Source organism: Vibrio sp. 1CM23M (assembly GCF_023161755.1).
Lineage (GTDB): Bacteria > Pseudomonadota > Gammaproteobacteria > Enterobacterales > Vibrionaceae > Vibrio > Vibrio coralliirubri.
Genome location: NZ_JALNTR010000015.1, coordinates 1 through 57,608, shown reverse-complemented (window position 1 = coordinate 57,608; position 57,608 = coordinate 1). Strand labels below are relative to the sequence as shown.

Annotated in this window: 55 protein-coding genes and 1 riboswitch; of the genes, 17 read left to right on the top strand and 38 right to left on the bottom strand. The window is 44.9% G+C overall.

What is annotated here, in order from left to right; all coding sequences use genetic code 11:
* Positions 1–518 precede the first annotated feature (518 nt).
* The gene (locus MSG35_RS23325) at positions 519–971 is read left to right on the top strand and encodes an RNA-binding protein (protein ID WP_017061054.1); all 453 of its coding nucleotides are present in this window, start codon (positions 519–521) and stop codon (positions 969–971) included.
* Here MSG35_RS23325 and murI read toward each other — a convergent pair.
* From murI to MSG35_RS23310, 3 genes are read right to left on the bottom strand one after another with little or no spacing between them, the layout of a single operon-like run.
* On the bottom strand, positions 934–1,740 hold the full coding sequence (gene murI, locus MSG35_RS23320; protein ID WP_248385090.1) for a glutamate racemase: 807 nt from the start codon (positions 1,738–1,740) through the stop codon (positions 934–936). The two genes, MSG35_RS23325 and murI, sit on opposite strands and share 38 nt — an antisense overlap.
* A gap of 60 nt (positions 1,741–1,800) precedes the next feature.
* Positions 1,801–2,466: an adenine nucleotide alpha hydrolase gene (locus MSG35_RS23315; protein ID WP_248385088.1), complete on the bottom strand. Its 666-nt coding sequence runs from the start codon at positions 2,464–2,466 to the stop codon at positions 1,801–1,803.
* Between the two features lie 47 nt (positions 2,467–2,513).
* Positions 2,514–4,337, bottom strand: coding sequence for a TonB-dependent receptor (locus MSG35_RS23310; protein ID WP_248339552.1), 1,824 nt, complete (start codon positions 4,335–4,337; stop codon positions 2,514–2,516).
* Positions 4,338–4,376: 39 nt separating this feature from the next.
* A riboswitch (cobalamin riboswitch) is annotated at positions 4,377–4,582 on the bottom strand.
* Positions 4,583–4,736: 154 nt separating this feature from the next.
* Between MSG35_RS23310 and trmA the strand changes: the two genes are divergently transcribed.
* Positions 4,737–5,846 carry a tRNA (uridine(54)-C5)-methyltransferase TrmA gene (trmA, locus tag MSG35_RS23305; RefSeq protein WP_248385086.1) on the top strand — a complete coding sequence of 370 codons (1,110 nt, stop codon included), beginning with the start codon at positions 4,737–4,739 and terminating at the stop codon, positions 5,844–5,846.
* Positions 5,847–5,927: 81 nt separating this feature from the next.
* Here trmA and MSG35_RS23300 read toward each other — a convergent pair whose 3' ends face one another.
* Together MSG35_RS23300 and fabR are read right to left on the bottom strand one after the other, a co-directional pair.
* The gene (locus MSG35_RS23300; protein ID WP_004736696.1) at positions 5,928–6,299 is read right to left on the bottom strand and encodes a YijD family membrane protein; all 372 of its coding nucleotides are present in this window, start codon (positions 6,297–6,299) and stop codon (positions 5,928–5,930) included.
* The gene (fabR, locus tag MSG35_RS23295) at positions 6,299–6,940 is read right to left on the bottom strand and encodes an HTH-type transcriptional repressor FabR (RefSeq protein ID WP_010438693.1); all 642 of its coding nucleotides are present in this window, start codon (positions 6,938–6,940) and stop codon (positions 6,299–6,301) included. Before fabR ends, MSG35_RS23300 begins: the two co-directional genes overlap by 1 nt.
* 327 nt (positions 6,941–7,267) lie before the next feature.
* Between fabR and sthA the strand changes: the two genes are divergently transcribed.
* Complete coding sequence (gene sthA, locus MSG35_RS23290; RefSeq protein WP_017061048.1) at positions 7,268–8,668, top strand: Si-specific NAD(P)(+) transhydrogenase; 1,401 nt, start codon at positions 7,268–7,270, stop codon at positions 8,666–8,668.
* A 183-nt stretch (positions 8,669–8,851) separates the two neighbouring features.
* On the opposite strand, the gene dinF is transcribed toward sthA, so the two are convergent.
* The 4 genes from dinF to MSG35_RS23270 form a co-directional block, all read right to left on the bottom strand.
* Positions 8,852–10,207 carry an MATE family efflux transporter DinF gene (dinF, locus tag MSG35_RS23285; protein ID WP_248385084.1) on the bottom strand — a complete coding sequence of 452 codons (1,356 nt, stop codon included), beginning with the start codon at positions 10,205–10,207 and terminating at the stop codon, positions 8,852–8,854.
* A gap of 117 nt (positions 10,208–10,324) precedes the next feature.
* Positions 10,325–11,203, bottom strand: a complete 879-nt coding sequence (locus MSG35_RS23280; RefSeq protein WP_248385082.1) for a class I SAM-dependent methyltransferase — start codon at positions 11,201–11,203, stop codon at positions 10,325–10,327.
* A 97-nt stretch (positions 11,204–11,300) separates the two neighbouring features.
* The gene (gene lexA / locus MSG35_RS23275; protein WP_019820514.1) at positions 11,301–11,921 is read right to left on the bottom strand and encodes a transcriptional repressor LexA; all 621 of its coding nucleotides are present in this window, start codon (positions 11,919–11,921) and stop codon (positions 11,301–11,303) included.
* Positions 11,922–12,015: 94 nt separating this feature from the next.
* Positions 12,016–12,378 carry a diacylglycerol kinase gene (locus MSG35_RS23270; protein WP_048615036.1) on the bottom strand — a complete coding sequence of 121 codons (363 nt, stop codon included), beginning with the start codon at positions 12,376–12,378 and terminating at the stop codon, positions 12,016–12,018.
* Between the two features lie 220 nt (positions 12,379–12,598).
* Here MSG35_RS23270 and plsB point away from each other — a divergent pair, with 220 nt between their 5' ends.
* A complete protein-coding gene (gene plsB / locus MSG35_RS23265) occupies positions 12,599–15,022 on the top strand; it encodes a glycerol-3-phosphate 1-O-acyltransferase PlsB (protein WP_048610744.1) in 2,424 nt (807 codons plus the stop codon).
* A 103-nt stretch (positions 15,023–15,125) separates the two neighbouring features.
* Here the strand turns inward: plsB and ubiA are convergent, their stop codons facing one another.
* Positions 15,126–15,980 (bottom strand): 4-hydroxybenzoate octaprenyltransferase, encoded by an 855-nt coding sequence (gene ubiA, locus MSG35_RS23260; protein ID WP_048658874.1) that lies wholly within the window; start codon positions 15,978–15,980, stop codon positions 15,126–15,128.
* Positions 15,981–16,523, bottom strand: coding sequence for a chorismate lyase (locus MSG35_RS23255; protein ID WP_164091128.1), 543 nt, complete (start codon positions 16,521–16,523; stop codon positions 15,981–15,983).
* A gap of 162 nt (positions 16,524–16,685) precedes the next feature.
* Here MSG35_RS23255 and MSG35_RS23250 point away from each other — a divergent pair, with 162 nt between their 5' ends.
* Positions 16,686–17,093, top strand: coding sequence for a flagellar basal body-associated protein FliL (locus MSG35_RS23250; RefSeq protein WP_048610748.1), 408 nt, complete (start codon positions 16,686–16,688; stop codon positions 17,091–17,093).
* An 86-nt stretch (positions 17,094–17,179) separates the two neighbouring features.
* Here the strand turns inward: MSG35_RS23250 and glpG are convergent, their stop codons facing one another.
* From glpG to ftsY, 6 genes are all read right to left on the bottom strand, one after another.
* Positions 17,180–18,022 carry a rhomboid family intramembrane serine protease GlpG gene (gene glpG, locus MSG35_RS23245; RefSeq protein ID WP_017063770.1) on the bottom strand — a complete coding sequence of 281 codons (843 nt, stop codon included), beginning with the start codon at positions 18,020–18,022 and terminating at the stop codon, positions 17,180–17,182.
* 58 nt (positions 18,023–18,080) lie between these two features.
* Entirely contained in the window at positions 18,081–18,401 is a 321-nt protein-coding gene (gene glpE / locus MSG35_RS23240; RefSeq protein WP_017061039.1) for a thiosulfate sulfurtransferase GlpE, read from the bottom strand.
* Between the two features lie 440 nt (positions 18,402–18,841).
* Complete coding sequence (rpoH, locus tag MSG35_RS23235) at positions 18,842–19,699, bottom strand: RNA polymerase sigma factor RpoH (RefSeq protein WP_017055518.1); 858 nt, start codon at positions 19,697–19,699, stop codon at positions 18,842–18,844.
* Between the two features lie 177 nt (positions 19,700–19,876).
* On the bottom strand, positions 19,877–20,845 hold the full coding sequence (ftsX, locus tag MSG35_RS23230; protein WP_017061038.1) for a permease-like cell division protein FtsX: 969 nt from the start codon (positions 20,843–20,845) through the stop codon (positions 19,877–19,879).
* Complete coding sequence (ftsE, locus tag MSG35_RS23225) at positions 20,832–21,509, bottom strand: cell division ATP-binding protein FtsE (RefSeq protein ID WP_004736585.1); 678 nt, start codon at positions 21,507–21,509, stop codon at positions 20,832–20,834. The genes ftsX and ftsE overlap by 14 nt, the downstream gene beginning before the upstream one ends.
* 78 nt (positions 21,510–21,587) lie before the next feature.
* Positions 21,588–22,838, bottom strand: coding sequence for a signal recognition particle-docking protein FtsY (ftsY, locus tag MSG35_RS23220; protein WP_248385080.1), 1,251 nt, complete (start codon positions 22,836–22,838; stop codon positions 21,588–21,590).
* Positions 22,839–23,068: 230 nt separating this feature from the next.
* On the opposite strand from ftsY, the gene rsmD reads away from it, so the two are divergent.
* Together rsmD and MSG35_RS23210 are read left to right on the top strand one after the other, a co-directional pair.
* Positions 23,069–23,671: a 16S rRNA (guanine(966)-N(2))-methyltransferase RsmD gene (gene rsmD / locus MSG35_RS23215; protein ID WP_017066764.1), complete on the top strand. Its 603-nt coding sequence runs from the start codon at positions 23,069–23,071 to the stop codon at positions 23,669–23,671.
* A 10-nt stretch (positions 23,672–23,681) separates the two neighbouring features.
* Entirely contained in the window at positions 23,682–23,948 is a 267-nt protein-coding gene (locus tag MSG35_RS23210; RefSeq protein WP_016784000.1) for a DUF1145 domain-containing protein, read from the top strand.
* Between the two features lie 117 nt (positions 23,949–24,065).
* Here the strand turns inward: MSG35_RS23210 and MSG35_RS23205 are convergent, their stop codons facing one another.
* The 4 genes from MSG35_RS23205 to MSG35_RS23190 form a co-directional block, all read right to left on the bottom strand.
* Positions 24,066–24,650: a YhgN family NAAT transporter gene (locus tag MSG35_RS23205; protein ID WP_009848232.1), complete on the bottom strand. Its 585-nt coding sequence runs from the start codon at positions 24,648–24,650 to the stop codon at positions 24,066–24,068.
* A 234-nt stretch (positions 24,651–24,884) separates the two neighbouring features.
* A complete protein-coding gene (locus tag MSG35_RS23200; protein WP_017061034.1) occupies positions 24,885–25,121 on the bottom strand; it encodes a YecH family metal-binding protein in 237 nt (78 codons plus the stop codon).
* Between the two features lie 90 nt (positions 25,122–25,211).
* Positions 25,212–25,832, bottom strand: coding sequence for a lysoplasmalogenase (locus MSG35_RS23195; protein ID WP_050645414.1), 621 nt, complete (start codon positions 25,830–25,832; stop codon positions 25,212–25,214).
* Positions 25,833–26,759: 927 nt separating this feature from the next.
* Entirely contained in the window at positions 26,760–27,134 is a 375-nt protein-coding gene (locus MSG35_RS23190; RefSeq protein ID WP_004736595.1) for a hypothetical protein, read from the bottom strand.
* A 244-nt stretch (positions 27,135–27,378) separates the two neighbouring features.
* On the opposite strand from MSG35_RS23190, the gene MSG35_RS23185 reads away from it, so the two are divergent.
* Entirely contained in the window at positions 27,379–27,708 is a 330-nt protein-coding gene (locus tag MSG35_RS23185; protein WP_017061032.1) for a DUF2500 domain-containing protein, read from the top strand.
* A gap of 60 nt (positions 27,709–27,768) precedes the next feature.
* On the opposite strand, the gene MSG35_RS23180 is transcribed toward MSG35_RS23185, so the two are convergent.
* From MSG35_RS23180 to rhtB, 7 genes are all read right to left on the bottom strand, one after another.
* A complete protein-coding gene (locus MSG35_RS23180) occupies positions 27,769–28,782 on the bottom strand; it encodes an acyltransferase (protein WP_017061031.1) in 1,014 nt (337 codons plus the stop codon).
* A gap of 184 nt (positions 28,783–28,966) precedes the next feature.
* Positions 28,967–30,187 (bottom strand): organoarsenical effux MFS transporter ArsJ, encoded by a 1,221-nt coding sequence (gene arsJ / locus MSG35_RS23175; RefSeq protein ID WP_248385078.1) that lies wholly within the window; start codon positions 30,185–30,187, stop codon positions 28,967–28,969.
* Positions 30,188–30,283: 96 nt separating this feature from the next.
* Positions 30,284–30,775, bottom strand: coding sequence for a cyclin-dependent kinase inhibitor 3 family protein (locus MSG35_RS23170; RefSeq protein WP_017061028.1), 492 nt, complete (start codon positions 30,773–30,775; stop codon positions 30,284–30,286).
* 21 nt (positions 30,776–30,796) lie between these two features.
* The gene (locus tag MSG35_RS23165) at positions 30,797–31,798 is read right to left on the bottom strand and encodes an ArsJ-associated glyceraldehyde-3-phosphate dehydrogenase (RefSeq protein ID WP_248385077.1); all 1,002 of its coding nucleotides are present in this window, start codon (positions 31,796–31,798) and stop codon (positions 30,797–30,799) included.
* 173 nt (positions 31,799–31,971) lie between these two features.
* Positions 31,972–32,313, bottom strand: a complete 342-nt coding sequence (locus MSG35_RS23160; RefSeq protein ID WP_004736602.1) for a metalloregulator ArsR/SmtB family transcription factor — start codon at positions 32,311–32,313, stop codon at positions 31,972–31,974.
* Positions 32,314–32,412: 99 nt separating this feature from the next.
* Entirely contained in the window at positions 32,413–33,633 is a 1,221-nt protein-coding gene (locus MSG35_RS23155; protein ID WP_248385076.1) for an EAL and HDOD domain-containing protein, read from the bottom strand.
* 45 nt (positions 33,634–33,678) lie between these two features.
* Positions 33,679–34,296, bottom strand: a complete 618-nt coding sequence (gene rhtB / locus MSG35_RS23150; RefSeq protein ID WP_048610767.1) for a homoserine/homoserine lactone efflux protein — start codon at positions 34,294–34,296, stop codon at positions 33,679–33,681.
* An 81-nt stretch (positions 34,297–34,377) separates the two neighbouring features.
* Here rhtB and MSG35_RS23145 point away from each other — a divergent pair, with 81 nt between their 5' ends.
* The gene (locus MSG35_RS23145; RefSeq protein ID WP_048613039.1) at positions 34,378–35,358 is read left to right on the top strand and encodes an alpha/beta fold hydrolase; all 981 of its coding nucleotides are present in this window, start codon (positions 34,378–34,380) and stop codon (positions 35,356–35,358) included.
* 182 nt (positions 35,359–35,540) lie between these two features.
* On the top strand, positions 35,541–36,368 hold the full coding sequence (locus MSG35_RS23140; protein ID WP_048615017.1) for a Cof-type HAD-IIB family hydrolase: 828 nt from the start codon (positions 35,541–35,543) through the stop codon (positions 36,366–36,368).
* A gap of 87 nt (positions 36,369–36,455) precedes the next feature.
* Here MSG35_RS23140 and MSG35_RS23135 read toward each other — a convergent pair whose 3' ends face one another.
* Positions 36,456–36,923 (bottom strand): EVE domain-containing protein, encoded by a 468-nt coding sequence (locus tag MSG35_RS23135; protein WP_248385075.1) that lies wholly within the window; start codon positions 36,921–36,923, stop codon positions 36,456–36,458.
* 39 nt (positions 36,924–36,962) lie between these two features.
* Here MSG35_RS23135 and MSG35_RS23130 point away from each other — a divergent pair, with 39 nt between their 5' ends.
* A complete protein-coding gene (locus MSG35_RS23130; RefSeq protein ID WP_248385074.1) occupies positions 36,963–38,507 on the top strand; it encodes a hypothetical protein in 1,545 nt (514 codons plus the stop codon).
* 2 nt (positions 38,508–38,509) lie between these two features.
* The gene (locus MSG35_RS23125; RefSeq protein ID WP_248385073.1) at positions 38,510–39,106 is read left to right on the top strand and encodes a DTW domain-containing protein; all 597 of its coding nucleotides are present in this window, start codon (positions 38,510–38,512) and stop codon (positions 39,104–39,106) included.
* Positions 39,107–39,251: 145 nt separating this feature from the next.
* Here MSG35_RS23125 and MSG35_RS23120 read toward each other — a convergent pair whose 3' ends face one another.
* From MSG35_RS23120 to MSG35_RS23085, 8 genes are all read right to left on the bottom strand, one after another.
* A complete protein-coding gene (locus MSG35_RS23120) occupies positions 39,252–41,735 on the bottom strand; it encodes an EAL domain-containing protein (RefSeq protein WP_248385072.1) in 2,484 nt (827 codons plus the stop codon).
* 192 nt (positions 41,736–41,927) lie between these two features.
* Complete coding sequence (locus tag MSG35_RS23115) at positions 41,928–44,426, bottom strand: EAL domain-containing protein (protein ID WP_248385071.1); 2,499 nt, start codon at positions 44,424–44,426, stop codon at positions 41,928–41,930.
* Positions 44,427–44,594: 168 nt separating this feature from the next.
* Positions 44,595–45,311, bottom strand: coding sequence for a 5-amino-6-(5-phospho-D-ribitylamino)uracil phosphatase YigB (gene yigB / locus MSG35_RS23110; RefSeq protein WP_248369830.1), 717 nt, complete (start codon positions 45,309–45,311; stop codon positions 44,595–44,597).
* 15 nt (positions 45,312–45,326) lie between these two features.
* Positions 45,327–46,259 carry a tyrosine recombinase XerC gene (xerC, locus tag MSG35_RS23105; RefSeq protein ID WP_248369828.1) on the bottom strand — a complete coding sequence of 311 codons (933 nt, stop codon included), beginning with the start codon at positions 46,257–46,259 and terminating at the stop codon, positions 45,327–45,329.
* Entirely contained in the window at positions 46,228–46,926 is a 699-nt protein-coding gene (locus tag MSG35_RS23100) for a DUF484 family protein (protein WP_017061014.1), read from the bottom strand. The genes xerC and MSG35_RS23100 overlap by 32 nt, the downstream gene beginning before the upstream one ends.
* A gap of 44 nt (positions 46,927–46,970) precedes the next feature.
* Positions 46,971–47,801, bottom strand: a complete 831-nt coding sequence (dapF, locus tag MSG35_RS23095) for a diaminopimelate epimerase (RefSeq protein WP_017061013.1) — start codon at positions 47,799–47,801, stop codon at positions 46,971–46,973.
* Positions 47,802–47,812: 11 nt separating this feature from the next.
* Positions 47,813–49,066 carry a diaminopimelate decarboxylase gene (gene lysA, locus MSG35_RS23090; protein WP_017061012.1) on the bottom strand — a complete coding sequence of 418 codons (1,254 nt, stop codon included), beginning with the start codon at positions 49,064–49,066 and terminating at the stop codon, positions 47,813–47,815.
* Positions 49,067–49,107: 41 nt separating this feature from the next.
* Entirely contained in the window at positions 49,108–49,320 is a 213-nt protein-coding gene (locus MSG35_RS23085; protein ID WP_017104751.1) for a lipoprotein, read from the bottom strand.
* Between MSG35_RS23085 and cyaY the strand changes: the two genes are divergently transcribed.
* A complete protein-coding gene (cyaY, locus tag MSG35_RS23080) occupies positions 49,300–49,614 on the top strand; it encodes an iron donor protein CyaY (RefSeq protein WP_060983630.1) in 315 nt (104 codons plus the stop codon). The two genes, MSG35_RS23085 and cyaY, sit on opposite strands and share 21 nt — an antisense overlap.
* 71 nt (positions 49,615–49,685) lie before the next feature.
* Here the strand turns inward: cyaY and MSG35_RS23075 are convergent, their stop codons facing one another.
* Positions 49,686–52,214 (bottom strand): class I adenylate cyclase, encoded by a 2,529-nt coding sequence (locus tag MSG35_RS23075; protein WP_248385069.1) that lies wholly within the window; start codon positions 52,212–52,214, stop codon positions 49,686–49,688.
* Between the two features lie 344 nt (positions 52,215–52,558).
* On the opposite strand from MSG35_RS23075, the gene hemC reads away from it, so the two are divergent.
* The 4 genes from hemC to MSG35_RS23055 are packed head-to-tail and all read left to right on the top strand — an operon-like array spanning position 52,559 to position 56,655.
* Positions 52,559–53,497 carry a hydroxymethylbilane synthase gene (hemC, locus tag MSG35_RS23070; RefSeq protein ID WP_048610790.1) on the top strand — a complete coding sequence of 313 codons (939 nt, stop codon included), beginning with the start codon at positions 52,559–52,561 and terminating at the stop codon, positions 53,495–53,497.
* A 2-nt stretch (positions 53,498–53,499) separates the two neighbouring features.
* Positions 53,500–54,228 carry a uroporphyrinogen-III synthase gene (locus MSG35_RS23065; protein WP_059022231.1) on the top strand — a complete coding sequence of 243 codons (729 nt, stop codon included), beginning with the start codon at positions 53,500–53,502 and terminating at the stop codon, positions 54,226–54,228.
* A 19-nt stretch (positions 54,229–54,247) separates the two neighbouring features.
* Positions 54,248–55,474 (top strand): uroporphyrinogen-III C-methyltransferase, encoded by a 1,227-nt coding sequence (locus MSG35_RS23060; RefSeq protein WP_248385068.1) that lies wholly within the window; start codon positions 54,248–54,250, stop codon positions 55,472–55,474.
* The gene (locus tag MSG35_RS23055) at positions 55,474–56,655 is read left to right on the top strand and encodes a heme biosynthesis HemY N-terminal domain-containing protein (RefSeq protein WP_248385067.1); all 1,182 of its coding nucleotides are present in this window, start codon (positions 55,474–55,476) and stop codon (positions 56,653–56,655) included. The genes MSG35_RS23060 and MSG35_RS23055 overlap by 1 nt, the downstream gene beginning before the upstream one ends.
* Positions 56,656–57,608: the final 953 nt, after the last annotated feature.

The following is a 57,608-nucleotide window of genomic DNA, read 5'->3' as shown; positions in this document are numbered from 1 at the left end:
GTGCCGAATAACTACAAGTAGTTAAACGTATTGGTCACTCAGTTCATTGAAATCAATTTTGTTACCGAAGTAACTGTCATTACCTAAGTAATAACGTTTTGATATTCATCAACGAGTGCCCACACAGATTGATAGGTTTAAATTGTTAAAGAACGCTAGCGTTTTGTGATTCACATCTCAGTTGCCAGGGGTGCGTACTATACCTGCACCACTTTGAGAGTCAAGGGTTATTTTCAAACTCTTTTTCTCTACCGATTTCGCTGTGTGACTTTCGTCTCACTCCGTGTCGGTGAGGCGGCATTATAGAGAGATTGAGATGGAGCACAAGGGCTTTTTGAAATAAAAGTTTTGTTCGCCTAAAAAGCCACCAGATCCGCATTTTTCGAATAAAAACTAAACATTTGAGACGTATCACAGCAATACATTGGAAAAATGGAAGCCATGAACGTAAGATTCATGTGTCTATTTTGTTAATGGTAGATGCGTCTATTTCGTTTATTAATATGTAGTATTCCGATATGAACTCAAAAAAATCGATGTTGTTAATTGTCGCACTGGCTGTATTAGGCGGCATTGTTTTCTCTCAGGTAGATATATCGCCTGCAATTACCTTTATCCTTGGTGTCTTGGCTTCCGCTTTTGTTGTTAACTTTTCAAGCACCGACTCAAAATCAGATTCAGAACCTAAGGCTTCAACCAAAACACTTTATGTAGGTAACCTTCCATACAAAGCGAACGAATCACATGTACGTGAATTATTCTCAGAGCATGGTGAAGTATTTGCAGTACGTTTAATGAAAGATAAACGTACTGGTAAAAGAAGAGGCTTTGGATTTGTTGTTATGGCAAGTAATGATGTGAATCATGCAATCTCTGCACTTAACGATAAAGATTACATGCAACGCACTTTAAAAGTACGTGTTGCAAATGATCCTAAACATCCTGAAGCGGACGAATCTGAACTGAGTTAAACCCTAACTGCTTTAACATACTATTTAGTGCACTTTCTTTTTTAGGAAGTGCACTACAAAAAACCTCACGCACTCCCTCCTCTTTATTAATGCTTTCCAAACCCAACAAATCTTGAACCCGCTTAGCTATCGCTTTACCAGAATCTATCAGCACTACACTTTCACCTAGTACTTGTTGAATCTCTGATTTGATCAGTGGGAAATGGGTACATCCTAAAACAGCCACATCAATCGTGTTGATCATCGGTTGAAGGATTTGCTGTAACTCTTCAAGGCTAATCTCCTCACCTCTGAGTTTATCTTCGGCCATATCCACCAGCCGAGTAGAACCCAACAGCTCTACTCTTTTATTACTCGAGAAGTTTTTTATGAGCTCGTGTGTGTACTCACGAGTAATCGTTGCGGGAGTCGCAATAAGGCCAACCGCTTTACTTGCCAGTAACGAGGCAGGTTTGATTGCCGGGACAACACCGACAATAGGGATAAGGTTATTAGCGCGAAGTGTAGGCAGGACTATCGTACTGGCCGTATTACAAGCTATCACCACAATATCAATAGCGTGACTCGCAACAAAACTGGCGACGATACTTTGGACTCGCTGAATGAGGACTTGCTGATCGAGCTCACCATATGGGTAAGCCTCGTTATCGAATACATAGATATAGTTGTGATTTGGTAGTAACTGGCTTATCTCTTTATATACAGAGAGACCACCCACCCCAGAATCAAAGACCAATATATTTTTTTGCAGACTATCCGACACAACGATTACCTATAAGAAGTTCCGCAGCAATGATACCCCTTCACTTAGTTTTCGCCAATCATCACTCTACATAATGCAAGCTCGGTAGCGTTGATGCACAAAGCGCTCACCCTGCTCTACATTTTCTAGTTCTACCTTAAGCTTTCCTTTAAAGCATGGCGCTGACGTGACTAAGGTATGGAACTCACCATCTTCACCACATGGGTCGACGTGACTTGGCAAACTGTCTATTAGTTCAGGCGTATATTCTCTCCCGCAATAGCTCATGTCTAATGCATCGCTATCAACTGTGACGAGAAAGGTTTCGATTCCTCTATCTATTATCTCTTGAGCCAGCGCTTGGCTACTCTCTCCCAGTAGAGGAAATACACACTCCCAACCCGCAGGTTCTATATAACTTCTTCGGTAATCAGCAATACCATTGCAAAACATATCGCCGAATGCCACGGCATCAATAGATAAACCCGATCCTTTAAGCGCCGTAACAATCGTACTTTGATAAATCTCGTTACTTGGGAAGACTTCCGGCAGCTCAATCGTGATTAATGGCAAGCCGATCAATGTTGCCTGCATTCCGACAACCTCGATTGGCGAGACTTGGAAAGGAACCTCATCTCCAACATACGTAGTATAGAGAGCAACAACTTCATACTCAGTGCTTTCAAGCAGACGTTCTAAGGTTAGTGTAGAGTCTTTACCTGACGACCAACTTATGACGACTTTCTTTTTCATTGATATACCCAATAAGAAAAAACCGCCCGAAGGCGGTTAGGTGATAATTAGAATTGGTAAGCTACACTTACGTAATAGTTACGCTCAGGCGTTTTATAACCTTTAGCTGTTTCATACTCTTCATCAAATAAGTTAGCAACTTTACCTGCAACGGTCACATCATTATCAAAGTGGTAAGACGTTGCAAAATCAAATAAGGAGTACGCATCAAGCTCAGTCGTATTACCTAGATCATCATAACGCTTACCTTGATATAGGTAACTCAAATCGAATCTCCAGTTGCTCAACTCATAAGTAGTGTTCCATTTGCCACTATGCTTCGCTCTACGAGCAAGTTCGTTACCTGTAGATTTGTCTTCGGTATCAAGATAATCGTACGATGCTGAGTGATATAATGGTCCAGTATAAAAAGAGCCGACAACTTCGTACCCTTTGATTTCTGCTTCGCCTATATTCACTTGAGTAAGACCATTACTTGTAATCATCTTCTCTACATCACTCTTGTGTGCAGCGATTCGCAATTCAAGAACGTCAAAGCTACCTTCCAGCGCTACTTCTGCTGTTTTTGATTCTTCCGGCTGTAGATTTGGGTTGCCTGAGTAGCATCCCCATGAACTACACTCTAAAGGCCAATACAGCTCATTAAATGTCGGAGCTTTAAATGCAGTACCATACATACCCACTAGACGAATAAACTCAGTAATCTTGTACCCTGCACCTAATTGATACGTCGTAAAGTTTCCAAATGAACTGTTATCATCCCAACGCAGATTCGCTTCCGCAGACAATTTGCCCATAGATACATCACCACCAGCATAAAGTGCGGTATTATCACGACTATCTTTAGTCATTGATGTAGAGTCATTTTTCACCTTATCTCGATACCAATCGAAACCACCAGTAACCGCTGCGCTATCACTTAATTTGTACTGATTATTCCAAGACACAGAATTACGATTAGTTGTTATAGCACTCGGTGTTGTCCCTTGCCCTGAAGATTCAGCTTCATCTTGGTTGCTTCCAAGTGTTATTACACTATTTAGGGAATCACGCTTGTAATCTCCCACTAGACCCAACGCGTACAACTCGCTGTCAGTTTCGTCAACTCCTCCCCATGGGTTATCAAACTCTACGTCGTGCTTTTGATAATAACCATTCGCTTTCAAGGTCAAGTTTGATGAGACATAAAAGCCGCCATCGATAGTTAGGTATTGAGTACTGTGGCCATCTTTATCAGCATCTATAGGATTAGTGCTTGTAGGTTGGACATTATAACCTTCACTCTGCTGATGTGTTGCTGCCACATTCATCCAACCATTATCGTTAGCAACTGACCCTGATACGTTTACATCATATAGACCAAAACTACCCACTCCCGCTTTAACGGTAGCGGTATTATCAGCACTGCGCGTAGTTATGATATTGACCACACCACTAACAGCATCAGAACCATATACTGCTGCACGAGCACCTCTCAAAACTTCAACTCTCTCTACACCATTCAACGGAATTGAGGCTAAATTGGCGTACCCTAACGTCGCACTACCAATTCGGATGCCATTTACTAATATGAGAGTATTTTTAGTCGAGCGACCACGTATATATAACTCCTGCCCTTGAGCAAGGCCACCTTGATTCGTTACTTGAACCCCTGGTAATCGGCGTAACACCTCAGATAATGAAGTCGCTTGAATAGCATCTATTTCTTGTTTTGTTATAACTTCAACAGGAGCAATAGTGTCGCTCACTTGCTGCTCAAAACGGTTAGCCGTCACCACCATGGTTTCGTCGGCAGATGCTTGTTGGGCGTGTAAATTGGAGATAGGTGAAAGCAGCGATGCTACAGCAACCGCTAAAAGGGATTTGTTCATGTTGTGATCCTAAATCGCGTAAAGTCCTACCAAACCACATCTTATGGTTTGGCCGCTGGCAGGTATTCGGACTCAAGAGCACAACCCTTATGGTTACCTAATATTCGACTTCCCACAAAAAGCTATTTGCAGTGTCTTATGAATACTCGTTCTCTTTTACCGCTGCGCGTCAGTTCTGGATTTACACCAGATTCCCTCTTCAGCCATCTATACATCTAAATGACACCAGCTTGCCGAAGATAGTATTGACCTCTGAATCATTTGTCTAGTCTAAGATTGTTATAAGCTATAGTTTTCATGGTCGATTTACATTGAATGGCTCTCAACACTGGACAAGCGCCTGTGATTGAATAAAATCTGCGCTCTTGATTTAAAAGCACGACAGCAAAAGGCATAACAATGGCGAATTTAGATGTAAACCCGCAACGCTACCAAGAACAACTGGCAGAAAAGACAGAGCGTCTTACAGAAATGTTCTCAGAATATGATGTGCCTGAACTGGAAGTGTATGAATCTCCAGAACAACACTACCGCATGCGTGCTGAGTTCCGCGTGTGGCATGAAGGTGACGATATGTATTACGTCATGTTCAATCAAGAGACTAAAGAAAAATACCGCGTAGACCAGTTCCCTGCAGCTAGCCGTCTTATCAATGACCTAATGCCTCTATTAACAGATGCAATGAAGGACAACCACTCTCTACGCCACAAGCTATTCCAAGTAGATTTCCTTTCTACATTAAGCGGCGAGATTTTGGTGTCACTGCTTTACCACCGTCAATTAGGTGAACAGTGGATTCAAGATGCTAAAGCACTGAAGCAGCAATTGAACGATGAAGGTTTTAACCTAAACCTGATTGGTCGTGCGCGTAAAATGAAAATCGTACTGGACCGCGATTACGTCATTGAAAAGCTAGACGTGAATGGTGATAGCTACATCTACCAGCAAGTAGAGAACAGCTTTACTCAACCAAACGGCAAAGTAGCAGAGAAAATGTTGGAATGGGCTGTCGACTGTACTCAAGACAGCAAAGGCGACTTGCTTGAGCTTTACTGTGGTAACGGTAACTTCTCATTAGCACTGGCACAAAACTTCGAGCGTGTACTCGCAACAGAACTGGCGAAGCCGTCAGTAGAATCTGCGCAATACAACATCGCGGCGAACAACATTGAAAATGTTCAGATCATCCGCATGTCTGCAGAAGATTTTACCGTAGCAATGGGAGGTAAGCGTGAGTTCCGTCGTCTACAGCAAGCGAACATCGATCTTAAGAGCTACAACTGCAACACTATCTTTGTTGATCCACCGCGTTCAGGTATGGATGTTGATACTTGTAAGATGGTTCAAGGCTACGAGCGCATCATGTACATCTCTTGTAACCCTGAAACATTGAAAGAGAACCTAGACATTCTAAGCGAAACACACGATATCACTCGTTTTGCTCTATTTGACCAGTTCCCTTACACCCACCACATGGAAGCGGGTGTGTTCTTAGAGCGCAAAGCATAAATCTCGCTTTCTCGGCCTAAGACAAACAGCAGATACAAAAAAACGAGCCAATTGGCTCGTTTTTTTTCTTTGTAGATTGGTTTAAGCGGTTTTACCGATAAAACCTAGCTTCTTACCTACCCAGGCTAAAAGCAGCATCGCGACTATAATCGCAAAGAAGTTTGAACCTGCATCAGGGTGTTGTGCTTTCACGAAAGCCGAATGGCCAAATGCACCCACAAAGAAACAAGCTAGACCGACTAGTGGGATATCTTCAGATACTGGGTTAGTTAGATATTCTTGGTAAAGCGCTTGTACAGCCAAAACTAAAGCGATCAGCGGGAAAATAGAGAAGCCCACTTCACTCATTGTTACCCAAGATAACAATGCATCACCACATACACCGGCTACAACAGCAAGTACGAGTGTCTTTCTTTCAGAACCACGGTTTACAGTATTATTTTCATTCGACATTATTCAATCCCGCCTTTTAATCGGTTACGTTCACGTTCTTTACGATACCAAAAAGCTCCTTTGGCCATCATTCGCAATTGCATGATCAAGCGTTCAGCCAATTCATCTCGCTGACGTCGATCTAAATCTAATGCTTCTGCCCCTGAGTTGAAGACTAAGATAACCGAGGCTTCCGCTTGAGTGAAAGCTTCGTCCCTTGTCATGCCAGTCGTTATCAAATATTCGGTTAACTCAGCAGAGAAGTGCTGTATCTCACGAGCTACCGCAGCACGAAACTCAAATGAAGTTCCTGAGCGCTCTCGCAATAACAGTCTGAATACGTTAGGGCTGCTTTCAATGAATTCCATAAAGGTTTCAACCGATGTGCGAATCACACTGCCTTCTTTTACTATGCGTTGTCTAGCTTGACGCATTAACTGGCGCAACAGTAAGCCACCTTCATCAACCATGGTTAAGCCAAGCTCATCCATGTCTTTGAAGTGACGATAAAAGGAAGTCGGTGCTATTCCAGCCTCACGAGCGACTTCTCTCAAGCTTAGATTGGAAAAACTACGATCGGCGCTGAGTTGGCTAAATGCTGCATCGATTAAGCTGCGACGAGTTTTTTCTTTTTGCTGTGCGCGAATGCCCATTGGTTTCATACTTTATCAATTTCTTCTTTTACAGCCTAAACAGGCATGTCTAATACTCTGTTCAATATAACGCGAATCACTTATTTATATAAGGCACTCTGGTTATATAAGACACTAAACATACCTCTTTGTTCACGTACCGAAGTAAATACGTTCGAAGAAAAAATTTCAATATCCACACTGTCATTTGGAGACATACGACATACCAAATATTATTTTTTCGATAACACTGCGTGATCCCACCGACTCTCTGATGCCCTTTTCATGTACCCAAGAACAGAATCAGTTAAAATCTCGCTAAAGCAATGTTAATCAAATATAACAAGGAAGATATCTATGCCGCACTCCAACCACTTTGATGTAATCGTAATTGGTAGTGGCCCCGGAGGAGAAGGGGCAGCGATGGGATTAACCAAAGCCGGGTTGAACGTTGCAATCATTGAAAAAGAGAGCAGCGTTGGTGGTGGTTGTACTCACTGGGGAACGATTCCTTCAAAAGCACTGCGCCATGCCGTAAGTCGTATTATCGAATTCAACAGCAATCCGCTGTTTTGTCAGAACAACAAAAGCATCCACTCAACGTTTTCCAACATTTTGGGGCATGCTAAATCGGTTATCGACAAGCAGACTCGATTACGCCAAGGTTTCTACGACCGCAACCAGTGCACGTTGGTATTTGGTACTGCACGTTTTATCGATACCAACACTGTCTCGGTAATGCAAAGCGATGGCACTGAAGAACATTACAGTGCAGACAAATTTGTTATCGCGACAGGCTCTCGCCCTTACCAACCAGATAACGTTGACTTCCTACATGAACGTATCTACGACAGCGACTCGATTCTTTCTCTTAAACACGACCCACAACACATCATCATTTATGGAGCTGGCGTTATTGGTTGTGAATACGCGTCGATTTTCCGCGGTTTGGGTGTAAAAACCGATCTTATCAATACTCGTGACCGTCTGTTGTCATTCCTAGACAATGAAACCTCAGATGCACTTTCTTACCACTTCTGGAACAGCGGCGTCGTGATTCGCAACGATGAAACCTTTGAGAAAATTGAAGGCACTGATGATGGCGTGATTATTCACTTAGAATCTGGCAAAAAAATGCGTGCTGATTGCCTACTGTATGCCAATGGCCGAACGGGTAATACCGATAAGCTGAACCTTGGTGCTGTTGGCTTAGAAGCGGACTCGCGTGGTCAAGTCTCAGTAAACACCAACTACCAAACCAATGTTGACCATGTTTATGCTGTCGGTGATGTGATTGGCTACCCTAGCCTAGCAAGCGCGGCTTATGACCAAGGTCGATTTGTGGCTCAGGCAATTGTGAAAGGTGAAGCTGAACGCCACCTTATCGAAGACATTCCAACCGGCATCTACACCATTCCGGAGATCAGCTCTGTTGGTAAAACCGAGCAAGAACTTACCGCAGCTAAAGTACCGTATGAAGTAGGACGTTCTTCATTCAAACACCTAGCTCGTGCTCAAATTGCGGGTAAAGACATTGGTAGCTTGAAGATTCTGTTCCATCGCGAAACCAAAGAGATTTTAGGTATCCACGTGTTTGGTGAGCGTGCCGCTGAAATCATCCATATCGGACAAGCGATTATGGAACAGAAAGGTGAAGCAAATACCATCGAGTACTTTGTGAATACGACCTTTAACTACCCAACGATGGCGGAAGCTTATCGTGTTGCAGCACTCAACGGGCTTAACCGTTTATTCTAGATAAAGAACCAATAGGAGTATTTGACCACCCATAGGCCAAATACATAAACAGCAAGCCACGCGCTTGCTGTTTTTATTTAAAGTACTGAATAATAAGACATTGATAGTAATTAGATCATGATGTTCTAAATGCCCCTTTACCTGTACAGCCTCATTTACTCTCCACAAACAGAGCCCTCAGAGCTAAGCGAGAAACTCCCCCTTCTTCCACTGAGAAACAAACAACACACCAAGACCAATTCCACGCATTGCCATAAAGCTCAGCATCGCTAGCCACAGTGCATGGTTCTCTAAACCTGATGCTAAGTAGAAAATCACGAAGAAACTGCAGGTCGCAACAAACATACTATTGCGCATATCCTTACCCTTAGTTGCTCCAACAAAAATACCATCCAGCAAGAAGCACCACATAGACACCAATGGCATTGCGATTAACCACGGTAAATACACTTCGGCTTGGCTCTTCACGTCTGGGATTGTGGTGATCATATTGATTAAACTCGAGCCAGCGATTGCGAACGCTATGGTCAGAACTAAACAAATATTAAAGCTCCAGAAGAAAGTACCAATCAATGACTGGTTCAGTTCATCTTTGTCTTTCGCGCCTATCGCCTTACCGACCATCGCTTCCATTGCGTAGGCAAAACCATCCATCCCATAAGAGATGATCATCAAGAAACTCATCAATACGGCATTGGCTGCAACAACATCATCGCCAAAGCTTGCACCTTGGAAGGTCATGAAAGTGAAAGTCGCTTGTAGGCATAGTGAACGAAGAAAGATATCGCGATTCAATTTCACGAAACGACTCAAACCTTGGCTGGTTTTCTTAAGCAGAGCCCATGGCGATGGTAACTGTTTCTTCGCCCAGATTCGGTAAACACAAATCAAGCCAAATGTTAGACCGGCATAATCAGCCATTACAGATGCCAATGCTGCACCTTCCACTTGCCACCCTAAACCGATAACGAAAACGATATCCAAAACGATATTGGTGATATTAGTAATAATCACCATCCACATTGGCGCTTTGGCATTTTGAGTCCCGAGCAGCCAACCTAAAATAACAAAGTTAGTCAGCGCGGCAGGTGCACTCCAAGCGCGGATTGAGAAATATTGCTGACCATAGTGCTTAACTTGATCACTGGCGCTACTCAATGAGAAAACTAAATCGGCGACTAAACTGTGTAAAAGCAAAAAGACACCAGCAAACCCTAAGGCCATGGTCACGCCTTGCACAAAGACTAGGCCAAGTTGCTTGCCATCGTTCGCACCATAAGATTGTGCGGCTAGCCCTGTTGTCGACATACGCAGAAAACCAAGCAACCAAAAGGTCACGCTGATCATTGTGCCGCCCAGCGCCACGCCACCTAAATACCAAGAGTACTCTAGGTGACCGATAACCGCCGCATCGACTAAGCCCAGCAGTGGAACAGTAATATTAGAGAGAACCATCGGGATCGCGAGCAACAGCACTTTTTTGTGCATCGCCTGATTGGATAGCGTTTGAAAAATAGTTTGGGGATTAAATAGCTTCACGATCACCTCTTAGATTAGAGGCGATAGTTTAACCTAGTGGGTGGGCTTTCACTATGTTGTGGAATTTTACTTATACCGGCTATGTACTCAGTTACTCGAAATACAGAACCGCTAGGGTTACCACTTAACGAGCACTAACTGTGGCGTTAAACGCTTTTTGACCTGAGAGATCTTACAAAGAAGTCGCTGCCACAATTTCCAACGATTACATTGCTGCTCTAATGGTGAGAACGACTTAACCCATTGCGCCCATGGCAACCAGTTAAGAACACTGTCGATTGGTGAAGACAACCCGTGAGCATACTCACCAGATCCTAGCTTCTGTCCCAACGTACTTGAGCTTTTATCTCCAGCTAAGACTAAACACGCATGTGCATGAGTAAAGTAGCGGCTCAAAGACTGAATGAAGTGCGCAGTCTGCTGCTCATTACAATCAAGCAGAGCATGTTCACACACCACCATCACCGATGCTTGCTCTGGGATGTTAAGTTCATCTAACCAAGTTAGGTCATCAACAGAGCCACACTCTAAACGATAGCGTTCATTTTTGTGGAACAAGCGTTGTCGCCAAAGCAGATTCTCAGTTACATCTAACTCAACCCAATGACAGCGGCCATTATCTAAACGGTAGAAACGGGTATCGAGCCCTGCTCCCACGTTAATAATCCAAGCATCCGGGTTATGAGATAAAAACTGTTGAACTTGAGAATCACAAAGTTGAGTCAGTGTCGCGTAAAGGAGTTGCTGTTGGTCGAGTTCACCGGTAAGACATTCTGGTGCGAGCTGGCAACGCTTGCAGGCTTGAGCTGCGATAGGATCATAAACGAGACCATCATCGGCTAGGCTTTCACGGCTACGAAACCAAAGATGCTGAACAAGGTTGGTCGGAACTTGGAATTCTTGATGTGCAGACGCTTGTTCAGAAGAAGCCTTTTGAACAGAGGAGCGCGGCTTACGAGTAAGCGGCTTCATTTGAGGTTTGGTTGGGTTTGGCATCATCATCTTCCTTGTATCTCGACAAAGAAGATGATAATGAATATCAATTACAATAACAAGTTATTGAGAATAAATATCAATAAGCTGTTTGTACTGACTACATCCAGTCGGTGTTGCGAATAATACCAACCGCAAGCCCTTCAATAGACAAGTGTTGAGATTCTAGATCGACATGGATTGGAGAAAACTCTTCATTTTCAGCATGTAACAGAACCGTTGAACCTTTACGTTCTAGGCGTTTTACCGTTACATCATCATCGACACGAGCCACAACAACCTGACCATCGCGGACATCTTGTGTTTTATGAACAGCTAATAAATCACCATCCATAATACCGATGTCTTTCATACTTTCGCCATTTACACGAAGTAAGAAGTCAGCTTGTGGTTTAAACATGCCTGGATCAACTTGGTAATGCATTTCTACATGCTCTTGAGCCAAGATAGGCTCACCAGCGGCAACCTGACCAATTAATGGTAAACCTTGCTCTTCGTTTGCTGCATCTTCAAGCAAAATACGAATACCGCGAGACGCACCCGGGATAATCTCAATCGCTTCTTTACGAGCAAGAGCTTTCAAATGTTCTTCTGCAGCATTGGCAGAACGGAAGCCTAGTTCGCGTGCAATTTCTGCGCGTGTCGGTGGCATACCGGAATCTTCGATCTTACCTTTGATAAGGTCAAAGACTTGTTGCTGGCGGGGCGTTAACGGCTTCATGATTCACCTGTCTTTTTATACAGTTGACTGTGAGTATATCCAGTAACTGAACAAAAGCAAAGCAATTGGTTGTTTTTAGTTCATTTTTAGCAAATTACAAAAACAAGATCTCTAGCCACACATAACCTGCGAGTGCCAAGCAGATGAAAACCGCGGCCGAACCGACATCTTTTGCCATCCCAGAAAGCTCATGATGCTCACTGCCGATTCGGTCGACAACCGCTTCAATCGCGGTGTTGATTAGCTCGACAACCATCACCAACACCACCGATGAGATCATTAAGATTCGTTCAACTTGGCTTACATCCAGGTAAAATGCCAACGGAATAAGCACGGCCGCCATGAACACTTCTTGTCGAAATGCAGCCTCGTTTTTAAACGAACTCGTAATGCCTTGCCATGAAAAGCCTGCTGCTTTGATGATGCGTTTAAATCCGGTGTTTGATTTTTTGGTCATTTTTAACCCTATACTCAATCAGTCGATGAATGATTTTCCACAAACTTAACGGCAATATGACTATTTCCATTAAAAGGTTAGACCAGTTTCTGGTATTCTTGCATCGATTAAATTTACGCCTAGGCTTATCCCTATTTCACTCATAGGATTTATCCTTTTTATCAGAGAAATAGAGATACGCTTCAGCACATTGAAATAACTATTGAGGCAGTGAACCTATATGTCTTCTGGACAATCTTTTTCACGTTCATTAATGAAGCTACCTTTATCCGTATTGGTAAAGGGCACATCAATTCCTTCAAACCCTGTTGAGGATTTGAACATTGATTTGAGCAAACCGATTGTATACGCCTTACCGTTTCGCTCAAGTGTAGACATTCTTACATTGCAAAAACATGCACTTGAATTAGGCCTACCTGATCCGTTGAGCAAGCTTGAAATCAACGGCAAATCACTGCAACGCTACGTTTTTATCTCTTCTCGCAAAACTCTGCTGCAAGACGATGATTATGTACCAAGCTCTTCAATTGAAGTGTTCTCTGAATTGCTTTCACTGCACGCTGATGACTCTGAACTCGATGTTCAAGTTATCCCTGCTACCGTTTTGTGGGGGCGCAAACCTGGTAAAGAAAATAACCAGAAGCCTTACCTACAGGCAATGAACGGCTTAGAGAAATCAAAAGCGGTATTGCTAGCAGGTCGTGACTGTCTGGTTCGTTTCAGCCCAGTGGTTTCTCTACGCTACATGGCTAATTCACATGGCACCGACAGCACAATCGCGCACAAACTGGCGCGCGTGGCACGTATTCACTTCTCTCGCCAAAAGCTTGCAGCATCAGGCCCTAACCTGCCAAGCCGCCAAGCTCTGTTTGATCGCCTACTAAAATCAGAAGCGATCAAGAAAGCGATTGAAGACGAAGCACAAGCAAAGAACATCTCGATCGAGAAAGCGAGCAAAGAAGCTCAAGACATCATGGACGAGATTGCTGCGAACTTCTCTTACTCGCTGATCAAGCGTGGTGAAAAGATTCTTGGTTGGCTGTGGAATAAGTTGTACCAAGGCCTGCATATCAGCAACGCTTCAACGGTTCGTAAGTTGGCTCAAGATGGTCATGAGATTGTTTACGTGCCTTGTCACCGTAGCCACATGGACTACTTGCTGCTTTCTTATGTGCTTTATCATGAAGGCATGGTGCCTCCGCATATCGCTGCGGGTATCAACCTGAACTTCTTCCCTGCCGGTCCTATTTTCCGTCATGGTGGTGCGTTCTTTATTCGTCGTAGCTTTAAAGGCAACAAGCTGTACTCGACGATTTTCCGTGAATACCTAGCGGAATTGTTCGCTAAAGGTTACTCAGTAGAGTACTTCAGTGAAGGTGGTCGTTCTCGTACAGGTCGTTTATTGCAGGCGAAAACAGGCATGCTAGCGATGACAATCCAAGCAATGCTGCGCGGCATGAACCGTCCGGTGACTTTGGTTCCTGTGTACATCGGCTACGAGCACGTGATGGAAGTAGCGACTTACGCAAAAGAACTTCGTGGTAAGCGTAAAGAGAAAGAAAACGCGAGCTTAGTGATTCGTACCATTCGTAAGCTGCGTAACTTTGGTAAAGGCTACGTTAACTTCGGCGAGCCAATTCAGCTTAACCAATATCTGAACGAACACTCACCTGAGTGGACCAAAGACATCGACCCAATGGGCACAAGCAAGCCACAATGGATGAACCCGGTGGTTAATGACTTGGCGACTAAAATGATGACGCACATTAACGATGCGGCAGCGACCAATGCTCTGACCCTTTGTGCAACGGCACTATTGGCTTCAAGACAGCGTGCATTGTCTCGTGACTCTTTGGTTTCTCAGATCAATTGCTACCTGTCTCTGCTTAAGAACGTTCCATATTCTGCAACGTTCACTGTGCCAAAAGACAGCGCTGAAGATTTGGTCAAACATGCTGAATCACTGAACAAGTTCTTGATTGAATCAGACTCAATGGGCGACATCATTTCGCTAGACCGTCACCAGTCAATTCTGATGACCTACTACCGAAACAACATCATTCACTTGTTTGCTCTGCCATCGTTAATTGCACAGATGACTATTCGTCAACGCGGTTTATCAATTGACGCGATCCAAGAGAACGTTGCTGCTATCTACCCGTTCTTAAAGAAAGAGCTGTTCCTAAGCTACGACGAAGACAAGCTTGAAGACGTAGTTTCTAACATCATTGAAGAGCTGGTTAACCAAGGTATGCTTGTGGTTTCTGATAATGAAGTCACCATCAACCAATCAAACAGCCAAGCACTGATGCTGTTAGGTCGTACGATTTCAGAAACGCTACAACGCTACTCTATTGCTTTGAACCTGTTAGCAGAGAACCCTGATCTGGATAAATCCGATCTTGAACAGAAGAGCCAAGACATTGCACAGCGACTTGGTCGTCTACAAGGCATCAATGCACCAGAGTTCTTCGATAAAGGCGTGTTTGCGTCGATGTTCGCCACTCTGAAACAACAGCAATATCTGGATAACGATGGTAACTGTGATTTAGAAAAGACTCAGCAATTCGCTAAGCTTCTCTACTCAATGCTTTACCCAGAAGTACGTTTGACGATTCAAGAGAGTATCCACCAAGCGGAGTAATCATCAGCTTGGAATCTCTTGAATAGCGAGACCGAACACGATCAAAAAAGGCACCCAATGGGTGCCTTTTTCTTTAGCGTTCGTTAACTCGAAAAGCTGATACTTACCAGAAGGTAATGAACAAGCCAACGGTCACTGCCATTCCAACATAGTTGTTATTGAGAAAGGCTTGGAAGCATAGGTCTCGATCACGGTGGCGCATCAGGTGTTGTTGATACACAAACAAGCTTCCCGCTACCAACAATGCCCAATAGAAGGTATCACCTAGTTGGTAATGCATGCCTAACGCAATCAGCATCGCTAGGGTGACGAGTTGCAAAGAGCCCACAATCAGTTTATCGAAACGACCAAATAAAATAGCCGTCGATTTAATACCAATCTTCAAGTCATCATCTCGGTCAACCATCGCATATTGCGTGTCGTAAGCAATCGTCCACAACGCGTTAATCACGAAGATAAACCAAACAATGCTTGGCAGCTCATTGGTTTGTGCCGCCCAAGCCATTGGTATCGCCCAGCTAAACGCTAAGCCGAGAAATAACTGTGGAAGATGCGTAAAACGCTTCATGAAAGGGTAAATGAACGCCAGACCCACACCAATAAATGAGAGCTTAATGGTCAGTGGATTCATAGTGAGTACCAGCAAGAATGAAACTACGGCTAGCACTAAAAAGAGCAGAATCGCTTCTTTACTGGAAACCAAACCTGAGGGTAATGGACGCTGCTTGGTACGTTTAACATGACCATCTACTTTACGGTCAGCAAAGTCATTGATCACACAGCCAGCTGAACGCATCAACACCACGCCGAGTACGAAAACAACCAAGACATCAAAATCAGGCATACCTTGTGCAGCGATAATCAGTGACCACAAGGTCGGCCAAAGGAGTAACAGGGTACCAATCGGGCGATTCATTCGCGTTAATTGCCAATACGCCTTCGCTTTGGTGGCAAGCATTTACACACTCTCCTTAGAGTAAATGGGTGATGTTGGTAAAAACAGTTCTGCCACAAGCATCGGTTTATGGTTCATCCATAATCGAGAACGACGCGCGAGTAATCGCTCATCGCCTGCGATAACCCAACCGACTTGCAGCGCATCTCGCTCCACGTTCTCAGCACTGAAAACGGTCAATCCAAGCGGGACATTACCTTGTTGAGAAAGGTCTGAGTGCTGATGATCTTCTAATGTGACTCGGGGAATCAAGGTTCGACCTAACACCCACGGTTCGTCATCACCCTTTAAAATCACTTTACGCAGTAAGCAATCAAACGATGATAAAAGATGTTCCTCGTCTTGTTGTAGCATTGAGCGTTCTACAACTTGATTATGAAGCAACTCAACAGACAGGTGCTGACAGCACTTCCCCAACTTGCGGGAAAGAGAACCTTGCTCCATCAGCCACTCTTTGGTGGTTTCATTAGGAAAATCAAATGTTTCTGTACTTTGCCAATCTACATTCATTAACGAATTAAGATACAGCGATATTGGCTGATTCATACTAGTATTCAATAGGTGACTTTACACGTACAATAAAGCTTCAACTTTCGAACAAAATTAAAGCGTTCTTCGAATTGTAAACGTATTTAGATTTAGACCGCTCATTGTAACAAGACTAATGCGTTTCGAATATCGCGAATAAACTAAAGAAAAGTCACAAATATGCACAAACGTTATGTAGCCCAAATATTTCTTGCGATTACCTTACTCTTTTCAGCATCAAGTTTCGCTGAAGAGGAGTCGGCAGCTAAACTCGCCTACTTCACGCTAGAGCCAGACCTGACCACCAATTTTTACACTAAAGGTAAAAAACTGGGCTACATTCAGGTTCGCCTCGACATCATGGTGGCAAATAGTAACGACTTGGCCGCTATTGAGCATCACCAACCACTGATTCGTGATGCGGTGATTGAATTGCTTGGCAAACAAAACGAAGAAACCATTAAGTCTCTATCTGGCCGTGAAGACTTAAGAAAATCCTTAGTTGAGCACCTCAACAAGATTTTACTTCCAGAGACAGGTAAAACCCTGATTGCTGATTTACTGTTTACCAAATACCTTTATCAGTAATGATGTAAAACGAATCCCAATAAAAAAGCGGCTCATCTGGCCGCTTTTTTGTCTCTATCGTTTGGCTACTCATTAGAAGAGATGAGTTAGCTTCTTGCCGAGCTTGGTGCTTTCATCGCATCGATAAAGCCAATAATCACACCAGCGGCTAGGCCAGCTAAATGCGCCGTATTGGCGATAGCCATAAATGGCTGCATGTACCCAAGCACCAACCACACCAACATAAAGCCGACAATCTGTCTTGGGATACCCAACCCAAGCTGTGGCGCCTTCGCACCAACCACCCATAAGTAACCAACCAAGGCATACACAACACCAGACAAACCACCGAAGTTCGCCCCTTCAACCCAATACTGCCCAGCACCTGAAAGTGCAGAAGATACAGCAAAGATCTGAAGTAGCTTGAGGCTACCTAGTTTCTTCTCAATGTCTCCGCCTAGCTGCCACCACCACAAAATATTAAATGCGATGTGCATAACAGAGAAATGCAGAACGGCATGACTCAGCCAACGCCACAATTGCCATTGCTGTCCATCCACCGCTGGGAAATGCAGGGCATTGAAAATAGCTTGGCCAAAACCGATCTGTTGCAGCGCAAAAATCACCACACACACCAACATCAGGCTTAGTGTCACAGGGCCTGCTTTGGCTTTGATCATGCCCATGAAGCTTGGCGTGTGGTAATGGAAGTTGCTCTTTCTGGTCTCTGCCATGTCCCAAGACGCCGCTTGATAACGTTTATGATTAGGCTCAGCCAGAAAACGATTCAGCTCAGCTTCGGTTTCAACCTGAAATTGGCCATCAAGCAACCAAAGAGCAAAGCGCCCTTCTCCCTCTGGAGACATCTGAATAGGGATCTGGCGCGAGGCCATATAATCAATAAATGCTTGAGCAAGACGTGGATTGTCTAACACCATCAATCTAATCATTGTTACTTCCTATTCATTCTATGAGGGATGGTTAAGGCGGTTCAGGTGATGAAAGTCATTAACCTGCGATCACTGGAAGTTCAGCACGATGCCAAGCTTCGAAACCACCATCAACACTATATACCTCTTCAAAGCCTTGGTTCACTAAATATTGTGCTGCACCTTGGCTACTGATGCCGTGGTAGCACATCACTAAGATAGGTTGTTCAAACTCAACCTCATCCATGAACGACACCATCGTATCGTTAGTCAGGTGGTAGGCTGTTTTTGGGTGGGCAACCGCAAAAGATTGCGGGTCACGTATATCGACAAGTCGAGCTTCGCCTTGTTCAATGAGGGCTTGAGCGCCTTTAACATCGATATGTTTAAACTGGTCCATGACTTTCTCTTTTTATACTGATTTACTTTGCTGCCATTGTAACCTATCCCAAGGCTAACATTCACATCCACTTAATAAGGTTATCCACCAGCGATCACTTTTACACCATTTGTGGATAAATCTGTGAATTGCGTGAATAAAGTGCCTTTTCAAAAATAGATCCACAACATGTAGTAATGATCCTGATCTAACTGTGGGTTAACTGAAACATATCCCCACTCGAAAAACCCCGCCAAAGCCTTACTACACCCTGCTTTTAGACAGCTGACGAATAAACTTCTCACAGAGTTATCCACAAAATCATTTTGCAAATTTCGATCGCAAAAGTTGAGAAATCGATCCAAAACAAAAAGGCCGAGATCTCTCGATCTCGGCCTTTTCAAAATTCAGCTATTTGTTAGCTCTACTAGAAAGTAGAAGCTAATAGAAACTAGATGCTATTAGAAATCACCAACGGCTTGTTTCAATTTCTTCATCGCATTCTTTTCTAACTGGCGAACACGCTCAGCTGAGATACTGTAGGTATCCGCTAAGTCTTGCAGGGTTGCCTTGTTGTCGTCTAACCAACGTGAGCGAACAATGTGTTGGCTACGCTCGTCTAAGCTTGCTAGTGCTAGCCCTAGGCGATTATTGGTGTGTGACTCCCAGTTAGCCGCTTCAACCGTCTCAGCAACGTCTGACGCTTTGTCTTCTAGGTAGTAAACTGGAGCAGTGTAAGCAGAACCGCCATCGTCATCGTCCATAGGCGCTTCAAACGTCGCATCTTGTGCCGCTAAGCGAGATTCCATCTCACGAACTTCTGAAGGCTCAACACCCAGTTCACGAGCAACCGTCTCAACTTCACCGTTATTGAACCAACCCAAACGCTTTTTAGACTTACGAAGGTTAAAAAACAGTTTACGCTGTGCCTTAGTGGTCGCAATTTTAACGATACGCCAGTTACGTAGAACGTATTCATGGATTTCAGCTTTGATCCAGTGAACAGCAAACGAGACGAGACGAACACCAACTTCTGGATTGAAGCGCTTAACAGCCTTCATCAAGCCGATGTTACCTTCTTGGACAAGATCAGCCATTGGCAGCCCGTAGCCAGAGTAGCCTCTTGCAACGTGCACCACGAATCGTAGGTGGGAAAGGATCAAGCCTTTCGCAGCGTCGATCTCACCTTTGTAATGTAATCGCTCTGCAAGTCCACGTTCCTCTTCAGGTGTCAGCATTGGGTAGCTGTTCGCTGAGCGGATATAGCTATCTAAACTATCTTGTGTGACTAAAGCCATTTGATACGCTTGGTTTGCCATTCGGTTCCTCATCAATCTCTGATCTGGAGTAATACATCTATTAAAACCCGACAATCTTGAACCTAAAATGAACAGGTTTCAAGGAGGGGGAAGTAATTATGCATAATCAATTCGTCTATACAAGGCAAAAACTGGTTAAGAAGTGCCTATTTTTCGTCTAAATATGACTCTATTCACCTAAACTGGTTCAATTTCTTTTAGGTGACGCTGTGCAGAAAGCTTCGCAGCCACACTACCAAGCAGGGTTCCGACGATCAAAAGCAGTAAAGATTCATCCCAACTCAGGCCAATTAAACGGAAGTGGCTGTCGTATAACTGAGCCAAGTCATCCACTGCGCTGTTCAGCAATACGGTAATCAATGCCGTCATTACCCAAGCGCTAATCGAACCTAAAACGCCAAACCACATCCCAGCATAAAGGTATGGTCGAAGAATGTAGCTGTCGGTCGCACCAATCAGCTTCATGGTTTGAATCTCTTCTTTATGCGCCAACACATTAAATCGTAGTGTATTGCCGATAATCAGAAATACCGCGCCCAACATCAATACCGTTAAGGTAATCACGATGACAGCCGCTAATGCTTTGATCGCATCTAATCGCGCTAACCAATCTTCGTCTAGGCGAACATCTGTGACTAATTCTTGTTGTTTAACTGTGCCTGCCAGCTCTTTAATTAAGGTATCGCTGTGTACGCTTGGCGTAATCACCAGTACACCTGGCAGTGAATAATCGTCGAGAATGGTTAGGGCGTCTTCAAAACCAGAATACTGGCTGAGGTCTGCAAGCCCTTGCTGCGGAGAAATGTACTCCACCAGCTCAACTTGATCCCAACTTTCGATTTCATCCTTAAGCACCATTACTCGTGGCTCAGGAATACCATCCTCTACATAAGCACTTATTTGTGACGGGCTAGTGACATCTTGCGCTACTTCACCGACATTTTTACCCAATAGGTACAAACAAGCAGGCATCGCCAACGCCATAGAGATCACCGCAAGGGTCAGCAAGTTGCCTAACGGACGCTGCCACATTTGCGAGAACGATGACTTGGCTTGTTTCCAGTGAACAACAAAAAAGCCGTCGCTTGAAGCGCGGTTTGCTGCTCGATTAGATTGAGGTTTCTTGATGCGCTTATTCGCGGCCATAGTCTTCAACCTCACTCAAAAATCCTTGGTTTAATTCAAGATGGCGGTACTGAGGGCGAGTGTTCACTAACCCGATATCGTGCGTCGCTAGGATGATCGTCACACCTGCGCGGTTGAATTCTTCAAATAATCGCAACACACGGTTAGATAATTCAGGGTCTAGGTTACCGGTAGGCTCATCGGCTAAAAGCAGAGTTGGACGGTTAACCACAGCGCGAGCAATACCCACGCGTTGTTGTTCACCACCCGAAAGTTGGCTTGGCAAGCAACGGGCTTTATCTAATAAACCGGTTTTATCCAACGCAGCACTGACTCGGCGTTTTATTTCGTTTTCAGAAATAGATTCAATACGCATAGGCAGAGCGACGTTATCGAAAATCGAACGGTCCATCAGCAGGCGGTGGTCTTGAAAAACAATCCCAATATTACGGCGTAAGAAAGGAATATCTTTGGCTGGGATACGAGTGATATCGTGATCGTTGAACCAGACACGTCCATCGGTTGGACGCTCTATCGCGCAGATCAACTTCAGCAAGGTACTTTTACCAGCCCCAGAGTGCCCACCCAAAAAAGCCATCTCTCCACGTTTCAGGTGAAAGTCCACTTTTTGGAGCGCTTGTCTTCCACCTCGGTAGGCTTTACTCACTTGCTGAAATTTGATCACCGAAAATTCCTCTTACGATCACTAATATCAAATTTAAAAACGGTAGCAGATTAAGGATAAACCACTTTGCTACTCGCGTTACTCTTCGCGGCTAAATAGTGCTTCAATGAAGTCTTTAGATTCAAATGGACGCAGGTCATCAATACCTTCACCCACACCAATGTAGCGGATTGGAATCTGGAACTGGTCAGCAATTGAGAAAATTACGCCACCTTTCGCCGTACCATCTAGCTTAGTCAGTGTAATACCCGTAACTGGAGCCACTTCACTGAACAGCTTCGCTTGGCTGATAGCATTCTGACCTGTACCTGCATCGAGCGTTAGCATGATTTCGTGTGGTGCAGAGTCATCAATCTTCTTCATTACACGAACGATCTTGCGTAGCTCTTCCATCAGGTTGCTCTTGTTCTGCAAACGACCGGCTGTATCAGCAATCACAACATCAACACCACGCGCTTTCGCTGCTTCAATCGCATCGTAGATAACAGACGCACTGTCCGCACCAGTGTGTTGAGCGATAACTGGCACATCGTTACGCTGACCCCAAACCTGAAGCTGTTCAACGGCTGCAGCACGGAAGGTATCACCCGCTGCTAGCATCACTTTCTTGCCTTCATTTTGGAATTGTTTCGCCAGCTTACCGATCGTAGTTGTCTTACCTACACCGTTCACACCCACCATTAAGATAACGTAAGGTGTTTTAGTGGTATCAACAACCAGTGGCTGTTCCACTTGGCTTAAGATGTCTGCCATCTCTTCTTTGAGCAGACCATAAAGCGCTTCACCATCTTTTAGGTCATTGCGAGATGCTTTTTCTGTCAGGTTTTCAATGATCTTAACCGTAGTATTCATACCCACGTCAGCGATCAGAAGTTGCTCTTCTAGCTCTTCAAACAGGTCTTCATCGATTTGCTTGCCTTTGAACAGACCAAAGAAACCCGCACCGATGTTTGCTTTAGTGCGACTTAGGCTGCGCTTGAGGCGAGCAAAGAAGCTTTCTGTTGGCTTTTCTTGAACTTCTTCAACCTTGGCTTGCGGAGCAGCCACTTCTTCCTGTTCTGCTTCTGCTTCTGCTTCTGCTTCTGCTTCTGCTTCTGCTTCTGCTGCGACAGGTTGCTGCTCTTGTTGAGCTTCTTCAAGCGCTTGCTCAGGTTCAGTTGGCTTAGATTGTTCAGCTTCAGGCGCGACCTGTTCAGCCTCAACTTGTGATTCAACTTCAGTTTGATCTTCAACGCTTTCTACGTTCGCTTCATTCTGAGTTTTAGGGCTTTGTTCTTCTTCACCAAAACCAAGCCACGATAATAATCCGCGCTTCTTTTTTTTCGTCATCAGAGGAGTTTCCTAGATCTACTAATTAGCTGTATTGACTTAATACACGTCGACTCTTTGCTATTGTTATACAATACAAGCTTGTACAAACGAATAGTAAAGAAAAATGACAAAGCAGTGATAAGTTTGCTTTTAGCTTGATACACTTTGTCATTGCAAATTTATTTAATACACGAACCCACTTAAATTGGGCTCGGTATAGTATCACTTTATTAGCGGTCAAAAAATCTATGGTAAGACGTCGCCAGCAAAACACATCACAAAAAAAGCCATCCGGAGGCTTTGTTCGAATTATTAGTGGCTCATGGAGAGGTAGAAAGCTGCCTGTTCATGATTTAGAAGGATTACGCCCAACCATTGACCGAGTAAAAGAAACACTCTTTAACTGGGTGGCTCAAGATATCCCACATTCAACTTGCTTGGATGTATTTGCCGGCTCTGGCGGTCTAGGTTTTGAAGCAGCTTCTCGCCAAGCAAAAATGGTGACACTGCTCGAAATGAATCAAAAGGCGGCTAAACAGCTTTCTGATAACGCGAAAGAGCTCAAGGCAGACAACATCAATGTCGTGAATACTGATGCTATCTCTTTCCTTAAGAAACCAGGCACTCCTTACGATATGGTTTTCCTTGATCCACCATTTCGTCAAGGCTTACTGGCAGAAACAGTACAACTGCTTGAGAGTAATGGTTGGCTTGCAGACAATGCCATCATTTACGTCGAGACAGAGAAAGAACTGAAACTCGAAGCTATGCCAGAGAACTGGGAATTGCATCGCGACAAGACCACCGGACAGTCAAGCTACCGACTGTTCAATCGAATCACTGAAGAATAGGAGTTATTGAATGAAGTTCTTGCTTCCACTAGCAAAAGCAGCCATCGCCTTTGTTTGGTTTATCTTAATCGTAAATATTTTCTACCCGTTCCCGGGTAATGCTGCGATTGCGCTTTATATCATGACAGCATTCTTGTTCTTCATGCACGGCCTGCAGATGCTGATTTTCATCGGTGCATTCGGCGATAAGATCGAGATGTCACGTTGGGAGAAGTGGTCAATATTGATTTTCGGTGTCTTCGCCTTACTCGATATCCGACGCAAACACATGATGTAATCGAGCTTAAGCCCAGATATAAAACGCTTAGCTACAGAAAACATCATGACAGAAACAGTAGAGACAAAAACGCCGCTCATTTGAGCGGCGTTTTTTTATTCAGCAATGATATTGATGTTAGCCCATGTAGCCTTTCACACCATCGAGGAACATTTGCGTCGACAGCATAACCAACAACAAGCCCATCAAGCGTTCGATGGCTTTAAGACCTCTCTCTCCCAGCACTCGCAGGAAGAAGCCATTAAACATCAGAATAAAGAAGGTAGCACCCCAAGCCAGCATCACTGCGCCTGAAAGCTCTAACATATTGTCAGGGTGCTGTGTCGACAACAGAATCAATGCCGCAATCACTGAAGGGCCAGCAATCATTGGGATCGCCATCGGCACAATAAACGGTTCTTCACCCGCCGCGAGGCCAGTAATACTACCCGCACTTGGGAAAATCATCTTAATCGCGATAATAAACAGAATAATACCGCCAGAGATACTCAAGGTTTCAGGCTGCACGTGCAGGAAGTTCATGATGCTTTGACCAGCAAACAAGAACAACAGCAGGATAATCAGCGCAAACATCAGTTCACGAACAAGAACAATACGGCGACGCTTCGGATCAATATGCTTAAGGATAGAGAGCACGATTGGTAGATTGCCAAGCGGGTCCATAATAAGAAACAGCATGGTTGCTGCAGATAAAATTTCCATAAGTTTGTCTCGAAAAGCGTAAGTGCGCGGAGTATAGCAGCCTCAACATTGATTTTCGAACGCAGTAATAAAAGGATTAACTTATGTAATTAGAAGGGAATTTTGCGAGAGAAAAGAGAAAAGAGAAAAGAGAAAAGAGAAAAGAGAAAAGAGAAAAGAGAAAAGAGAATTTAAAGAGTGAAGCCGAAACGTCGCATCCACTCTTCTTATCTATAAAAGCCAAGTCACTGGGAATCAGTGGTTACACACACGTTCGCGATTAGTGCAAAGCTTGTCATCAATAACCACGACCTTTTCCATCTTCAGGAAAAACTTCAGCAATCCATCTAAATCCAGACCGTTCAGCTTACACGTATGAAAACGCGCTTCTGCGCCATAAGTTTGAGCGAGTTCTTGCGTCAACTCTTCACGAGTCAGTGGCTTTTCACTCAGTAGGTTTAAAACGTTGTGTGCATGAATTTCGGTAGTCATAACTCTATCTCATGTTTAATGAAGTAGACGTAGAGTACCTTCTTTCATCTGAGCTGCCTTGATGTAGCTCAGAGTTAAGCGAGCTCTACCCTAAATTGTAAGGGAAGCAACAATGAGAGCGTGCGCCAGAAAGTAGCTGCCCGTCACCCAAAAGTAGGCACCCTTAATTGGGCTACGATAAAAATTTAGCGCGTACGCCAATGCTGAAAGCAGCAACACGACACAACCCGCAAAACCCACCGCATGCGACAGTTGAGGATCAAGCAACCAGAGCTCACCAGAAGCCCATGCAAGCTGAATAAGCACGATACCCATGATAACCACAGGAAAGACGAGTTTGTCTAAACGAGGCAGAAGCAAGAAGAAAGCAACGACACAAGCCGCCAACAGCAGCGCGAACAACCACCAGACCATTTCTCCTGATAGCTGTAACCAAAATGCTTTGCTGTAACAGAGCTGAGCTAACAAGAAGCAAACAAAATGCAGAGGACGTTTTTGAGTAACAGTATGCAGGACATCTGCGATCGCAGAGACCGCCAACCCAGCAACGACCCAATAGGTAAAATCAGCAACGACAGATTGAGTTAAAGCAATGGTCGCTAATAATACATAGGTAAAAACCTTATACGATAAGGCCTGACCGATATGTCCATGTTTCGTTCCTGCTATTGCTCCGATACCAGACAAGGAAACCGCCAACCAACTCCACATACCATTTGTCCTATTGCTTTAAATCGTCGCCAGTCTAGGCACACGAGTGTTGATGTAAAGCCTCAGCCCCTCAAAATTGGATCTTGATTACGCTTCCACTAAAAAGAGTCTCTTTAGATTGAAGTCGTAACAATTACCACCATGACAATGGCCATTCGTTTAAAACTAGAACGAATCATCATAAAACCCATTCAAACTGGCATTAGAGTCGCCATACTTGAATTTTTGCCAATTCTAACCTATCGACCCCACCAAAACCGGCCTAATTCCGTCAAATACCACACTTAAAAAATTAAAATAACCACATTTAAAATAAATAATAACAATAAGTTAAATAAACAAACTCAAGATTAACAGGAAAATAAAAACGCTAACCAAGCCTAGACTTGTAAAGTAGCCAGTTTTCTTTTTTAACGCCCAGTTTTGTCAGGTTATTTCAAGCCTCCGGTAAAAATCGCCACAAAAACCAAGCCGAAAACTTAAAAAACCAACCAAAACCAACCTAGCCACCACCAACCTCTATTAATACAGTTTAACAACCTTTAACAATATAAATTACACAAAACAACCATTACAAAACAACAAGTTAAATCAAATTAGAACAAACATAAATCACAACGAACAAATTAAGAACACACCATAAAACACAGTTAAACACTGCCAAACAAGCCAAAAACTCATAGTTTTCTACTACTTTTAAAGCTTTCGAAAGTAATTCTTGATCTAAGGCCATAAGTAGTGCTATTCTTTAAAACATAGCGAGAGACAACCAAATTTAGGAGTAGTGTTATGATTTCATCTTCGCAAAGACAAGGACTTGTAATGATCGCGGTAGTTGTAGGTCTAATGACGCTACCGATGATGTACTAAGCAAGTTACAGATAAAAAAAGGGACGCCATGAGCGTCCCTTTTTTTGTTCAATTTTTTCACTTCGAAAACAGATGCAGTGTTAGCACATCCCAGTTCGCATAATAGAAACCTGCGGCAGCTAAAGTCATTGCCATCATCAGTAAGATCGCAACTCGCCAGATAAAACGACCACTACGTGGAGTCAGCTCCTTCTCACAGTCGTTACACATCATGATGAACTTATGTTGGTCTTCCAACTTAGCCTCATGTTCATTGACTACCTTATTACGACACGTTGCGATATAGCGCAGCTTGCTCACCATATCGTGCGGTAGCCTTTCTTCACAGCTTGTTACAAGCTCATGCAATCCTTCGCCTTCGGCATGATATTGAAGCCTCAATAATTTCTCTATATTGCGAGTTCTTGTCACCACTTTTTCAATATCGGTCATCTTAGCCCTCCCACTCCACACTATAATTCTAGTCGAGCATTTCCCTATTCTTATACAAAATAACTGTTATTTACGAGAGAAAGAGACAATAAATAACAATGCTTTATCCCAAACTGACCATTAAATGTGATGTCTGCCGAAAAATAATCAGCTTGGCTTACAACAGTTCACGAATAACGGCTTTAAACACATATCCCTATTGCCTGAAAGAATAGAATAACCATCACGACTACATGGAGGTTATATGCCTAATTCACTCTTTTTTGCCATCTTTGCTCTCGCTGCTCTAGCGGCTTGGGTATTTATTGGTTTCTATCGAAAACACTCGCAAGGTGAAAATGCGCCAGAGAAGAAAGTGAATGTCACGGTGTTAGACAAACAATCGATCGACCTTCCTGACGCAGAACCGGGCCAAGAAGATCAAGAGTACTGGATTTACGTTCAACGTGGTGTGGTTGGTCCGAAGCGAGAATTCCAAGTCGGCATCCACTATTTCCACGCCCTTAACCCTGGCGACAAAGGAACCTTAACCTACCAAGGCGATAAGTTCTTACACTTTGCGTTGAAGCGCTAAACGTCAGCCGCTTCAACTGTCGTCCCTAAGCAATCCATCAGAAAGCCTTAGCAATCACCGCTAAGGCAATAACCAACGCGTTTTCTCTGACTTAGACACCAACCAGCTCATCCATAATGCGCCAGCTCCGCTGATCACAATCCATAATGGAATAACCCATGCCGGATGTCCTTGGTACCAACCAAACTCTTTCATCGGCCACAAGAAAATCGGGTGCAGCAGGTAAATACCTAAGCTGTGCTTACTGATAAAGCCAACCACTTGGTTACTCTTCTCAGACAGGCCTTCACCATAGTAACGGCATACCATGAACACCATGCTCGCGGCTAATACGGTATTCAACGTTTTGTAAGATAGCCAGCGCCCTACCGTGTACTCTTCTGCTACCAAGCTTGCATCAACCACCATGTAAACCGTGGTTAGTAACGCTAGCCCACCCAGTAACACACTCACGCCAACGGTCATCTTGTTAAGTGGCACAATCTTATACAGCAAGTAACCCAATGGTAAGTAACCGGTGTACAACCACAATTCGTGACTCCAAGGGCCATCGATTTTCAGTAAGAACAGCAATGTTGTGAACAACCATACCGCCGTAAAGGCATAGACCGATCTATCACCGTACTTTCTAACCATGATCTGCAAGAACGGAATCACAAAATAGAGTGGGATGAAGTAATAGAAGAAACCAAGGTGGTAATAGGTGTAATGATGGTAGCTATTAAGCAACACGTCCCAACTGACGTCGGCATCAAAGCCCATTGCCGACCAGCCCGACAGATAGGTATAGAAAAGCGACCAGACAATGAAAGGTATCAGTACCTTGCCCAAACGACGCTTGAGGTAGTATTTGGCGTCAAACGGGCGCTGATCACTGAGCATCAGTGCGCCAGTAATCAAAATGAACACAGGTACTGCCCAGCGGCTGAAACCGTTTACCGTAATGGCAGTAAGCCATTCACCGAAAGGAATAGTGCCCAACTCATTGCGATAAGGCGCCAAAACATGAATCGCGATAACCGCTACGGCCGCGACACATCGTGCTAAATCAAAAAAGAGAATTCGCTGCTTCATGTAAATGCCTGATTAATATTCAATCATTCTACTATAGCAATAAAAAAGCTGACCGGAATAAATACCAAGTCAGCTTAGTGTTAAAGGAGATACTTATCGCGAATTTAGCTTATTCGACTCTAGGTTATCCGACTTAAGCTTATGCGATTTTCACTCTTACAAATGAGGCTCATTCGGCTGAAGCTTATGCCGCTGAGATTTTTGGTACTTTAGGTAAACGCAGAGAGATCACCGTCGTTATCGCCAAGAATGCGAAGGAAACCCACAGACACGCAGACAAACCTGCCATTTGGAATACCAAGCCCGACAATATCGTGCCAATCAAACGGCCCATCGCGTTTGCCATGTAGTAGAAACCGACATCAAGAGAAACGCCATCGCCTTTCGCATAACTCACAATCAAATATGAGTGAAGTGATGAGTTCACCGCAAAAATGGCACCAAATACCATCAAACCACCCACGATAACGAGCTCTGGTTGCCAGCCAATCTGTACTGCATAAGCGATAGCAGCGGTCACGATAGCCAACGCACCAGCCCATAACAGCGCGGCATGGCCATCTGGCACCTTACCTTGAGCTTTACCAGTAATCTTCGGCGCAATGCCCTGTACAAAGCCATAAGCGATAGTCCAAGCAGCTAAGAAACCGCCAACCCATGAGTGATCCCAACCAAACACACTGCCTAGGTAAATCGGCAAAGCAATCACAAACCACACATCACGAGCGCCAAACAGGAACATACGTGCTGCGGATAGGATGTTGATGGATTCAGACTTAGAGAAGATCTGTTTGAACTTAGGCTTGGTTTTCGCTTTGCCCATGTCCGCTTCTAAGCTCAACACACTGCCAACGAAGACCAATGCCAACACGGCTGCCATCGCGAGCACGGCGTATTGGAAGCCAATCGTTGAAAGCAGTAAACCACCAATAAAGAAGCCTGCCCCTTTAAGCGCATTCTTAGATCCGGTCAGAATCGCAATCCACTTATAAAGCGCGCCTTGTTGTTCATCAGGAACCAGAGTCTTAATTGAGCTCTTGGCACTCATCTTATTGAGGTCTTTAGCGATACCAGACAAGGCTTGCGCCGCCATGACCCAAGGAATGGTCAGCATTGCCGTTGGCACCGCGAGCATACCCAAGGCGACGACTTGCATGCCTAACCCAATGTTCATGGTCTTATTGAGGCCAAGACGCGCCCCTAACCAGCCACCGATTAGGTTAGTCACCACACCAAAGAATTCATAGAAAAGGAACAGTGAGGCGATTTCTAACGAACTGTAGCCAAGGTCGTAAAAATACAGAACCACCAACATGCGAAGTGCACCATCAGTAATGGTGAAGTTCCAGTAGTTAAAAGTCACCAACATGTATTGGCGAACGCTCTTACTTAGATTTGAAAACATAACGCTATCTCTGCAATCTAAACAAAAAGAGCTTTTGGATCATGATAAGTTCAACACTCCAGATACCAAAAGCTCCCTGTCTAACACTGATGACTATTAGCTATTCGCTACGCCATTAATGTATTCAACCTGGATAGGTTTAGTGAAGGCACCTGGACGCAGTGCCTGCACCTCTTGAACTACCTTGCTCAAATCCCAGCCTTTTTCTAACAGTAGGTGAGCTGCGAACAAACCAGTGCGACCAGAGCCGCCCATACAATGCATTGCAACCTTGCCGCCGTTATCGACGATGTTATGTAGCTCAGGGCTAGCTGCTTGCCACTTCGCAGCAAAACCAGCACCCGGTGCACAGTCGTCTTCAATTTCGATCTGGAACCATTGCATACCTAACGCACGTGTTTTTTCACCAAGTGCCGCCACGTCTTTGCTTGCAAGCTCATGGTCATCAAGTGCTGTCACGATAGCTTCAACGCCTTGCTCTTTTAGCTGAGCCAGTGATGCATCAAGCGTTGCTTCTTTTGTGCCTGGGCACGGAGTAAGCACTAGCGCACCTTGCTCTAGGTCTAGTTGCCATGTTGGATGTATCATTATATCTTCTCCAGATTCTTATTAAGCAAGGCCAACGGTACGAACAAGCTCAGCGGTACGTGTTGCGTAACCCATCTCATTGTCGTACCAAGCGTAGATCTTAACCATGCGCTTACCGACCAACATCGTTGATAGTGCATCCACGATTGTTGAGCGTTGGTCGCCTTTGTAATCGATAGAAACCAGTGGACGCTCTTCAAAGCCAAGAATGCCTTTTAGTTCATTCTGAGACGCTTCTTTCAGCATCGCGTTAACTTCTTCTGCCGTGGTGTCTTGCTTCACTTCGAAGATGATGTCTGTCAGAGAAGCGTTCGCTAGCGGTACACGAACTGCGTGGCCGTTGATACGGTTTTCTAGCTCAGGGAAGATCTCAACAATCGCTTTGGCGCTACCCGTCGTTGTTGGGATAAGACTCATGCCACATGCACGTGCGCGGCGTAAGTCTTTGTGCGGCGCATCAAGAATAGTTTGCGTGTTAGTTAAATCGTGAATAGTGGTGAAGGCTGCGTTCTCGATACCAAGCTTCTCGTTGATCACCTTAACCACTGGCGCGATACAGTTCGTTGTACAAGACGCTGCCGTTACGATTTTGTGTACCGTAGGGTCGAAGATATTGTCATTCACACCAACAACGATGTTTGCGATGCCTTCTTCTTTCACTGGCGCCGATACCACAACACGTTTCACGCCCTGCTCTAGGTATTTGTTTAGGAAAGAGGTCTTACGGTGAACACCTGTCGCTTCGATAACCACATCACAACCAGACCAGTCGATCGCATCGATGTCGCGCTCTTGTGTGGTCTTGATGCGCTGGCCATTAATGATCATCTCATCGCCTTCTGCAGTTACTTCGTGGTGAAAGCGACCTTGAACTGAATCAAATTCTAGAAGGTGGGCCAGTGTTGTTGTGTCGCCAGCAACATCGTTAATTTGAACAAATTCTAGCTCATCCCAATCGAATGCTGCGCGAAGTGCTAGACGGCCGATACGACCAAAACCATTAATACCTACTTTGACTGTCATTTTCTGTTCTCTCAGTTAATTGCCTTCATATTTGAAGCCGCAGCGTTGTTGACTACGTTCACTTACCGGAGCGCCGGCCGCCCTAATTACATAGAGCCACTATGCTCATAGGGATAAGTTCACTTGTCGCCTAGCTGCAACTCCAACTATTTCGGCATTAAGTTTTAATGTATTTAAACGCAACATACTGGGCGTGAGTTCATCGACTCTAAGCGCTCAATATCTTGCTGGTATTCAGTTTTCAAACAGTTCGATGCAATAAGGTCGTCAATTAACTTTAGCATCCAACCTGGTAAATCTTGTGACAGGCGGTAAAACACCCACTGCCCCTGGCGAACATCAGTCAAAATACCGTTTGAACGCAGCTGCGCAAGATGGCGTGAAACCTTTGGCTGACTTTCTTGCAATGCCTGAGTCAACTCACCAACCGATAAGCACTCATTGCGAACTATCAACATTAAGCAACGCACTCGCGTTTCATCGGACAGTAATTTAAAAAATTGGTGAGGAAGCATAAAAATATACTCATATATGGATATGCACATATCTTAGATATAAAAAAACGCACGTCAAGGCGTGCGTTTCAATTGTCATAAAAGTTTAATGAAGAAATATCAGAGCTGGTTGGTCACGGTATGGCTCCAACGGCGAGCTTCAGTAAGCTCCGTTTTGACCTGATCCACGCTTAATCCTAAATCGGCGCAGTGCTCATCAATCTGTTGCCAATCAGCATGCTCAAAGCTCTCTTCAAGCGCAAGCAAGGTACCATATGGCCCTTCTCTACGAAGCAAAGCCACCTTGATACTTTTACACAAAGGCAGTTGCTCTACTAAATTCTCTAACGATAGATCGAGCAATGCATCCAGCAACGAGAACAGACCAATCATAAAGGCTTGCTCGGAATGTCCTTCAAATGCCTGATAACGAGACATACGCTGACAAAACTGTGCGCGCTGCAAAGACAAACCGTACAACTCTTTCGGTTTTTTATCCGAGACGTAAGACGCCACCGCCAGCGAGACAAACATTTTCAGTTTTTCTTGCCCTAGATACACCAAGGCCTGACGGAATGAAGAGATGGTCACCTCTAGACGAGGCGACATGGTGTTCACAAAGCGCAGTAGCTTATAAGACAAGGCGACATCTTTCGCGACGATACTCTCGACACGCTGAAAGTCGACATCGGGCTTACACACTTCTTGGAACAGCTCCATGGCAATCACTTGCTCAGGGCTGATGTACTTGGTCTTGATGATTTCCGGCTTACTAAAGAAATAGCCTTGGAAGAACTTAAAGCCCGCCTCTTTGGCTTGCTGGAATTCTTGTTCGGTTTCGACTCGTTCAGCAAGAAAGCTAAACTTTTTCCCTTGATGTGCTTTGACCAAATCACACGCCTCATCCAAGCCCATCTGCATGATATCGAGCTTAACAATATGCGTGTATTTGAGGAAACGTTCCCATTCTGGCGTCGAAGTAAAGTCATCTAGGGCAATCATGTACCCCGCTTGATAAAGCTCTTTAACGGCTTCTAATAATTCGTCGGTCGGTTGGCAGGTTTCAAGGATCTCAACCACCACCTTGTCTTTCGGCAAGCTCAAAGGCAACCGACGAATCAAGCTTTGGTAAGGGAAGTTAATAAAGCAGCGTGAAGATGGGATCGATGGGTTAAGCCCAACCGACAAGAAGTTCTCAACGATCAGACGATACGTTGCTCGATTAGACTCTATATGCGCTGGATAGGCATTCCTTTCTCCGTCACGAAACAGCAGCTCATAACCAAGCGTGTTCTTCTTACGGTTTAAGATAGGTTGTCGAGCAACGTAGGTAGCGGTCATTTCTTGATAACTCTAATTGGTTTAACTTTAACTCTCTTGCTTTGATTAGGCTTTGGCAGCAGCCAGCAATGCGCCGCAGCCCATGAACATACCACCAAAGATTTTATTTATCTTACCCATTATGCGATCTGAACGAATAAAACGTCCCATTTGTGAAGCTAATGAGGTGTAGCCCAACATAACAACGCTATCAATGAATACCGTTGTAACACCTAACACTAATAATTGCGGTGCTTGCGGCTGTGTCGGATCGATAAATTGAGGGAAAAGAGCCACCAAAAACACAATAGATTTTGGGTTGGTAAGGTTAATCAGCACCGCATTTCTAAGCAGCTTGCCACTCGATAGCGTCGAGTTTTCTTGTGAAGCCACTAAGCTAGAGTTGTCACGCCACTTTTGAATACCCAACCAAAGAAGGTAAACCACGCCCACCCATTTGATGATAGTGAACGCCAACGCGGATTGAGCGACTAATGCACCAATGCCCGCGCCCACCAGCATGATGTGGAATGCAAGACCGAGTTGTAAGCCCGCGATCGACGCAAGTGACTTCTTGGTGCCATAACTTAGCCCATTGCTGATTGAGTTAACGGTACCTGAGCCCGGAGCCAAACTAAACAATATCGCCGTGACGACATAAGCAAGCCAAACATGAGTATCCATTTGCATTTCCTTACTAGTTCTTTAATCTAACAACATTAGTAGCAATAAAGCTCTCACACGCATCAGTTCAGGTAATTTCCCATGGAAAACCACAGTGGCGCCCCGATTTCGTACACGCAAGAACCTCAATTCGAGCAAGCGATTAAACACCCGATCCCCACCCTTTGGCAACAACGAAAAGATGGGTATGTAACAACATCCGGTAAAAAGAAACTGTACTGGTGTAGCCTGACTTCAGAGACTCATACCAAGGCGATTGTTATTTCAAATGGCCGCATTGAGTGCTGCCAAAAATACCAAGAACTCTTTTATGATTTCTATCAACAAGGCTATGACGTTTATTCATTTGACCACCAAGGTCAAGGCCAGTCTGAACGTATGGTAACAGACTCTGACATTGGTCACATTCATGAGTTTGATGATTATGCATCTGACATGTCTGACGTCATTGCCAGTTTCGATCTCAGTAAGTATTCCAATCGCTATCTGCTCGCACACTCAATGGGCAGCACCATAGCCACTCGCTACCTACAAACCCATCCAGACCATCCATTTGATAAGGTGACTCTGTGCGCCCCGATGTTTGGTATCAATACCGAGTGGTACCTGAAACCTATCGCAATGATCGTTGGACAAGTGCTTACCGCGTTTTATGCCAAGCCGACTTACGCGCCAGGGCAGCAAGCGTATTATTCGAAGCCATTTGAAAACAACTTACTAAGCCACAGCAAGGTTCGTTATCAGTGGTTCCGCCGCTTATATGACGAGTCTCCATCTTTGCAGGTGGGTGGACCGAGCACGCGTTGGGTGTGGCAAGGGTTAATGGCCGCCAAGCAAGCAATTCAACAAACTCGTCAAATCAAGATCCCTCTGCTATTGATTCAAGCTGGGGATGAAAAGATTGTCAGTAACAGTGCTCAAGTAAAGTTCATCTCTAAGCTGAAGAAAACCAACTCTGATTGTCAGTTTAAGTTGGTTGAGGGTTCTAGGCATGAGGTGTTGTTTGAGCAAGATGAATATCGCAATCAAACACTGGATGCGATCAATCAGTTTTTCGCCTAAAGCCAATACGCTAAGCAACCTACCAAGAAAATAAGCGCTAAAGAGGAAGAGAAGTAAGTGAGCTTTGCCCTCTTTTCTTGCATGAATTTGGCATACAATTTCTACCTAGAGATATTGTAGTTAAAACGATTCTAGCGCTGGCTAGCGTCAATATTGGTTAAGCATTTTGCAATGAGGGTTAAATGAGTATTCCTGCACTAAAAGATTCCGTGAAAATTGTTGCTTCTGATTTAGATGGTACGCTTTTGGCTCCCAACCATCAGCTAAGCGACTTTACCAAGCTAACGCTTAAGAAATTACACGACCAAGGTTATACCTTCATCTTCGCTACGGGTCGTCACCACGTCGATGTGGCGGGTATTCGTCAGATAGCAGGCATTCCGGCGTATATGATCACTTCAAACGGTGCACGCGTGCATGACCAGAATGATCAACTGATGTATAGCCAGAACGTACCTCAGGAACTCGTTCAGCCGGTTATTGATATTGTGCGCCAAGATCCAAACCTCTTTATTCACATGTACCAGAATGAAGATTGGCTACTAGACCGTGAAGATGAAATGTTGGCTAAATTCCACAGTGAGTCTGGCTTTAGCTACAAGCGCTTTGAAGCTGAAAACGCACCAAGCGAAGGCATCGCGAAAGTCTTCTTCACACATCCAGAACAAGACCACGAATATCTCGTCACGTTTGAACAAAAGCTAAGAGATGCTTTTGGCGACAAACTGAACATCGCCTTCTCTACACCTTGGTGTCTGGAAGTGATGGCCGCTGAAGTCTCTAAAGGCCACGCTCTAGACGCTGTTGCAAAATCACTAAACCTGACACTGGATAACTGTGTTGCCTTTGGTGATGGCATGAACGACGCTGAAATGCTGGCTATGGCAGGTAAAGGTCTAGTCATGGGCACATCACATGAGAAAGTGATGAAAGCTCTGCCAGACAATGAAGTGATTGGCAGTAACGCGGACGATGCCGTTGCTCACTACCTAGAAAAGCATCTGCTCTAATCTCGCTCGTTGAAGAGATCTGAATAAATAAAAAGGCAGCCAACTGGCTGCCTTTTTTGAACCTTACGTAAAAAGCTCTCTCTAACGCTATCGAGAACCTAACACTTCTTTGCTTAAGATTGCCTGCCACTCTTGTTCGGTAACCGGCATGATCGATAAGCGATTACCGCGCTTCACCAATGGCATCTCTGATAATTCAGGCATGGCTTTAAGCGTAGCCAAAGGAATCAAGCGCTCAGTCACTCGCACAAACTCGACATCCACCATAATCCAGCGTGGGTTATCGGGTGAAGACTTAGGATCGTAGTAATCACTCTCTGGGTCGAACTGAAACTGGTCTGGGTAAGCTTCTCTGGTTACTTTAGCGATCCCCGCGACGCCAACTTTCTTGCATGATGAATGGTATATCATCACCAAATCTCCAAGCTTGACGTCATCACGCATCATGTTTCGAGCCTGATAGTTGCGTACACCCTCCCAACAAGAGGTTTTTTGTACTCTCAGGGTCTGAATAGAGAAGGTGTCGGGTTCTGTTTTAAATAACCAATATGCCATAATAAATCCAATTAACGGTTGCTCCGAGGAAGATATAACATGAAGGTAATGAAAAACCCAGTGACATGGCTAGTCGCGTTCGCTCTACAAGGCTGTGTTACGGCACCTGATACGCCGCAACAACCTGAACTGCCCCCAGCAACCTTGGATGAGCCACTGAGCATTCAACCGCAAACCTTCATCATGCGTGGTCAGGTGGTGGTTGGTCACGAAAGTCGAACCTTCACGCCTTGCGGCAGCCAACAACAATACTGGTTAGACTTATCTCCAGAGTTAGCACTAGAAGCACAAGGGCTCTCAACGAGACCATACCAAGCCTTATATGGCGAGCTGATTGGTCACCTGACCGTGCCGAGCCAAACGGGTTACAACGCAGACTTCACAGCCCGTTTCGTGGTTGACCAAGTGAACATCCTAACCGCAGAGAACCCAGAGCGCTGCGACCAACCCCTGCGCTCAACACGAGTATTTGGTAATGAACCATTCTGGTCAGCAACCTTCGATAAAGACCAGCTCAAATACACTAAGATGGGCGAACAGCCACAGATCCTCGATATTGAATCAAGCCGCACCACACCAAGCAGTCGTGATTACCAATTAGAAGGCAAAGCAGCGCAAGGCAAACTCAACCTTACAAAAGAGAGTTGCAGCGACGGCATGAGCGACTCTATCTATGGATGGCATGCCAAGCTTAACCTCAATGACAGTAACTATAATGGCTGTGCAACGGTCTCAAACCAAGATCCAACGCTGGACTGGAGCGGACTCTACTTTGCTAGCTCAACGCAAAACTCAGGGTTCTCTATCAACCTTGAACTCAACGATGACCACAGTGCTATCACGACTTACTCATACAGCAATGGAGACCCTTCTATTGTTGAGCAGGGCTTCTGGCAGCAACTGAACCAAAATCAGGTACAAGTGGTTATGACTCGCCACCAGCAACAGTATTTAATCTCCGAGCGCATCTTCACACTCGATAATGGCAAGCTAATCGCTGAAAAAGAGAAAGTGGGCAACGTGGTGTATCCGATTGCCAATGGCGGTCTGGTGTTATTCGAAGCTAAAAGTGCACAAGCACAAGTAAACACCACCGCTAACGTTGATCTAACCGCAAAGCAGGTCAACTCCAGCGATCAACTTGATCCAAAAGTCGACCAAGCGATCCGCGAGTACTTTAAGATCAACAACAGCTCACCTGACGATACCAAGTACCGCTGGTTAACCTACGACCTCAACGGCGACGGCAAAGAAGAGCTGCTCGCCCAGCTCGATTGGTGTGGTTCTGGTGGCTGTACACTGCTGATTTTCGAAAACCATCAAGATAACTGGCGCTTCAATAGCCGAGTGACACTGGTTAAGGGCGACATACGCTTAGGTAAATCGCAAAACCACGGCTGGCAGGATCTGATCTTCAATGTCAGTGGCGGCGGTGCTACACCTGCAAAACACACCCTGTCATACTCAGGTGTCAGCTACCCGCTCAACCCAAGTGTCGCTCCAGTTGCAGATGATGCTGATATCAGCGACGTAGTTTTGTTTGCTGATGGTATCTCACCCGCACAAAGTGGAGTGAAGCTGTAAAGATGAGTAACCAACAAGCTTGCCCTGGTTGTGGCTTCACTCACCAATGTATTTGTCACCTGATACCTAGTGTCGAAAGCCAAATCGATCTTGTACTGCTCACTCATGAGAATGAACTGTCGCGCGATACCAATACCGGAAAGCTGCTTCAGCAATCCCTTGATCAGTGCCAGTCCATTGTGTGGCAAAGGAAAACACCACCAGCGGAGCTAATGGCACTGCTTGACGATGAAACACGACATCCGTTTCTGTTATTCCCGAGTGATAAAAGCATCGAGTGCCAGCAAGCTGTAATGACCCAAGCCCAGAGTCATAAGCCGCTATTCATCATCTTGGATGGCACATGGCAAGAAGCGAAGAAGATGCTTAACAAGAGCTCGTGGTTACAAGCCGTTCCGCAAGTTCACCTCGACATTACCAGCGAATCTTCATACACCTTGCGCCGCAACCAAGACAGTGGCCACTTGTGTACTTGTGAAGTGGGTATTGAGTTACTCAAATCTTTAGGTGAAAGTGAATCTGCCAAGCTCATTGATGACTACTACCAGCATTATCTAAAAGTGTTCCACGCCGACAAGTGTGGCCACGCCCTCAAATAGACCAAGCAGGCGCGCGGGAAGGTAAAAACACATTTCAGGACGGGACAGGTACTGAAAACAAAAAGGGTGAGCCATAAGCTCACCCTTTTTACATCGTATTTTCGTTATTGAGCCAACCAGTGTTTCACGTGAAACGCTCGCTCCATCAAAACAAACGCTGAGGCTGACCAAAGTAATACCCTTGCAAGTAATCGACACCCATGTCTTCAGCAATACGACACACCTGCTCGTTATGAACGAACTCTGCCACCGTCTTAGCATTCAGAATCTGGCACAAGCTCACTAGCTGCTGAGCGATCTTGCGTTGCTTTTTATCTTTATCAATATTGCGAATCAAACTGCCATCAAGCTTGATCACCTGTGGCTCTAGCTTCAATATCTCATCAATGTTCGAATAGCCCGAACCAAAGTCATCAACAATAATATTCACACCAAGATCGCGGAAGTGATTACACACCTCAATCAAGCGACCGTAATCCTGAATTTGTTCCGTCTCTAATACCTCCAAGCCAATACGCTGTGGGTGACTGATTTTTTTGATCGCTTGCTCAAGGTGAAGAATGGTTTTCTCATTGCTGAAATCTTGTGGCGCTAAATTAATTGAGAACGAATCGGTTCGCTGACTCATAAAATCAAAGGTGCGCGTTATCATCTGACGACTGAGGCGTGTATAGAGATGGGTTCCTTCAATGATTGGCAAGAACTTACCCGGCGCAATCAACTGACCGTCTTCTTCAATTCGAACTAAACACTCGTAGCTCTCTACCTGATGACTGTGTGCTGAGACTATGGGCTGAGAGCACGCCACAATATTCTGATTAAACACAGCACGGCTCACGCACGACAGCCAACCAAGTTGCTCTTGGCGATGCTTCTCTAATTGAGTGAGTGCCTTGGCACTCACTAGGTGTTTGTTTAGGCTGACAGCGCTGCGCCGCGCATCAATCGCCTTCAACAATAAGTCATCAATAGAGGTAGTCGGGAAATCTCGACGGCTGGCAATACCCGCACAGATAGACACCGACAAGTAATCAATATCGGGTAGACCGGTAGGCTCAAAATTCACATGCTCGGTTTGATCAGCAAATTCCGAGAATCGCTGATGAATATGTTCTTGGCTCGCCCAACTATCAAACACCACCGCCCACTCACCAATACCGATACTGTAGAGCTGACAGCCCTCATCAAAGAACTGCCACAGCGCCTTTTGAAAGTACTCACTCAAATCATGCAGAAGCTTGTCACCCACTCGATAGCCGTACTTCTCATTGATCTGACCAAAGGTCGTGACCTTCAAAGCTAGCAAGTGGCTATCACTGCTCATTTTCGACAGCTTCTCACGCAACACACTTCGATTGGGTAAGCCAGTACGGTGATCAATTCGGTAGCTTGCCGTCAATGCGGTGGCTTGCTGCTGAATCTTACTCGCCATGCTGTTATTCATGTCATCAACATCAAGCAGTGCATTTCGGATCAATGAAAACAGAGGGGATATGTTGGTCGCGGGTTGTGTCTCTAATGGCAATACCGCCTCACTTACCTCGCCTTCTCTAAGCGCGAGGTAAGTGAGGCTATGGTGCAAGATTCGCTGTTGGCTATTCTCTTGATAAAGTTCTCCCATGCAGTAAACGCCATAGCTGTCGGCCAATTTTTGGAAAACCTCAACCTCTTGGTTACCATCGATAAAGTCGATACGAGAGGTGCAGTTGTAAATGAAGAACTGTTCTGGTCTATGAGAGGCGATCTGCTGCACGCCCAGTCGTATCTGCTCTAAGGTCAATGATGGATGGTCATAACAAAACCTGACCTCATCACCCACTTGGAACTGGCCGCTGAATTCTATCTCTCCACTTTCCGTTACCTTGAGCGGTAAATGAATGTTTTGCTCTTTCGGGTCACCGACCATCAAGGGAAAGTTATGCAGTTGCTCAAAAGGTACTTCGAGGCCATCAGCGAGGTAACGATTATAGAGTTCTCGAACAGGCATCCCATCCAACTCCAGCAACCGGTTATCTTGAGCACCTGTCACTCGGAAAGTCCGGCCAATCGGATTCCATTCAGTGTAATAACCCTTAGCAATAGAGAGCTCGACACTGTGCAGCGCCAACATCACATAGGCATTTTCATAGCAAATGCCGTCTAACATCACCCAACGTCCATTATCTGTGATGGTCGATGCTCCGCCGCAGATCGGTAATGAATATCTCGACTGCTCAAACGCTGAAAATAGATCTCGGTTATTTATCTGCAAGCGGTCTGCGAAACAAATGATGCTTTGAGTATTATCATTGCACTCAAGTTGTTGCCACATAGCGTGGCTATCGACCAATGGTTGTTCGCTATATTCGACCACACCACAAGAGTAAGACGTCGCGTCAAAGCGGGTAACAATCAGATAAAGACCTTGGTGCAGGATGACACCTTGGCTGATGTAGTGGTTAGCACTGCAACCAATCAGTTTGGCATTGGGAAAAGTCGATTGAATCACTTGGCAGGCAGCCAAAACAGAACCTTTCTCGAAAGACGAAAACACCTGAATCAGTAGGCTTTCATGTTGATGAAAATCTATCTTTTCCAATTCACGTTGGGTTTGCTCAATGTCTTGTATCAGGAGAGAAGTCGACTGCATATTCACATTAATCGTTACGTTAATGATTTGTTATTGTGCTTATTATAGATAAGGCTTGCACGGAATACTTACGATCGTGTTATGAATAATGTGACCTTAGTTAGACATCACTCATTCCGCCAAAAAGCAATCATTAATGGCGGCGCAGTACTTTTATAGCCAGTAGTTACACAATGTGGGAAGCTTTAACTTCTAAAACAGTCGCTTAGGCTCACCGAAGTAGTAACCCTGCAGATAATCAACACCCATTTGCTCTGCTATCTCACAAACTTGTTGGTTATGGACAAATTCAGCGACCGTTTTGGCATTGAACACTTGGCACAAACGAACCAACTGAGAAGCGATGTTTCTTTGTTTTTGGTCTTTGTCGATATTACGAATCAAGCTACCGTCGAGCTTAATGATCTGCGGCTCTAGCTTGATGATTTCATCGATGTTTGAATAACCAGAGCCAAAATCATCAACAATGATTCTTGCCCCGAGTGCGCGGAAGTGATCACACACCTCAATCATACGGCCATAATCTTTAATCTGTTCTGACTCTAAAACTTCTAAACCAAGTCGAGTAGGATCGTTCATACCACTGATCGCTGCCTCAAGAACCTCGAGCGTCTTGTCGCTCAACAAATCTTGTGGGGATAGATTGATAGAAAACGAACTCTGCTTATCCGCCATATAGCCAATAGTGCTCTTAATCATGTGTCGACTAAGGCGCGTATAAAGGTGGGTGTCAGCAATGATCGGTAAGAACTTTCCTGGTGGCACAATGGTACCGTCCGACTCCATGATTCTGACCAAACACTCTTGGCCAATCATTTCGTGCGTACCCGATTCCACAATCGGCTGTGAATAGGTGATGATGTTCTGATCTAAAATCGCACGGCTCACACAGCTCAACCAACCGAGTTGCTCTTTGCGGTCCTCTTCGCTCACCTGAATGTCTTTGGCATTGGTGATGTGGGTATTATTACGTACTCCATAGCGTCGAGCTTCGATCGCTTTCAATAAGATCTCGTCACCACTGTCGGTTAAGAAGTCACAACGACTAGCAAAGCCGCCACACAGAGAAACTGACAAGTAATCAATATCAGCCAAACCATACGGCTCAAAATTTATGTGTTCGATGTCATCGGCGAACTCAACGAAACCTTCTTTTATTTTCGTACTACCAACACTCGCATTGAAGATAATCGCCCACTCTCCAACACCAATACTGAACAGCTCTACCTTCACGCGAGGCTCTTTCACGACACGAAGCTGCAATCGCTCGATAAAGTGATTAGACAGGTCAAGCAGTAGCTGATCACCCACTTGATAGCCGTATTTTTCGTTAACTTGATGGAAATTCGTGAGCTTTAACGTGAGTAAGTGTTCACTAAACAGAATCGTATTGAGGCGTTCTTTCAATACGATACGGTTCGGCAAACCAGTACGCGAGTCAATGCGATAACTTTCGGTTAAGCGACGCGCTTGTTGATGGAGTTTTTTCTCCATCTGAGTATTCATACTGTCGAGATCAGCGACTGCATTTCTGACAAGGTTAAGCAACGGCGACACGGTTGAGCCGCACTGAAAGTCTTCACAATGAAACTCTTTAATCTCATCAGACTCGCGCATAGCGATATAAGTCAGGCTGTGGTGCAGTATCTCTTGGCGGTCTTCATTACGGTATAGCTCCCCCATGCAGTAGGCACCACATGTATTCACTATCCCTTCAAATGGCTTGAGCTCAAGTTTGCTGTCGATAAATTCAAGTCGAGATACGCAGTTATAAATGATCACCGATTCAGGCTGATGCATGGCTAGCATCTCGGCCCCGTGGCGTACCTTTTCTGCAGTGAGAGATGGGTGATTATAACAAAACTGCGCCTCTTCACCGACATGCCAAGGGCTATCAAACTCGATACTGCCATCATCATTAATACGCAGAGGCGTCGAGATACCCTTCTTTCTACCAAGTTCTCGATAAAGCGGAAAGCTCATCAGCTGGCTAAAAGGAAGGTCTTTGCCATCCGCAAGGTAATGTTTGAATACTTCGATAGCTGGCTTGTCGTTCAACGCGTATAAGCGATTCCCGATTGCATGTGTAACTCGTAGCTTCATCCCTATCGGGTTCCACTCAGAGTACGCGTCCGACCAAACCTTCAATTCTGGGTTAGTCAGAGCCACTGCAACACAGGCATGCTGGTAGGTTTGCTCGTTATACATAACCCAACGACCAAATTCATTCTCATGGCACAGTCCACCAGCAATCGGCAAGGCGTAAGGCAAATTTTCAAAAGCGCTATAAATAGGATAATCACGCCCTTCAACCTGATCGCACAAGCTGATGACCGTTTTGGTGTCTTCTGTAAGGCGCAGCTGAAAAGCTAAGTCTTGGCTATCTTGATTTGGATTACCGGTAAAAGGCTGAACCGCAGAGGTTAGATGGGTTTCGTTGAACTCACTGATGATGACTAAGGTGCATACACTTTCAAGGCAATTATCACAGATAACATGACGAGCACTCTGACCAATTAGCGTCGCATTGTTTAAACGATTGAGGGCAACACTCGCGATTTGACGGGCCAGATCTGAAGATTGAGCTGAGAAAATTTGAATAAGGTACTGTTTGCTGTCACACCATTCTCGCTGATCAAATTGAGCTCTAAATAACGCCTCAGTATTTGCGAGAAATGTAAATGTTTGCATGCCAACCCTTGTTCAAAATCGAGTGAAGTAACAACCCGCAACCACTGCTATGACTGAAATGAATCGATAAAAAGTAGTCGCCAATTATCCTAGCCTAATCAGGCTTTTATAGGCGACTAATGTAACAATTCACTATCATAAATGCGACACAATAAGCTTACCGAGCCATTAAATTAGTCGCATAAGATCGCTAAGTTGGTCTATTTCAACATCAGGGAGCACGCTCGCCTTCGGGGAGCGGTATAAATTGGAACCAGTGTCATTAAACCAGCACGCTTGGAAGCCATTTTGCTTGGCTCCATAGACATCCGTTTTAAGGTGATCACCAACATGAAGAATATTATCAGCGTCGCAATCTAGGTGTTGCTGAGCTTTTTCAAACATATCTGGGTAGGGTTTTGCTCTGCCATCAGGGCCAGCTTTAAGGATTAATTGAAAATACTGCCCTAAGCCAATTTTGTGTGGGTCGACATTGCCATTGGTAATCGCAACCAGAGGAATACGTTGGCTAAGCTCAGTCATCACTCGATGTGTTTCTTGAGGAACGTCGACTTGATTGCGCAGCCATAAGGCATGCTCAATGCCCTCTCGAGCCGCTTGCTCCGCTTGCTGCAGAGAGTAACCCAATTGCAGCAAACCACTCTTAATCTGAGTTTCACGCCACACGGTGACATCATGTTTCAAAGCTGGGTTTTCAGATGCGACTTGCTGTTTAATGCCCTGCCACTCTTCAAGCGATAAAGAAGCAGACACTGGGTGCTTTTGATAAAGCCACTGTGCCATCTCTTTCTCAACCTTCATGATCACAGGCCAGTTGTCATACAGGGTGTCATCCAAGTCAAAGGTCATGGCTTTGATGGGCTTTAACCCTCGATAAATTCGCATAGTAAACCCTTTAATCTAATCTTTATTCTTCTTACGAGCTCTCGGGTGAGCCTGATCATAAGCTTGTGCTAAGTGTTGGAAATCTAAGTGGGTATACACTTGGGTCGTCGAGATGTTTTCATGGCCAAGCAACTCTTGCACAGCACGAAGGTTTTGGCTCGACTCCAGCACATGCGTTGCGAAGGAGTGACGCAGTTTATGCGGGCTAATATGACTCGCGACGGATTGCTTTTTGCCCCACTCTTCCATGCGCTTTTGCACGCTACGGTGAGAGATACGAGTCCCGAGCTTAGAGACAAACAGCGCGGCTTCACCCGGTGAAGCCAATTCACCACGAACTTTGAGCCATTTATCGACCCACTCTTTTGCTAAACCAGAAAAAGGCGCTTTGCGTTCTTTGTCGCCTTTACCAATTACTCGGATTTCGCCTTGTCGACCCAACACATCTTTAAGATTGATACCGACCAGTTCTGCCAATCGTAATCCAGCACCATACATCACCTCCATCATCGCTCGATCACGAATCGACAATGGATCGTCCTCATTCACATCAAGCAGTTGACCCACTTCATCGACATCGAGGTTTTTAGGCAAAGGACGTTGTTTGCGAGGCGCAGAGACACCTTTGGCTGGATTAGCGGTCATTTCGCCACGCAACACAAGGAAATCAAAGAAGCTGCGCAGTGAAGATAAGCGCGTTGCAATGCTGCTCGCCTTCATCCCCTCACGCATGCCTTTACTGGCCAGTTGTCTGACCCACGCCGCATCGACTTGACCCCAGTCTTTAAGTCCGAGCGTGACTAAATGACCGGCCATGGTTTCAAGTTGTTGTTTGTAATTACGTTGGGTGTGTAGGCTGAGTCCCTTCTCGCTTCTGAGATATTCATAGAAGCGAGAAAGTGGCTTTTGAAGGCTGTTAGGAAGAGGTATTTTGGGCTCTAGGCTCATTATTTATCTGCCAAGGTAAGGTGTCCGCCAAATGAGCGACAACAAGTGCTAAATGGCGTAAAAAGAGCGTATCCATATGGGGTTGGAAATGTCCGCCATCTTCACTAGAAAAGGCGAGCAAACCCAATGGAGACTGCTTAGCAAGCGGTAGTACTACATAAGAGCCTAGCTCTGGAACTGGATAATCACCAAACAAATCGTGTCTGTCGGCTTTTCTCAAGCGTCCAAGATAGGCATCTTTGCCATTGAAATGGTTAAGCGAAAACTTAGAGTAACCCTCAGCACTCAACTGATAAAAGCCAGATTGCGAAAGAATTCGAACATGAGCCTTAAGCCCAAGATCTAACGCTTTTTGTTCAACGGCTTTTATCACCTGCATGAAGTCACTGCATTTCAGCACTTGCGCTTGCAGATCCATAAACTCATAGAAGGTTTTATCGTTATTTGCTGCCAACGACATCAAGCCAGTGATCTCTTCTTCAAGCTCTTCGATTCGATGACGCTGGCGTTTAAGCTGAACCTCAACCAGAGAAACAGCGCCCTGCTCAACGTTATTGATAGCAAGGCGATCAACCAAATCTTTTCGGTCTTGGAAAAAATCTGGGTTATCACGTAAGTATTCCGCGACCACTTCTGCGGTGAGTGCGTCGGCTTCAACGTAAGACAAAACCTATCCTTTATTTTTATGAATCTATTTGTTTTGGGTCGCTATTAGCAAGAAAGTTGACCATCAAACACATGCGTTGCAGGGCCTGTCATAAACAGAGGTTTACCCGGTCCTTGCCAGCTAATGTGTAAGTCACCGCCAGGTAGACGAACTTTCACATTCTCAGCCAGTAAACCTTGAGTGATACCCACTGCAACAGCACCACACGCACCGCTACCACAAGCCTGAGTTTCACCCGCTCCACGTTCGTAAACACGCAAGCGAACTTCTTCACGGTTAACGACCTGCATAAAGCCAGCATTAACACGCTCAGGGAAACGTTCGTGTGATTCAAGTAGCGGGCCTAAGGTGTCCACATCAGCCGTGTCGACGTCATCAACCACAGTCACCACATGTGGGTTACCCATGCTTACCGCACCACAGAACAAGGTGTGTACATCCGTTCTTAGGATATACGTCTTCTCTGGCTGCTTGGCCTTGAATGGAATCTTGCCGGGTTCGAACTCAGGAATGCCCATGTTCACCGTGATCAGGTCATTCTCTTCAATCTTGAGAACCATTTTACCTTTCTTGGTACTCACGTTGATGCTGTACTTATTCGTTAAGCCTTTCATGCGAACGAATCGTGCAAAACAACGCGCGCCATTGCCACACTGCTCCACTTCACTGCCATCCGCATTGAATATGCGGTAATGGAAATCAGTTTCTGGATCATAGGGAGCCTCAACCACAAGTAGCTGATCAAAGCCCACGCCAGTGTGACGATCCGCCAAACGACGGATCAAATCTGGAGAAAAGAAAATATTTTGAGTAATGCAGTCCACGACCATGAAATCATTGCCCAAACCATGCATTTTAGAAAAGTGGAAGTGCATAACGCTTAAAATTACTCCGGAAGAATGTTTTCAAGTTCCCACAGACTCGTAAGCTCTTCACGCTGACGAACCAAGTGAGTTTTATCGCCATCCACCATCACTTCAGCCGCACGCGAACGAGTGTTGTAGTTAGATGACATCGCGAAGCCATAAGCACCCGCTGAACGAACTGCTAGCAGATCACCTTCTTCAAGAACAAGGTCACGATCTTTACCTAGGAAATCGCCTGTCTCACAGATTGGGCCAACCAAATCGTAAGTCACGGCTTCACCCTGACGAGGGCTCACAGGAACAATATCCTGCCAAGCTTGGTAAAGTGCTGGGCGCATTAGGTCGTTCATTGCTGCATCGATGATGGCAAAATTCTTGTGCTCTGTTGGCTTGAGGAACTCGACTTTCGTTAATAATACACCAGCGTTAGCAGCAATCGCTCTTCCAGGCTCGAAAATCAGCTCTAGATCAGAATGATTGTCTAGGCGAGCCAATAAGGCTTTCGCGTAGTCAGAAGGCTGTGGTGGTAATTCATCACGATAAACCACACCCAAGCCGCCACCGACATCAAGGTGTTTGATGTTGATACCGTTAGCACGTAGCTGGTCGATCAGCGCAAGCAGGCGATCGGTTGCATCGATGAAAGGTTCGATATCCGTTAGCTGAGAACCAATGTGGCAATCGATACCATGGATAGACAGGTTATCGAGTGTTTTTGCAAACTCATAGACAGCAGGAGCACGGTCGAAAGCAATACCAAACTTGTTATCACGCAGACCAGTAGAGATATAAGGGTGAGTGTTGGCATCAACGTCTGGGTTGATACGCAGTGAAATCGGCGCTTTAACACCAAGCTCACCAGCCACTTTATTCAGTCGCTCTAGTTCTGGCTCAGACTCTACGTTGAAACACTTAATGTTCAACTCAAGCGCACGCTTCATTTCAGCGGCTGTTTTGCCGACACCAGAGAATACAACTTTCGCCGGATCGCCACCTGCAGCAACCACACGCTCTAGCTCACCGCCAGAAACGATGTCAAAGCCTGAGCCCAAACGAGCCAAAGTGTTCAATACGCCGAGGTTCGAGTTAGCTTTAACGGCATAACACACCAAGTGTGGATGCTCACCAACCGATGAATCAAACGCATTCCAGTGGCGTTCTAATGTTGCACGAGAATATACATACAGCGGTGTACCATATTGCTCTGCTAGTTGTGAAAGTGCGACGTCCTCAGCCCAAAGCTGGCCATCTTCCTGATAGTTGAAGTAATCCAAAGTTCTTATCCCTTATAAATAACGATTTCTGCGTGTTTCACTTATTGTGATTGTTCAGTCTGCTGAACTTCATCAGGATCGTATAACGGACCCGTTTGACCACAACCAGAAAGTCCAATAACGGACACCATAAACAGAGCGGTAATTAATTTTTTCATTTTGCATATCGTGATTATTAACTCAATGCCCCCTATAATCGCACCACACTCAGGAAAAGCAATAGGATAGAAAGGATGAACGAGACTGAATTTCATCAGCTGGTCGATATACAGATGCAAAACATCGAAGAAGCTATCGATGAATCAGAGGCAGATATTGATTACGAAGTGACTGGTAACGTGATGACGCTGGAGTTTGAGAACCGCAGCCAAATCATCATTAACCGCCAAGAACCAATGAAAGAAATCTGGTTGGCGTCTAAATCTGGTGGCTTCCACTTCAAATTAATCGACAACAAGTGGACATGTTCTAAGACGGGCATGGAGCTGTTTGAGATGGTGAAAGAAGAATGTGTTAAGCACGCAGGTGAAGAGATCGATTGGGTCTAATCATTTGTAAGCAAAACTAAAAAGGAGTGAATCAATCACTCCTTTTTTAATATCAATCAGTCTTAGTAAGACTAGATGTTGACTATCTTTGAGCTCCGAGAAGCTAAAGTTGCATCGTTACGATAAGGCACAACGTAGGAATTGCCTTCTTCAGGATGAACGATTTGGTAGTACTGAGGTAGATTAAAGTTAATCAACTTAGACGACATCTTCGACTCATCTTTTACCGACGTGTAGAAAGAATTCACGCTCGCGATCATCTCATCTTTTTCGCCGCTGTATTGATGATACACCTCAACCTGATTCGACTCGTCCAATACATAAATATTGAAACCTTTGTCGGTATCTTCAAAGAAGAACTGAATTAAGCCCTCACTCGCAAAACCATCCACTACTTCTGGCAGTTGATACTCTTGCTCTTTGTCGAGCATCAGTAAAGGCGAACCCTTCAGCTTGTTAGTTGAGATACTACGATAGAAGTCGACCGAGTTTTCTAGCATCTGTACCGACACACCACGGCGCTCGAAGAACAGACCAAACATCTTATTAGCTAGGCGGATAGCCTTAAAGCGACGACGTTTCTCTGGTTCAATCGGTTTTAATCGCAAATCGATACACTCAGCAAGCAGTTGATACACCATATTACGCATCACACCGCGCAGGTTTTTGCTGTAACAGAATACATCGACTGACTCTGGCGGCAACGCATCTTGGTGCATTTTGCCAAGTACCGTCTTAAGTGCGTCAAGCATTGCCGTATCACCTTGGAAATGAAGCGTACGTACTTCATGCCAAGAGTTACGATAAACCAAATCGACACTGCCGACTAAGCTCTTACCTTCTTCACCAAAACTGAAGATATCGGCATTCTTGAGATCGACTTTTAATGCACGACCGCTCAACTCAGAAGTTGGATCGTTTTCAAAGTTGATGAACATCGCTAGCTGGCTTATCTCACACGGGCTCGCCAGTGCTTGCATACTCGGGCGACGCTTACGCAAAGAAAACGTATTACGCAGATCGCTCACCATTTGATAGAACTTATCGATATCAATATGAGCGTCACGAACCACAGAGTGCAAACGTGTCGACTCGGTAATCAAGCCATTAAAAAACGACCATGCTACTAACTTACTCAAGTACTCATGATGTTCAAGAGAAGGCTGACCAAGAATGCGGTGTGCTACCAGTGGCTGCTTATACAAGTACCAACCGGCTTTGTTGGACTGACCCTGACGAACTTCGATGAAGCTCAAATCTGGCTCATGCAGGTCCGGAGAAATTTGCGGGTTCAGTAGCGTCACTTTGCCCGGCAAGACCTCAAACGCAGCGTAAAGCTTACGTGCCAAGATACTGATATCTTGTGGACTGATTGCAGAAGTGATGTCGTTACGACGCGCAAATTGAATCAGATTACGATAGCTCAGCATCAAGGCATCAAGCAGTGCATGGTGCACCACTTTAACCTGCTCAACCTTCCAGTTACGGCGGTTATCAAGCTCAGCAATGGTTTCATGTCCCCAATTCCAAGACCTAGTCATCTCAGTTAAGGCTTCACGACGCCACGCAACAGAGCCAATGCCCGCATCTCGTGACAATTTCTCGTGGGTCTTAAGGTAGAAACAGCGTCTCACCAAGTCCAATCGAGTGTGGTCGTTAATACGTTCTAGGTAGCGCGTTACCTTCTCAAGCATCAGATAGTAGCTATCCATGCCATACAGATCCGGTTCATCCGCGAAGAAGCGACGCTTGGTATCAATACTCAACAATTGGGTGTTTGGGTATTCCCATGAATAGGCTTCTAACAGGATCGCCTTCAAAACCGATTTATACGGTGAGTCGATACTCTTATAGAGCTGCCACAGGTTTGAACCAAAGTACTCTTCAGCGGGAATACGATTCAGCTTGCCGAAATCGATCCACTGCGAGCAATCAAGATAACCATCCTGACACAAGCCTTGAACATACTCGTCGTAACACTCTTCCATTTCTGGCGGAATGATTTGCCACAACAAACGCTGACCAGCTAAACGAACCGCAGAGCGATAGAACTCATCAAGCAGTAATAAATGCTGTGAAGAACCACAGTTATCGCCTGTCATCTCTTCTGAATGGTTCGAACGGAAACGCTCTTCATCCATCAAGAAGAAGTTCGCTTCAACCCCTAAGGTTTCAGCCCAATCAGTAATCAAGAGACACTTGTTGGTTAGGCTATCGCGAGATGCGCCATCCATATCCGGGGAAACACACACCCAGATATCAAGATCACTTGAAGTGCTTTGACCAATAGAAGAAGTACTGCCCATGGTGTACAAGCCAAGGATTGCAGGTTCATCAGCTTCGGTGAGTTTGCCACCCAGCGTTAATTCGGTATCAGAGACAAATTGCTTTTGGAATTCATTAAGCGTGAAGCTACGAATTCCAAAAGGAACTTGTTGGTCATAATAACCAGGCATCATCGGGTGATTGAAGTGAAGCAGTGCGGGAATAAGGTTGAATACTCGCTGGCCTTGCACATTCATCAACGCCAACGCACGATCAATGCGCTGCTGATTTAGATTGTCTAATCGTTGAATCAAAGTTTGAGTGTAAGCCTGCAAGGTAAGTCCTTGGTTTGAGGTTAAGTGCAGTTCTGTTTAGTTACTGAACGAAAGGAGCAACAAAACGTGATCAATTTAACACTTTTACCCTTAATGGTAAAGCAAAGGAACCCGTCATACTGGTCAATTCCTTGATGACAGAAAGTTAAACTCACGGCGCCGTAGTGTCCTCTTTATTGACTATTTCTAATAATAGCCCATGTTTCAAATGAGATACCAATCACACTATTTTGGTGAACTCATGAAAATCTCTCAGCTATCAAAGTATGGAATGATCAAACAGTAAGAATTCTCGCCTCATAATGGTAGGATTAGGCTATTACAGAACCTATATCGGAAACACCATGACAAATTCAGCACCAATCCGTATCGCGACCAGAAAAAGCCCTCTTGCCCTTTGGCAGGCATACTTTGTAAGGGATGCACTACAAGCTGCTCACCCTGGTTTAGAGGTTGAGTTGGTAACTATGGTGACCAAAGGTGACATCATCCTCGACACTCCGCTTGCTAAAGTGGGTGGTAAAGGACTGTTCGTTAAAGAACTTGAAGTAGCAATGCTAGAAGGTCGTGCTGACCTAGCCGTTCACTCAATGAAAGATGTACCTGTCGACTTTCCTGAAGGTCTAGGTCTGGTAACGATTTGTGAGCGTGAAGATCCGCGTGACGCCTTCGTATCAAACACTTACAACAACATCGACGAACTCCCACAAGGTGCTGTCGTGGGTACATGCAGCCTGCGTCGCCAATGCCAACTGTTAGAATACCGCCCTGACCTCATCATCAAAGAGCTACGCGGCAACGTTGGTACTCGTCTAGGTAAACTCGATGATGGTCAATACGATGCGATCGTACTGGCTGCTGCAGGCCTTAAACGTTTAGAGCTAGAAGAACGTATTCGTAGCTTCATCGAACCAGAACAGTCTCTACCGGCTGTCGGCCAAGGTGCCGTTGGTATTGAATGTCGTCTAGATGATGAACGTCTAATCAAGCTTCTTGAGCCGCTGAATCACAAAGACACGGCTGATCGCGTACTTTGCGAGCGTGCAATGAACCTTACTCTAGAAGGTGGTTGCCAGGTGCCTATCGGTAGCTATTCACTATTAGATGGCGACAACATCTGGCTACGTGCATTAGTTGGTGAACCGGATGGTTCTAAGATGGTTCGTGGTGAGATCTCAGGCCCTCGTAAAGATGCAGAAGCACTTGGCGTGACTCTGGCAAATCAATTGCTGGATGATGGTGCAAGAGAAATCTTAACCAAGCTCTACGCTGACCAAGAATAATCATGACAGTGTTGGTGACTCGTCCCGGTTTTGAGGGACAATCGCTTTGCCAACAACTAGCGGATGAAGGTATTCAAGCAATCCATCATCCGCTGATTCGTATCGTGGATAATCCAAACTCTGCGGATTTAAGCACCCAGCTTAATAACAGCGATATCATTATTGCAGTCAGTCACCACGCCGTGACGGCTGCCCAAAACATCCTTTCGAAAACCTCATCCATTTGGCCCACTTCGCCGCTTTATCTTGGCGTTGGTCAAAAAACTGCGCACGTTTTAAGCAAAGTCTGTAAACAAAAAGTAAACTACCCTCAAGTTAGTGATAGTGAACATCTTCTTAAACTTACTGAACTTAATGGCGTAGAAAATAAGTCCATTTTGATACTACGTGGTAATGGTGGGCGTGAGCTCATTAGAGATTCTCTACTCAATCAAGGTGCACAAGTCTCTTATTGTGAGACCTACCGTAGAGAATATATTCCTATTTGCGACCACAATACCTATCAAACATGGATAAACAAAAAAACGTCCAAAGTTGTCATCACTAGTCAGGAACAATTGGAGTATCTCTGCTCAATTACCCCTGATGAGTATTTGGCTTGGCTTTCAACAAGACATCTATTTGTCCCAAGCCAGCGCATTGTAGAACGAGCACAACAACTCGGCTTCTCGAACGTGACCAATACTCACAGTGCTACGAACCAAATATTACTGGCTGCTCTCCGGCCCTAGCTAGAAACAGGAAATAAGCATGACAAGCAAAAAAAATAATGAGCATATTGAACCTGAAAAGAAACAAGATATTCAGCCAGTAGTTATTGAAAACGAAAAAGCTGACTCTACAGAGACAAAACAGCCTGAACAGAAGCTTGATGCCTCTGCGTCAAATACCGCTAAAAATGAACAGCTTCAAGCTGAGCATAAAGAGCAAATAGAGAAAGCAGAAAAGCAAGGTAAGCGCGGTGTCAAACTAGGCGCTATTGCGATCGCGATTTCTATTATCTTCAGTGGTGGTATCGCATTTCAAATGCAGCAAAAGGGCGCTGAGCACTCCGCTCAAATCGCCGCTCTTCAAGCACAACTTCAAAATACCCAATCTGCGGTAAATAAAGACCTACAAACCATCAAGCAAGAGACTATCCAAGAAGCGTCACACGCGGTGGAGAAAACTCAAGTCGTACAGTCTCAACAGCAGAAGAGCATTCAAAGCCTGCAGTTAGCAGTAGCTGACGTGAAAGGTCGCCGCCCGAATGACTGGTTACTTGCCGAAGCCGATTACCTTGTGAAACTAGCAGGACGTAAACTGTTCCTAGAGCATGATGCCGTTAGTGCAACCAAGTTAATGGAAAGTGCCGATCAACGTATCGCAGCACTGAATGACCCGAGCTTAGTGTCACTGCGTCAATCAATGACCAATGACATTACCAAGCTTCGTACCATTCCTCTGATCGACCGTGACGGCTTAGTTCTGCGTATCACAAGTCTCCAACAACAAGTCGATACACTGCCGCTTGCCAATGCGATTCTTCCAGAAGCTGCGGCTGTTGAGAAAAAAGCGGTATCGCAAGATATTAATGATTGGCAGAACAACCTGATGACGTCGATGAAAGACTTCTCAGAAAACTTCATCACATTCCGCAGTCGTGATGGCGAAGTTATCCCTCTACTATCACCAGAACAGCACTTCTACCTGCGTGAAAACATCAAAGGTAAATTAGAAACCGCGATTCGCGCCGTCTACAAAGAACAAGGTGAACTCTATAGCGCAGCTCTTAATACCGCGAGCGAATGGTCGAAAGCGTATCTAAACCAAGATAACAACTCAGTGATTGAATTTGAGAAAGCGATTAAACAGCTAAGTGAACAGAACATCTCTGTGAAATACCCTGTAAAGCTTGAGTCTCAAAATGAGTTGTCAGATGTAATACGTGAGCGCCTACGTCGTGAAGTCACCGTTATGACTACGGAGGAAAAATAATGGTTCGTTGGATTTTTCTTTTTCTCGTTCTAGGTGCTGGGTTAATTGTTGGTACTCAGTTCTCTGGTCAACAAGGCTACGTTCTGATCTCAATTGCGAATAAGACCATTGAGATGAGCGTGACAACACTGGTTATCTTCGTCATCGCTCTTCTAGCGGCTCTATTCGGCTTAGAGTACCTATTTAAAAAGCTTATGTACGCAAGCTCGACAACTTGGAACTGGTTCAGTGTTCGTAAGCTGAAACGCTCTCGTCGTTATACCAATGAAGGTATCATCAAGCTGCTTGAAGGTGATTGGAAAGGCGCTGAGAAGAAAGTAACGCGTTGGGCTAACCATCACGACATGCCTCTACTTTGTTATTTAGTCGCTTCTCAAGCGGCACACGAGCAAGGTAATACAAGTGAGCGTGATAAGTACATCGAGCTTGCTAGCCAACAGGGCGACTCTCTACTGGCGGTTGAGCTAACTAAAGCTAAACAGCAAATCAGCGAGTCAAACTACGAAGCTGCATTCGATACACTTTCTACCCTAAAAGGCACATACCCTAATAACACTGCTGTACTTGGCCTGTTAAAAGCCACTTACTTGCAACTCAAGTTATGGCAGCCATTACTAGAGTTAACGCCTAAATTAGTTAAGAACAAGCTTCTAACAGCTGATGAGCAACGTGAATTAGAACAGAAAGCACAATGTGGATTACTTCATGATGTAGCTCAACAGCAAGGTAGCGAAGGTTTAATCAGCCATTGGAACAAGCTTTCAAGAAAGCAGAAACAAAGTTCGCATCTTGTATCCTGCTTTGTGAAGCAACTGATCGCTCGCAAAGCTGACTCAGAAGCGTTCACAGTGATCAAAGAGAACATTGCGAAGAGTGGTTCAAATGAACTCTACATGTTGCTTCCCGAGCTGAACTTAGCCGATCACCACCCAGTAGTGGTCATGCTAGAACGTGCAATCAGTAAAGACAGTGGTAATGCCGAAGCACACAGCGCGCTGGCTCAGTTCTACTTAAGAGAGCAGAAGTGGGCGGAAGCACAAAGCCACTTTGAGAAAGCCCTAGCACTTCGTTCAAATGTTTCAGATTACGGATACCTATCTGACGCACTAGAGAAGCAAAACTTAACGAAAGCAGCTCACGAGGTTTCTCGTAAAGCGCTCGCTCTAGTTCAACCCGCTTAATTCAAAGCGACTCAAACTAAGCCGATGTCTAGCATCGGCTTTTTTGTATCTGCTATTTACCCCTAGATAACTTCTACAATAGCTATAAACCAAACGCCTCGAACCCTACCCACCCAATGCCACCAAACCAACTAATCATGAAATTGCTCTATCGAGCCTCTCAAACAGACGGAGAACGACTTTAATTGTGTCTGTATGTAGTTTTACCATTCTTATAAACAAGCCCATAGAAGAAACTCAGGGGGAATCATAGAGAAAAGTGACACCTTTAAGCCCAGAGTAGTTGAGTCTCACCTTGAGAGAAGGCGTTTAGAGATATTTACCCGCAGACAGATACCCACTTAAAATCACGCCAATTTAGCAATCAAATAGCCATCAATGTTCCAACTATAAAACGTTATAACCGGGGAGTTCACGTAACTGCCTGTAGATTCATCTATTAAGTAGAAGGGATATAGCAAGAGTTACCGACCAACAAAACCTTGTTATTGAAAACGAGGCAGCTTTATCAGCCACTTCAAAGTAGTAGGAAATAGAGCTCTCGAGACGATCTGGAAAAGTTAACCATTGAATCAATAGCCACAAATATAAACTTACGTAATCAAGCGCTGTTAGAGAGAGCAGAGCTTGATAATAAGTGTCGAAATATGAGAGATCGAGATCAACGAACGGACAACGCTTCTACAAAACTCGAAGACGAATACTAAGCTCAGATACTGGAAACGACGAAAGCCTAGTCGTCAGACTAGGCTTTCTAATATGTTCCCGAATAGCGTTAAGTGCAGGGCCTCGATGCCTTTACAGCATCCATATAACCTATAAGCAAAACACTTTTCTTCAAATGTAAAAAAGCCCTGCCATTGCTAGCAGGGCTTCTCTAATAAGTGGCGGAGTGGACGGGACTCGAACCCGCGACCCCCGGCGTGACAGGCCGGTATTCTAACCAACTGAAC

Coding starts and splice junctions, on each gene's coding strand:
- arsJ (WP_248385078.1), bottom strand. CDS start 30,187: ATGTTTTCAAATCTAAGTAAGAGCGTTCGCCAATACATGTTGGTGACT.
- MSG35_RS23065 (WP_059022231.1), top strand. CDS start 53,500: ATGACAGTGTTGGTGACTCGTCCCGGTTTTGAGGGACAATCGCTTTGC.
- ubiA (WP_048658874.1), bottom strand. CDS start 15,980: ATGCTTGCCACCAAAGCGAAGGCGTATTGGCAATTAACGCGAATGAAT.
- MSG35_RS23270 (WP_048615036.1), bottom strand. CDS start 12,378: ATGACCAAAAAATCAAACACCGGATTTAAACGCATCATCAAAGCAGCA.
- MSG35_RS23060 (WP_248385068.1), top strand. CDS start 54,248: ATGACAAGCAAAAAAAATAATGAGCATATTGAACCTGAAAAGAAACAA.
- MSG35_RS23155 (WP_248385076.1), bottom strand. CDS start 33,633: ATGACCGCTACCTACGTTGCTCGACAACCTATCTTAAACCGTAAGAAG.
- MSG35_RS23145 (WP_048613039.1), top strand. CDS start 34,378: ATGGAAAACCACAGTGGCGCCCCGATTTCGTACACGCAAGAACCTCAA.
- plsB (WP_048610744.1), top strand. CDS start 12,599: ATGTCTTCTGGACAATCTTTTTCACGTTCATTAATGAAGCTACCTTTA.
- MSG35_RS23310 (WP_248339552.1), bottom strand. CDS start 4,337: ATGAACAAATCCCTTTTAGCGGTTGCTGTAGCATCGCTGCTTTCACCT.
- MSG35_RS23120 (WP_248385072.1), bottom strand. CDS start 41,735: ATGCAGTCGACTTCTCTCCTGATACAAGACATTGAGCAAACCCAACGT.
- MSG35_RS23180 (WP_017061031.1), bottom strand. CDS start 28,782: ATGAAGCAGCGAATTCTCTTTTTTGATTTAGCACGATGTGTCGCGGCC.
- MSG35_RS23140 (WP_048615017.1), top strand. CDS start 35,541: ATGAGTATTCCTGCACTAAAAGATTCCGTGAAAATTGTTGCTTCTGAT.
- MSG35_RS23250 (WP_048610748.1), top strand. CDS start 16,686: ATGCACAAACGTTATGTAGCCCAAATATTTCTTGCGATTACCTTACTC.
- sthA (WP_017061048.1), top strand. CDS start 7,268: ATGCCGCACTCCAACCACTTTGATGTAATCGTAATTGGTAGTGGCCCC.
- MSG35_RS23190 (WP_004736595.1), bottom strand. CDS start 27,134: ATGACCGATATTGAAAAAGTGGTGACAAGAACTCGCAATATAGAGAAA.
- MSG35_RS23210 (WP_016784000.1), top strand. CDS start 23,682: ATGAAGTTCTTGCTTCCACTAGCAAAAGCAGCCATCGCCTTTGTTTGG.
- lexA (WP_019820514.1), bottom strand. CDS start 11,921: ATGAAGCCGTTAACGCCCCGCCAGCAACAAGTCTTTGACCTTATCAAA.
- yigB (WP_248369830.1), bottom strand. CDS start 45,311: ATGCGAATTTATCGAGGGTTAAAGCCCATCAAAGCCATGACCTTTGAC.
- xerC (WP_248369828.1), bottom strand. CDS start 46,259: ATGAGCCTAGAGCCCAAAATACCTCTTCCTAACAGCCTTCAAAAGCCA.
- MSG35_RS23280 (WP_248385082.1), bottom strand. CDS start 11,203: ATGCCAAACCCAACCAAACCTCAAATGAAGCCGCTTACTCGTAAGCCG.
- MSG35_RS23325 (WP_017061054.1), top strand. CDS start 519: ATGAACTCAAAAAAATCGATGTTGTTAATTGTCGCACTGGCTGTATTA.
- MSG35_RS23255 (WP_164091128.1), bottom strand. CDS start 16,523: ATGAATCAGCCAATATCGCTGTATCTTAATTCGTTAATGAATGTAGAT.
- hemC (WP_048610790.1), top strand. CDS start 52,559: ATGACAAATTCAGCACCAATCCGTATCGCGACCAGAAAAAGCCCTCTT.
- MSG35_RS23125 (WP_248385073.1), top strand. CDS start 38,510: ATGAGTAACCAACAAGCTTGCCCTGGTTGTGGCTTCACTCACCAATGT.
- MSG35_RS23165 (WP_248385077.1), bottom strand. CDS start 31,798: ATGACAGTCAAAGTAGGTATTAATGGTTTTGGTCGTATCGGCCGTCTA.
- MSG35_RS23200 (WP_017061034.1), bottom strand. CDS start 25,121: ATGACTACCGAAATTCATGCACACAACGTTTTAAACCTACTGAGTGAA.
- MSG35_RS23170 (WP_017061028.1), bottom strand. CDS start 30,775: ATGATACATCCAACATGGCAACTAGACCTAGAGCAAGGTGCGCTAGTG.
- fabR (WP_010438693.1), bottom strand. CDS start 6,940: ATGAAACCAATGGGCATTCGCGCACAGCAAAAAGAAAAAACTCGTCGC.
- MSG35_RS23115 (WP_248385071.1), bottom strand. CDS start 44,426: ATGCAAACATTTACATTTCTCGCAAATACTGAGGCGTTATTTAGAGCT.
- dapF (WP_017061013.1), bottom strand. CDS start 47,801: ATGCACTTCCACTTTTCTAAAATGCATGGTTTGGGCAATGATTTCATG.
- rsmD (WP_017066764.1), top strand. CDS start 23,069: ATGGTAAGACGTCGCCAGCAAAACACATCACAAAAAAAGCCATCCGGA.
- MSG35_RS23300 (WP_004736696.1), bottom strand. CDS start 6,299: ATGTCGAATGAAAATAATACTGTAAACCGTGGTTCTGAAAGAAAGACA.
- MSG35_RS23130 (WP_248385074.1), top strand. CDS start 36,963: ATGAAGGTAATGAAAAACCCAGTGACATGGCTAGTCGCGTTCGCTCTA.
- MSG35_RS23085 (WP_017104751.1), bottom strand. CDS start 49,320: ATGAAATTCAGTCTCGTTCATCCTTTCTATCCTATTGCTTTTCCTGAG.
- glpE (WP_017061039.1), bottom strand. CDS start 18,401: ATGGACCAGTTTAAACATATCGATGTTAAAGGCGCTCAAGCCCTCATT.
- rpoH (WP_017055518.1), bottom strand. CDS start 19,699: ATGGCAAACCAAGCGTATCAAATGGCTTTAGTCACACAAGATAGTTTA.
- MSG35_RS23315 (WP_248385088.1), bottom strand. CDS start 2,466: ATGAAAAAGAAAGTCGTCATAAGTTGGTCGTCAGGTAAAGACTCTACA.
- glpG (WP_017063770.1), bottom strand. CDS start 18,022: ATGATTAGATTGATGGTGTTAGACAATCCACGTCTTGCTCAAGCATTT.
- trmA (WP_248385086.1), top strand. CDS start 4,737: ATGGCGAATTTAGATGTAAACCCGCAACGCTACCAAGAACAACTGGCA.
- MSG35_RS23185 (WP_017061032.1), top strand. CDS start 27,379: ATGCCTAATTCACTCTTTTTTGCCATCTTTGCTCTCGCTGCTCTAGCG.
- MSG35_RS23135 (WP_248385075.1), bottom strand. CDS start 36,923: ATGGCATATTGGTTATTTAAAACAGAACCCGACACCTTCTCTATTCAG.
- MSG35_RS23195 (WP_050645414.1), bottom strand. CDS start 25,832: ATGTGGAGTTGGTTGGCGGTTTCCTTGTCTGGTATCGGAGCAATAGCA.
- ftsY (WP_248385080.1), bottom strand. CDS start 22,838: ATGACGAAAAAAAAGAAGCGCGGATTATTATCGTGGCTTGGTTTTGGT.
- ftsX (WP_017061038.1), bottom strand. CDS start 20,845: ATGGCCGCGAATAAGCGCATCAAGAAACCTCAATCTAATCGAGCAGCA.
- MSG35_RS23205 (WP_009848232.1), bottom strand. CDS start 24,650: ATGGAAATTTTATCTGCAGCAACCATGCTGTTTCTTATTATGGACCCG.
- MSG35_RS23160 (WP_004736602.1), bottom strand. CDS start 32,313: ATGCTTCCTCACCAATTTTTTAAATTACTGTCCGATGAAACGCGAGTG.
- rhtB (WP_048610767.1), bottom strand. CDS start 34,296: ATGGATACTCATGTTTGGCTTGCTTATGTCGTCACGGCGATATTGTTT.
- cyaY (WP_060983630.1), top strand. CDS start 49,300: ATGAACGAGACTGAATTTCATCAGCTGGTCGATATACAGATGCAAAAC.
- MSG35_RS23055 (WP_248385067.1), top strand. CDS start 55,474: ATGGTTCGTTGGATTTTTCTTTTTCTCGTTCTAGGTGCTGGGTTAATT.